This window comes from Flammeovirga sp. EKP202 (assembly GCF_014534745.1).
Lineage (GTDB): Bacteria > Bacteroidota > Bacteroidia > Cytophagales > Flammeovirgaceae > Flammeovirga.
Map to the genome: position 1 here is coordinate 115,344 of NZ_JACVVP010000013.1, position 57,500 is coordinate 172,843.

The window sequence follows — 57,500 nt, forward strand, 5'->3', positions numbered from 1 at the left end:
GGCATTAGAGAGTGGCAAGACGGCTATTATTGCTGATATTGAAGAGGGATGGAATGCTCCTTTGGATACTAAAATGAAAGAATTAGGGGGGATTTTATTTAGAAGAAATAGGGCAGAGGTAGCTGAAGAGCAGTTTAACCGTGAAGCGGATGCTATTCAAGCAGAATTAGATGATTTGGAACATGAATTAGAGGTAGCTTCAGAAGAATCAAAAGAAAGTATTCATCAACAAATCAAAAATGTCAAAAAGAAAGCTGTGCTTTTGGAAGATATTATTAATCAGAAAATTATAGATCTGAAAATTGAAACAGAAGCCAAAGCGAGTGAGTTGCAAAAACAATTGGGTAAAGCCAATGAAAATAAAAAGAAGAAGATCAATAAGCGTAAGGATGATTTAGAACTAAAATTCAATAAAAGTTTGAATAAGCTTTCTGAGGCATCTGAAAAGCTGACAAAATATATTTCATAGTTTAAGTTTGGTAAGTACAAATTCAAAATAAACTATGATCTGTTTTTGACTTAGTACTTACTGAATTGTAAACTAAATTACCGTTAAGTCATGAAGTTCCTTTTAAGGAGGATAATAGGTAGTGTATTGTGGTTCGCGAGGACGTTGCAATGCAACGACCCTACAGAACTACTTTTTAGAAGATAATAATAAAACCTTTGTCTTTTGTTCTGTAATCAGACAATCATTTAGTAGTATTTCCCTCGGCCTTGAAGTGAAAAGCGTGAAGAATTTCATGGAATGAGCCGTTAAAAATGATTTTGTTGTTTGAGCTTTAGCGAGTTTAAAATCATTTAGGCGAGAGAAATGGAATTTAGCTTTTGACTTCTAAGCCTTGAATTTTTTGCTTCTTTTTGTTTCAAGACAAAAAAGAAGAGGAAAGAAGCTTGAAAGTTGTTCCTAGAAAGGCTTGCAGAAAGGTCGATTGAAAGTTGATGATAATTTGGTTTATAATGTACTTACTATAATTAGTTATTAAAAGGTTGAAGCGTGTTGGATTTTGTCCAGTATGCTTTTTTGTATTTTAAAAAGGTAGATCAAAAGCTGGAAAAGGGATTGATCCATCAATTTTAGAAAACTTAAGGGAGAGTAGATGGTCATAATGTTGAAGTAGTGGTATAAACTTTGGAGGTTTGCAGTATTACCCCAATAAAATAATGACCCTACGTTTTATCATAAAACGTCATTAAATCTTAAAATACCTTTAGATTATGATTCTAAACTTTAGAAATGTAAAAAATAACAATATTTTTGCTACGTTAATTTTTTGAGTCGAATGAAAACAAAATAGTATTTTGAATGGAGGTGAGTTCGCCCCAATGCATTCCTAATACACCAAGATATACCGAATGAAAGATATAGTAACTCAAGCAGGTTCCATAAGTTTAGAGTTGACGGACGAGTTGACAGACGATGTAGTAGAAATGTTGGACAACACATTGTGGGGAACTGAAGGCGGAGTTAGATATACTCACACTGCAACAGAGGAGAACCTTAGATTCACAAAAAAAGCTTATTTCTTAAATCTTAGAAGAGGGGAGAATTTATTGAGTTCTATCACCTTAATTCACAAATCAACAAAATTTGAAGGAAAAGATGTGGAGACGTATCATATCCGTTATTTTGCATTTGTGAGTTCGATGCAAAGCTCAAAACAAAATCCTAATAAAAAGAAAAGAAAAAATAGCTTTCTTGATCAACAATTAATTAGCTTCTTCAATACTTATCAAATGCCTGAAAGTAAGGCTAATGGTACTCCTCAAATTTTCCAAGCTCAAGTAGAAAATGATAACCTACGTTCTAAGATGTTCACTGAAAAAGTGGGATTCAGAACAATTGGTAAGATGACAACGCTTACATTTAGTAGAGTAAGTCCATCTTTTCATCCTTCTGTAAGAAGAGCGACAGAACAGGAAAAACCAAAAGTAATGGCTTTGGCGGATGAGTTTTATAAAGATTATGCTTTCTATTCATCCGAAAACATGTGTAGAAATAATGATGTTTTTGTGTTGGAGGAAAATGGAGAAATTATAGTAAGTGCTCAAGCCTATAAAGGACATTGGAAATTCCAACACTTGCCGGGTGCCGAAGGAGTTATTGCAAAATATATATTACCTTATATTCCATACGCCAATCGACTTTTTAATTTTAAAAATCACAGATTTGTAACATTTGAGGGGTTAAATTGGAAAAAGGGACATGAACATAGAATTCAGGACCTAATATCTGCCGTATTAAAAGAATTCAACCATTATGTTTCATTCCTTTGGATGGATCCTGAATCGGAGCATTACAGATTGAGTAAAAAACATGTAGATTGGGGCGTGTTGGATCATCTTAACAGTGGTTCAAAATCATCGATCATCATCAGGACAGATCAAGAAGATGAATATGAACGATACGCATCACTCGATAAATTCATTTCTAATTTTTATATATTGTAAACCCAGACTAAACTCTGGGTTTTTCTTTGACTAAAAGTAGCTTCATACTCCATGATTTTTTCAATAGATAAATACAACGAATTCACTGAAAAATTTGAAAAATACCCTGAAGAGAGCCAACATAAATACATTATTGTAATGTTAGGTGCTGGTTTACAGGGGTTGAATAAAACAAGACTGAAGGATCTTCTGAAAGAATTGTTACCAAATTTAAAGACGGTAGAGTTGACAAAAGAGATCAACCAAGTACTTCAGGAATTGGTCAAGGAAGAATTTTTTTTTACGATCGAAAATAGAGGAGTTACCTATTATAAAGTGGATTCGGTGGAGTATTATCTGTCTGTTTTGATAAAAGCAAAAGGATATTTACAGAACGAATTATTTCACAGTGCTTTTAAAAACATTGTATTCGAACAAAAAAACTATCCAACATTTTGGGGTACTCTAAGTTATAAGCCGGAGTCTGTAATAAGAGATTTTGTAGTACCTCTTACATCAAAGTTAAATTATCCTCTTCTACTTAGTAATTATTTTAATCCTGAGTTTTCAGATCCTTTAGGAACTTATTCATCAACTTTGTTTTTTGGCTTATATACCTTGTATTCATTTGGATATCTGGAAGATAATTTGAGTCCCAACTTAAGTGTTGAAATTTGGGATTTTATTTATAAAAGTTCCTATACTGCTTTATTAGATGGTGAGGTGGATGTACACACATTATCTACTTTTGAAAAGTACACTTCTAAAATGTACAAGGACGAAGGAGTAATGAAGGCCTTGTTATTGGTGTGTCAAGGGTATACCGATTCTGCTTTGGAAATCATACAGAATGCAGATAATTTTGATAAAGCCTTTGTAGAGTTATATGTTGCCCTAGCCTCTAAGGATAAAGAAAATGTACTGGAAAAGGTATTAAGTTTAGCTGGATTAGAAAATATTCAGGCGAACTTCAAGAAAAAATCTTCAAAATTTTGGCAAGAATTAAGTACTGATAAAGAATTGACCTTAATGCTCTTGGTCTATCAAAAATACAAACAACAATCCTTAAGTTTATTAAGAAACAGATACATCTACTTTGACAAAAAATCAAAAGAGGGTTTTCCTTCTGCATTTTATTCTATCTTATTAGAAGCAGTGATTTACTTAAGTACAAACTCTACGGTAGATGGATTATTACCAGAATATGAATTAGAAGAACATTTACGTTATCATCTTCACGAATCTTTAGTTAATGGTTATGGTCCATTGACAATTACATTTACCTATTGGATTTATGGTAAGTTATTTGGACAAAAAAGTTCACTGGATGAGGTGACTTATCTTTATTTGCAGAGTAAGGCTATTGAATATCAAAAGGGTGGACATCAATGGTACGCATCATTATATGCATGTGCTTTAGGTGAAAATAAGTCAAATGATGAAGATGTAGATTTGAGTTATTTGATTGATGAAGATCTCTTTCGTTTTGAAGATATATTAAGTGCAGGTTCTGAGGAAGAGTGGGAGTTATTGCTTCAAAAAATGGGAGCAATAGCGGAGGATTTTCATTTGATTGATAAAAAAGAAAACAAAGGAGTCAAAGAAGGTAGACTTTTATGGGTGGTGTCTGATCATAGGTTGTATGTGCAACCCATGGAGCAGACCAAGTTGAAGAACGGAAAGTGGAGTAAGCCTAAAAAAGTTTCTGATACTCGTTTATTGAAAAAAGGTGTAAAAGGGATGTTGGAAATTGATCACGAAATTCTGGACAAAGCCATTCGTACATACGGAAGAGGATATATGGATTTTGATGTCTTGGAAGTGTGGAAACGCTTAGAAGGACATCCAAATGTTGTTTTAGAATCGGATGATAATGTATCAGTGATTGTTGAAAAGCGTCCTTTTGAATTACAAATTGATGAAGCAGGTGAGCATTATCGTATTTCTTTTGATAAAGACATCAATATCGATTTTCCACTAAAAAGAGAAACCCCTACAAGGGTGATCTATTATAATGTAGATAAAAAAATTAAGTATTGGGCTGAGAATTTCCCTCAAGAAATCATCATTCCTAAAAAAGGAAAAAAACAATTAAAAGAGGCAATCACCGCTTTAGGGCAAACACTGAATATTCACTCCAATGTGGAAGATATCAGAGAGGAATTGCCTGAAGTGAAAGCAGATCAAACTATTCATGCATTGCTGACACCAAGAGGTAATAATATCCTTTTGGAGCTTTATATGAAGCCTTTCAAAACTATTCCTCCGTATGTGACGCCTGCAGCAGGAAAGGCAGTATTGGTGGAAGAAGTGGACCGAGTACGTACTAGAGCTATCCGAAATTTAGAGGAAGAAAAAGCCCTCTTAGAGAAATTCTACTATCAGAGACCTTTCTTGGATAATACTAATGATGGGCATCATGCTTGGGAATTATCCGATAGGGAAGAAACATTGAACGCTTTGCAAGAATTGCAGTTTGGTGATATAAAACCGGTAGTAGAATGGCCCAAAGGTGTTCGTTTTAAGCTCCTTTCAAAAATAGGAGGTGAAAGTATCACCATGAATATTCAATCCAAAAAACGAGATTGGTTTGCCGTTTCAGGGGAAGTAAAGGTAAATGAAGAAGTGATTGTATCTCTTGAATCCTTACTGAAAGCCTTTAAAAATGATCCAAACAGCAGTTATGTAGAAATTGAAAAAGATCAGTTTGTTGCATTGACGGATTCTTTAAGAAAGCAATTAGCCACATTGACAAGTGTAGCTGTTGAAGATAAATTAGATTTTAAAGTTCACCGTTTATCCTCTTATGGTGCACTGAATGCATTGACCAATGAGGCATTAGTCAGAAGTGATAAGTCATGGCAAACGTTGCAGGAGCAAATCAATACCGCTTCTGAAACTACCTATGCAGTACCTAACACGTTACAAGCGACATTGAGAGATTATCAAGTAGAAGGATATCAATGGTTGTCTCAATTGGCTTCATGGGGTGGAGGGGCTTGTTTAGCCGATGATATGGGATTAGGTAAAACCTTACAAGGGATTGCTTTGATGGTGGATAAGGCAAAGGATGGTCCTTCTTTGGTAGTGGCCCCTTCTTCCGTAACGTTTAACTGGGTGAATGAAATCAGAAAATTTGCTCCTACCTTAAAACCTCATTTACTTTATAATACCAATAACAGAGAGGTGCTATTAAAAAATGCAGGAGCATATGATGTGATCATTTGTAGTTATGGTTTACTTCAATCGACCTATAAACCAATCGTGAAAAAAGATTGGAACATTGTTTTACTGGATGAGGCACAAGCCATCAAAAATAAAACAACCAAACGTTCTCAAGTGGCTATGCAGTTGGAAGGTAAAATGAGGATTGTAACGACGGGTACACCTATCGAAAATAACCTTTCAGAATTATGGAACCTCTTCCAATTCATCAATCCAGGCCTATTAGGTTCTTGGGAATCTTTCAATAAAAACTTTGTACTAAGAATTGATTCAGGAGATCAACATCATTCAAAATCAGCCAAAAAAGTATTGCGTAAGCTGATCACTCCATTTATTCTGCGAAGAAAGAAAAGTGAAGTGCTGGATGAACTTCCATCAAAAACAGAATCAGTATTAAGCGTGAATCTATCAGAAGATGAAATGACGTTGTATGAAGCACACCGAAGAACAGCCTTGGAGGAAATTGAAGGAGTATTGGAGAAAAATAAAGACCAAAATGTACAACTTCAAGTCCTTGCCGAGTTGACTAAATTACGTCAATTATGCTGTCATCCAAGTTTGGTAGATCATGAATTCCAATTGATGGGAAGTAAAATCTCACTCCTCTTGGAAACGCTTCATGAATTGAAAGAAGGAGGACATCGAGCTTTAATTTTTAGTCAGTTTGTTGGCTTTTTAAGTATCATCAAAAAATATTTGGAAAAAGAAGGCATTTCATATCAATATTTAGATGGTTCTACCACTTTGAAAAACAGAGAAAAAGGAATCAATGCATTCCAATCTGGAGAAGGTGACGTCTTCTTAATTTCCCTCAAAGCAGGCGGTACCGGACTCAACTTGACAGCTGCCGATTATGTGATTCATATGGACCCTTGGTGGAACCCAGCCGTAGAAGATCAAGCTACAGATAGAGCACATCGTATGGGACAGAAAAGACCTGTTACAGTTTACCGCCTAATCTGTAAAGATACCTTAGAGGAAAGAATGATACAGCTCCACTCCGATAAGCGTGAACTAGCGGATGATTTACTCAGTGGCACCAATCAAGCAACCAAGTTGAATACAAGTGAGTTGTTGAAGTTGTTGCAGAAGAATGAAACGATATTAGAACCATAAGAATAATCAGAGCCCTTGAATAATTGATTTCAAGGGCTTCTTTTATGCTCTAAATATAAATCGATATGCTTGATTTTTTCTTAACCTCAAAGAATCTCATTCCAAAAACCACAATGATTTACACGTATTTAAGAAACATTTAATATCTTGTATACAACTCTAATTATCTTTACTTTCTTAACCAAAACACTATGGTCACTATTGACAAATCTAAACCGGTAATGATTACAGGGGCTACAGGATATGTGGCAGGGCGAATTGTTGAAAAGTTACTTAAACAGGGATTAACAGTGCATGCACCTGTAAGAAATCCCGATAATACAGAAAAATTGAAATACCTGAATGCTTTAGCAGACCAATACGAAGGAACGATTAAGTATTTTAAAGCGGATTTACTAACGCCGGGTTCTTATGATGAGGCAATGAAAGATTGTGAATTGGTTTTTCATACCGCATCGCCTTTTATCACATCGGTGAAGGATGCTAAAAAGGATTTAGTGGATCCAGCATTAAAAGGAACTGAAAACGTTTTGAACACCGTCAATAAGACCTACTCCGTGAAAAGGGTGGTGTTAACGAGTAGTTGCGTGGCAATTATTGGTGATGCCAAAGACTTATTAAATGTGCCTAATCAGATAGCAGATGAGAGTATTTGGAATACTACCTCTTCAGTAAATCATCAACCTTATAATTACTCCAAAACGGTAGCCGAAAAGAAAGCGTGGAAAATAAATAAAGAACAGGACCGATGGGATATGGTGGTCATCAATCCTTCTTTTGTTCTTGGGCCTGGCATTAACCCCACAAGTACTTCTGAGAGTTTTAATATTATGAAACAATTGGGAGATGGTTCTATGAAAATGGGGGCACCCGGCTTACACATTGGTATTGTTGATGTAAGAGATTTAGCACAAGCCCATTATAATGCAGGTTTTACACCAGAGGCAGAAGGGCGACATATTATTTCCAATGAAAGCTACACCATCTTAGAAATGGCGGACTTTCTAAGACAGAAATATGGAAAGGCCTTTCCTTTGCCAAAGAAAGAACTGCCTAAATGGTTAGTGTGGTTGATCGGACCAACACAAGGAATACCTAGGAAAATGGTGGCTAAAAATTTTGGGTATAAGTGGTTAGTCGATAATACAAAAAGTAAAGAAAAGCTAGGCATAAAGTACCGTGATGCAAACTCAACGCTCAATGATTTCTTCGGACAACTTGTAGATGCAGGAGTGTTCTCTAAATGATGAATCACTTTTTTCGATTAGCCTATAACACTACACATTTTAATTTTATAAAAATAGAAATACACATTATTGACTATCAGTGATGTGTATTTTTACGTTTGGAAATGTTTTCAAAATAACACACTTTGGCTTATTTGTTGTACTTAAAAAAGTGCGAATACTTGTTTTTATTATTCAATGCAAACTGCAATAATAAAAGCAACACTGAATACTCAAATCATATAACACTCTCTCTTCAGTTTTTCTCTAATCCTAAATAATTTTATATTCTTGAATATTATTAGGGAATGCGTATCCAAATAATTTTGTGTAAAATTTAAGATTGATATCATATCCAAATACAAAATGTTCTTGCTTTAAAGTGGTGATATCAAATTCTTCTCTTTTCATCTCTGAAAAAGGAGTAGGGCTATCGTATGTAGTTATAGCCGAAGGGATAAGGAAACTTTTATAAATACCCAATGACGCAATTTGAGCGATAGCTCCAGCAAATCCATATCCTACAATGTGGATAGCATTAAATTGATTTCTCTTGCTATTGATATGTCTGTAAATATCCATCTTCACACTTTGGAAGCATTTTAGGTAACCAAGGTGTATGCCATCATGTTGCTTGAAATCAAGTCGAATTCTTGTCATTGAAACCAATGACTGTGTGGGGTTAAACTCTATAAAAAGTGTATTTTGAATGATATTGAGTTTACAGTTTATCCCTTTTCCAAAAATTAAATGTTCATTTATATTATCTTGCATTATCTTATCTCTGTTATGGACATTCGGTGTATGTGTACTTGAAGGGTAATTGTGAGCTAAATTGTAAAATTGTCTCTTTAGTTTAAAACTTCTGTAGGATAGCATCTTAAAATAACAAATTTAATACTCTAATTAATGAATTATCAAGCACTTAAAAGTACTATAACGAATGTATTCGGACCAATTAGTGAATATCTCTGATTACAAATAATTATATACTTGTTGATCTTACAAAGGTATTTTAGAAATGTGTTATTAGGGTGAACACTAAAGCAATCTTGTTTTAATTAATCAGTGAATTTGTTCCAATTTTTGTGTTTTGAATAACATTGGGTTTACTTTGTATTTTTATTGCGTAATAATTAGGGACAAAAAATAATGGATAAGATTAAAGTAGTAGCTTTTGATGCGGATGACACACTGTGGGTCAATGAGCCTTTTTTCAGAGTGTTTGAAGAGGACTATTTTAAATTGATGTCTCCTTATATGGAGAAGGAGGAGTTAAAAGAGAAGCTATTCCATTTGGTAATTAAAAACTTGCCAATGTACGGGTATGGAACAAGGGGATTATCGTTATCCATGATTGAAGGAGCTAATTTATTTTCCAATGGAAAGGTAAAGGCTTCGGAAATTGCTCAAATTTTGGAGTTTGGAAAAAGAATGCTCAACAATCCCATCGAATTATTGGCTGGCGTAGTGGAGACATTAGAATATTTGCAAGCCAAAAACTACAGATTGGTAGTAGCCACAAAAGGAGACCTCTTGGAGCAAGAAAGGAAAATTGAAAAATCAGGTTTAGATCAATATTTTCATCATACTGAGATTGTTTCTGAAAAGAAAGAGGCAGGGTATCATAAACTGTTGAAACATTTGGACATTGAACCCGATGAATTTTTGATGGTGGGGAATTCTTTAAAATCTGATATTGTTCCTGTTTTAAATATTGGAGCACATGCTTATCATGTACCTTTCCATAGTACTTGGGAGCATGAAATGGTAGATCATAAAGTGGAAGGAGCTAAATTTAAAGAGTTAAAAAGCATCAGAGAAGTGATGAACTACTTATAATTCATTACCTTAAGGGATAAGTATTATTTCTCATCCCAAACATTCGTCTTACTCAAATACCCAGCCTTATGAATACTTATCTTGTGAAGAAAATACTATTGTTTTTTGTCGCCTGTTTCGAAACCTTTTTTATGCTATTTTTTATAGGTAGTATGTTAGCCAGTAGTGCTTTCTATTATATTATTAGAATCGTTACTTGGCCTTTTCGATTTATGCAGAATCTTTATTATAAGGTAGTTGGGAAGAAGAAAAAGTCATTATACTTTGACGGAAAAGCAGCCCGTTAATACAAAAGAGGGATGAAAGAAATTGATTGTGATTTTCTTTCATCCCTTTTTTGAGACTTAATATTGTAGACTAAGTTTTTAATGATTTGTGGTTTTTAGAAATCAGGAGATTTCTGATGACCTTTTAAGCACGAATGACGCTCAAGCTTAACATTCGCGCTAGTGTTTTTTTTAATAAAACACTTTTCTTCTGTAATTAAGCAATCACAATGTGAGTGTGTTTACAATACTATATTTAAATGTAGTTACTGTAGGGGCGTTTTAGTAAAACGACCTCACGAACCACAACAAACTTTCATTTTACTGAACAATCGATTATTTTTTCCTTTTCACCCCTCTAACCGCTTCCTCTATCCAAGGATTATCCGGCCAAGAATGTTTAGGATACCTTCTTTTCAGATCTTTCTTCACCTCGAAATAAGCATTATTCCAAAAGCTATTTAAGTCAGATGTGATTTGAACAGGTTTGAATCCTGGAGAAAGTAAATGGAGCACTACATTTTGCTGTCCATTATTAATCATTGGAGTACTTTCTAAACCAAAACATTCCTGAAGTCTAACCGCCAATATAGGAGGTTGTCCGTTATCAAGGTACTTTAGTTTAATGTTGGAACCACTTGGTACTTCAATTTTAATAGGAGCTAAAGAGTCTAGTTTTTCTTGTAATTCCCAAGGTAAACTATGCTGTAAAATATCCTTTAGTTCCAACTTCATCAAATCAGAAGGCTTTTTTACTTTATCCAAATAAGGACTTAACCACTTTGATGCAGAATATAAAAGCGTTTCTGTGGAGACATCAGGCCATTTGTCTTTTGGGTTCCACTTTTTCAAAGAAAGCACACGGGACTGCCATTGTTCCACTTCTTTGTCTTTAAAAGGAAGTAATTGTTTTCCCTCCTTTTTTACAGCATCTAAGATTGCTTGTTGTAAGTGTGATGGATCGGGATTGTTGATAGGTGTACTTTTCAGAATAATATTTCCAATACACAGTTGTTTGTTGGCGATCAATCCTCCCTCATCGGTATCCCATTTTACGACTTCTTTTTCTCTTACCATTGGAGCAAGGTCTGTAGGATCAAGAGGAGAAGCCATAAATATTTTTCCCATTCCATCTCTAGCATCAATATGAGCTACGGCTAACCAAGCCTCATCCGCTAGTTCATCTCTATGTCCAATAGCAGCAATTTTTCCATTGGCCAATTGGAATTGAGCATTATTACCGGGTTTTGCACATGCAATTCTTTCAGGGTAAGCATGTGCCAATAGTAAACCTGTTTCAAAATCATCAAAGGAATGATTGTCTTCTTTTGATTTGAAGACTTTACGGTATACCTCAGCGATTTTATTAATCTGACGGAAGCGAGGATTTTTTCCACCATCTCTTGAACGTCTTAAAGCTGTAATTCTAGTATTTATATCGGCTCCACTGTTTTTAGGCAATGGATCTCTTTCTTCAATAATAGCGGCAAGGTCAGTGGCTAAAGGCAATAAGTCATTTTCCTCCGCAAACAAAAGCATATGTGCAATACGAGGGTGACAAGGAAGGCGATGAATTGCCTTACCATGTGGGGTGATTTTCTCATCTTCTAAGGCTTCCAATTGTGTCAATGTCTCTTTGGCTTGTGCTACATGTCCAGCAGGAGGAGGTGTAACCCATGCTAATTCATTAGGGTGGATGATGCCCCATTGTGCCAAATCTAAAACTAATGAGGTCAGGTCCGCTTGCTCAATTTCAGGTTCCCTCGTTTCTTCTATTCTGCTATGTGTGGTTTTGCTCCACATTCTATAGCAGATACCTGGTCCTAAACGTCCGGCTCTACCTGCTCTTTGATCAGCAGCGTCCTCAGAAACCATGACAGTCTCTAACCTTGATAAGCCTGAATTGGGGTCAAACTGTTGAATACGCGTAAACCCACTATCGATCACAATTTTTACCCCTTCAATGGTCAAACTTGTTTCGGCAATAGAAGTAGCCAATACAACTTTCCTTTTTCCTTCAGGATGAGGTAAAATAGCCGCTCTTTGTTTGTTGATAGGCAATTGACCAAAAAGAGGATAAATAGCGACACCTTTGGTATGTTGATGCAACAGATCAGCACATTTCATGATTTCACCCTGTCCCGGTAAGAAACAAAGAATATCGCCATCATGATCTTTTAAGGCATTTTGAATTGTTTTGGTCATCAATTCAGGTAAGAGATATCGATCTGTATCTCCCACATAGAATTTCTCAACAGGGAACATTCTACCTTGACTTTCTACAATCGGGCAATTATCCAACAAGGCAGAAAGTTGTGGCATATCCAAAGTAGCTGACATGACCATTACCTTCAAATCATCTCTTAATACCTGTTGACACTCTCTACAAAGTGCCATGGCTAGATCAGCGTGAAGACTTCTTTCATGAAATTCATCAAAAATAACGATCCCTACATCCTCCAATGCATTGTCATCCTGAAGCATACGTGTTAAGATCCCTTCTGTTAGAATCTCAATTCGTGTACGCTCAGACACTTTAACATCAAATCGAACTCGATAACCTACCGTTTCTCCCACTTTCTCTCCCAACATATCTGCCATACGTTGAGCAATGGATTTAGCCGCTAATCTTCTGGGTTCAAGCAGAAATATTTTTCTCCCCTCAAGCCATTCTTCATCCAATAAAGTAAGCGGTACTAACGTACTTTTTCCTGCACCCGGAGGAGCCTTTAAAATGATGGTGGATTCTTGTGCTAAATGCTTTCTTACCTCAGGAACAACTTCTGCTACGGGTAAATTAAATTGATGAAAATCTAAACTCACTATGCCTTTTCTTTCTGTTTTTCAAATTGAGCTGCAAGATAAGGTAATTTAAACTGAAGAAGATGAAATCAACTTAATTATTAACGCTATCAAAGAAAATACACTGTAAACTAAGTTTTCGAATATTTATGGTATTTAGAAATCAGGAGATTTCTGATGATCAGTGGGACACGAATGACGCTTACGTTTATCATTCGCACCAATAGGCTTTCTAATAAAGAAGAAGGAAATTTGAAAGTAGATCCAATAAAGATTTATAGAAAGGTAGATTGAAATTTAATGAAAACTTTAAGGTTGAGATTTTTTTCAATCCCAAGGCACATCATAAGGTAAATTTTCTCAAATATTTTTATCTTGTACTGTGTTGATAATCAATATTAAAGTGGTTACCTCATGGGCCAAAAATAAATTTTATAACCAAAAAATTAGCATCATTAAATTCTTATAACTAATATTGTCCTATAGAAATACTAGAGTAGTAAAAATAAAACGAAAAATGATATATAATAACATTCTTGATACAATTGGTAAAACACCTGTTATTCAAATTAATAAGCTCTTTGGAGATCGTAAAGTTTACATTAAATCAGAAAAATTTAACCCTGGAGGAAGTATCAAAGACCGTATTGGTTTAGCAATGATTGAAAAAGCTGAGCAAGATGGTGTGATCAATAAAGATACTCATTTGATTGAACCAACTTCTGGAAATACAGGTATTGGTTTAGCAATGGCTTCTGCGGTAAAAGGTTATAAATTGACTTTAGTAATGCCGGAGTCGATGAGTATCGAGAGAAGAAAATTATTAGCTTCTTATGGTGCGAAATTGGTGTTGACAGCGAAGGAGAAAGGAATGAAAGGAGCCATTGAAAAAGCTGCTGAATTAGCCGCTGAAGAAGAAAATTCATGGATCCCATCTCAGTTCGATAACCAAGCCAACGTAGATATTCATAGAACGACTACAGCTCAAGAATTAATTGAAGACTTCCCGAATGGCATTGATTACATCATTACCGGTGTAGGTACGGGTGGACATATTACAGGTGTGGCACAAATCTTAAAAGAAAAATGGCCTAACTTAAAAGTTTATGCTGTTGAGCCAACAACAAGTGCTGTAATTTCTGGAGAAGGTCCTGGTCCTCACCCTATTCAAGGTATTGGTCCTGGATTTATTCCCAAAAACTTAGATACTGAAGCCATTGATGGTGCTGTAAAAGTAGAAGCTGAAGATGCTAAAAAATTCGCAAGAGAATTTGCTTTACAAGAAGGCTTCTTAGCGGGTATTTCAACAGGAGCGTCATTAGCTGCGGTAAGTCAGAAATTACCTGAAATAGACGAAAACGCAACTATCTTGACATTCAATTATGATACAGGTGAAAGATACTTATCGATCGAGGGGCTGTTTGGAGAATAAATCAACAGCACGAATATTTTAATTCAGAGATTATAATATCACTTTATATAATCAGAGTTTTCCTTAAATTAAGGCATCAATTTCATATGAAGTTGATGCCTTTTTCTATAATCCACAATAAATCAAAAACATGAAAGCTATAACATTTCATTCGGCTAAAGACACATTTCAATTAGAAGAAATTCAAATGCCAACTCCTGCAAAAGATGAAGTAAGAATAAAAGTACAAGCTTGTGGTATCAATCCCGTTGATGCAAAAGTAATTCAATGGAAAGGTATGGTAGGTGAGCGCATGAATGATGAGTGGGTAGTTGGGTTAGATGTAGTTGGTGTGATTGATGAAATTGGTGAAGAAGTAGAAGGTTGGAATGTAGGAGATGAAGTTTTTTACCACGGTAACATGACTCGTCCTCATGGCGGGTTAGCTGAATACGCCATTCATAAGGTGAATACATTGTTGGATAAGCCGAAAGAGCTGCCTTTGTTGGATGCTGCAGCAAGTCCTTGTGCAGGCTGGACGGCATGGAGAGCCATCGTAGAAAAGTTAAAGGTCAATGAAGATGATTCTTTATTGATCATTGGTGGATCTGGAGGTGTAGGATCTTATGCTGTACAAATTGCCAAAAATGTCTGCGGGTGTAAAGAAATATTGGCCGTTGCTTCTTCAAGAAATGAGGAGTATGTCAAAAGTTTAGGTGCTGATCATGTGATTTGTTATGATAAGGTCAATGTTCTGGAAGAAGTACAACGACTCACAAATGGTGAAGGTGTGACAAAGTCATTTGATACAATCGGAGATGATAATGATATTTTAGCAGCAAACGCTTTAGGTTTTAACGGTCAAATGTTGGAGCTGGTAAGAACGGTTAGACCTGATCAATATGAGAATGTTTTTATGAAAAATTTGACATTTCATCAATTGGCACTAGGTGCGGGTCACGAACATGGAAACATCGGACAAAAAGCAATTGTAGATGCCGGAATAGGTTTGACAGTGGCTTTGGTCAACGGTAAGGTAAAATCTCCAAAATTAGTTACCGTTGATTTTGAAGGTGCAATAACAACATTGAATAATATTTTAAATAAGAAAGTGGTAGGTAAGGTAGTGTTGACCTTATAATTTAACTTCTTAAGCCATGTACCAATAGTGTTGATCACGGTTTTATTTTTAAAAGTTTCGAAAAATGCTTTCATTCATCATTAGCCTACAATTTAAGTGGGTCTAATGATGATAGCACAAATTGAACTTTAGAGCATTTAATATCATTGGGGCAATAGGAATGAAATTTAGCTTACGCCATCAAAGCCTTGACTTTAATTCTAACGAACAAACTTGAATTTAAATCATTAGTGACTTACTACTTCCTTCAATATCCCTCAATCGGTTTAGTAATAATAGGTGCACAAAATAATATTTCCACTTAAAAAATGGTTTATAGCAGCCTATTTGATGTTATCAAATAGGTGAAATAATTGATATAAAAGCACATTTATACGCTTAAATACAAATTTACCCCTTATTTAAAGCATCAATTTTTTCTACCCTAAGTGTGTCTACAACCTAATTTTGAAAATGTAGAAAGACAAGGACAAGAGCGTAAAGCAATGCTATAACATCTCTTTTGTCTTTGAGATTGAAATAGTAAAAAAGAATTTTTATAAGTATGAAATTAGTCAAAAAATTATCGCTTCCGATTCTTCTTTGTGCTATGTTTTCTTGTCAAAAACCGCCAGCACAGCAAGAATTGACAACAGAACAAACGTATCAAGAAGATTGGAAATCTATTGCGAAAGTAAACAAAGAACCAGATTGGTATCAAGATGCTAAGTTTGGTATTTATACACACTGGGGACCTGTATCAGGCGCTTTCGTTAATATGAAAGAAAAGCAATACTTACCAGGATGGCACGGCATGTTGATGTATGGTAAAAATGGTATTCCAAACTGGAAAACAGGAAAATTACCTAAAAAGCCAGACGGTACTCCTAACACAAATCCAACGAAAAATTACTTACATCACGTAGAACAATTTGGTGACCCTGCGGAATACGGTTACACTTACTTAATCGAAAACTTCAAACCAACAGGTTTTGATGCTGAAAAGTGGGCTGATTTGTTTGAAAAATCAGGGGCTAAATTTGCAGGTCCAGTGGCAATGCACCACGATAACTTTGCCATGTGGGATAGTAAGGCGACACGTTGGAATTCTGTAAACTATGGAGGTAAAGACATCTCTCAGGAGTTCAAAACAGCGGTCGAAAAACGTGGTATGAAGTTCCTTTCTTCTTTCCACCACGCATTTACTTGGATGTATTTTGCTCCAGCTCACCAATATGAAGGTGCAGTAAGTCCAGAAGATTATGACTTGTATACTACACCGCACGGTTATGACGATAAAATGCCTACAAAAGAATTCCATGATCAATGGTGGGCAGTCTTGAAAGAATACATTGACGATTATCAACCAGATATTATTTGGTTTGACTGGTGGTTAGAAAATATGGATGAAAATTACAGAAAGAAGTTTTTAGCGTATTACTACAACAAAGGTAAAGAGTGGAATAAGGAAGTAGTGGTAATGTTTAAAGAAACTACATTCCCAGAAGCAACAGCCGTAAGAGATTACGAAAGAGGTAGACCAAACCAACCGAAAAAGGATGCATGGGTAACGGATACTTCTCCAGGTACTTGGTTCTACAGATCAAATGCGAAGTTTGTAAAAACAAACGAGTTAGTAGATATCTTAATTGACATTGTTTCTAAAAATGGTAACATGTTATTGAATGTTCCTCCAAATCCAGATGGTACAATTCCAGTAGAAATGGAAAACTTATTGACTGATATTGGTGGATGGTTAAAAGTAAATGGAGAAGCAATCTACGGAACTCGTCCTTGGACAATCTTCGGTGAAGGTCCTACAAGAATTCCTGCTGGTGGTCATAAAATCGAAAGAAAGAAAATCGTTTACACTGAAAACGATATCCGATTCACGAAAAAGAATGATAGTGAATTCTACGCTCTTGTGATGGACACTCCAAAAGGTGATATTGTTGTAGAAACATTGAGCACTAAGTTTGGTGTCTTAAACAACAAAATCGAGAAAATCACACTTTTAGGTAGTGATGAGCCATTAAAATGGGAAAGAAATGAGTATGGATTAGTAATCAAACGTCCTGCTAAATTCCCAACAGATTATGCTCACGCTTTCAAAATCCAATGTGAAGGTTACAGAGAAACTGACATTGGCGGAGATCTAGAACAAAATTTATAATGTAAATTTCAATAGATAGTGGTAGTCACCCTTGTTGCATAACGAGGGTGACTTTTTTGTGCTATTTAGAAATTGTGAGGTTTTTAATGATCGCTTAAGACAAGAGAAATGAAATTTAGCTTTTGCGTTCAAAGCCCTTACTTTTTTGCTTTGTTTTTGTTTTAAGACAAAAATGAAGAAGAAGGAAGCTTGAAAGTTGACATAAACTATAGTTTACAGTTTTTAATTTCTTAACCTCTAAAATTATTGATGGTTAAAGCTATGTTGCTAAAGTGACATTAAGCTTTAACCATTTTTTATTTATTATCTCTGTTATGATGTTCATCAAAAATGTACTCTTTTTTCTTAAATGTTAATGGTTTTTAGGGTGACATATAGTTACATTTTTGAGGAGAAGTAGTAAATGATTCATATATCATTACAGAAAAAGTACGTCAGTGTGTAAAGTCAAGGTGATATTGAATATTTTTTCATTGAATAATTTTTATAATACACATTTTCAGTTTTTTAGGTTTTGTTTTTTTGTGTTAAACAAATAAAATTACTTTAAATAAAAGTGTGAAATTAGAACCTGTAGACATGTTTTCTTAAAATTATTTTACATAATGTTTTCGTAACATAAAGATGGTTAAATATAAAGGTAATACCATTTATAATTCACTTTTATATAATTATAAATACATTATGATTTAAGTATCTTTTTTCTGAAATGAAGACTGGTGATATGTGAAAATTGTACAATTGGGAGAATTGGTTTTATGTAATAAAATATCACTAGAAAAGCTCAAAGTGTATGACCACATTTGCCCCCGAAATTTTGAGTTAAAAAAAATTAAATAATTATCTAACTAAATTTTTTCATGAAACATCTTTATTTCTCTTTGAAGAAAGTAGCTATTCTAATACCATTATTTATAACACTAATGGTATGTACAACTACAAACACTATGGCCCAAGAATGGTGGGTTGGTACAGCTATCAACAAGAACGAGGACTACATGGACCTCGACAACAATGACAACTATGCAGGTGGACCTCTAAGAGTAGGTATGATCGTCACTGAAACAGATGGCAAAACCTGGTCAGGTCTGAGACAATGGGATCCAGACAGTAATTTGTATGGTGGTTTGATCATTGATGCAAACACAAGCTATGACATCTACTTGAAGTCTCGCCGTGTGGGTATTGGTCTTGACAATCCAAGTGACAAACTTCATGTTTACAATGGTAACATTAGAATCTCTGATCCAAACAGTACAACTAGATTAAACTTCTATTCAGGATCAAGTTCTAGATTTACAATGGGACAACACAAAACGGGTGAGGCATTCCTTTGGAACGAATCGAATGATTACATGCAATTTGCTACAAACAATACCGAAAGGTTTAGAATTTCAAGTGCAGGTAAAGTAAGAGTAGGTTCAGGAAATGCCTCTGAGTATTTTGAAGTGTATCCTGATACTGATGTATCGGCAATTATCGGTAAAGCCAAAATAGGTTTTATCTCTAATTATACGGACATGGCCGGGTTTGCACATTACGATAACTACACTTCATCGAGCTATGCATTATTACAGAAAGCAGATGGTACAACTTTAATCAATGCAAAATCTGGAAAATTAATTGATTTGAGAATCAATAACAGTACTAAGGTTCGTTTGGCTTCAAATGGTTACTTGGGGGTTGGAACTACTTCACCTCAAACTACTTTAGATGTAAACGGTACTATTGTCGCGGGTGGAAAGGAAAATGGACTTTATAACAGTTCAGACAATGGAACACCTTTGGATGGTGGTGAAGGTATCATTTTACCTGGTGGAACTTCTCAGTACAACATTTCAGTACAAGACGGTAATGGTAGAATTCAGCATAAGTGGAATGCTACTACAGGAACAAGTGAAAAATTCCTTGTAGGAAATGAGGATGCCGCTTTCATTGACATGGGTGTTGAAGTGAGCAATGATGATTGGATCGCATTCAAATGGGCTGATGGTTCAGGTAAAGCAGCAGGAGAATCAATCTCTTGGGGTACTCATTTTGCGATAAACAACTTAGGTAATGTGGGTATTGGAGTGACTAATTCTCAATACAAATTGAACGTAGGAGGTACTTTCAGAGCTAATGGAGCTTCAAGTTTTGCGGAGTCAGCGACTTTTGAAAAGAGTGCTTCGTTTGAAGAAGATGCCAACTTTGAATCACAAGTTTACATAGGTTCAAGAGACCATAGCAGTTTCAACAATCACGCAATTGATCAGTATGAGTTGATAGTAGAAGGTGATGTGATTGCGAAACGAGTAGTAGCAGCTCCTAGCAATGAATGGCCGGATTATGTATTTGAAGAAGAATATGAATTGGCACCGTTGTCTGAGGTAGCTTCATTTATTGAAGAAAAAGGACATTTGCCTAACATGCCTTCTGCTGCTGAAGTAAAAGAATCAGGTGTTGATGTAGTAGAAGTAGAGCGTATTTTACTTGAGAAAGTAGAGGAGTTAACTTTATATGTGATCGAATTAGAGAAGAAAGTAGCTGAAATTGAACAGAAAAAATCAAAAAGAGAAAAAAGAAGAGACAGAAAAAAATAATTGTTTTTTCTAAAGCCAATTTAACCAAATGAATAGGTTCAAGAAGCTTATAACCAACTAAATCGAAAAAATTCTTTTTTAAATAAAACTCATGAAAGGCTTTTATTATAAAATAAAGTCCCGGGTTGTTATTGCCTTTATTTTCACTTTGCTAAGTCAGACAGTACTGATGGCTCAGAGTATAAATGAAGGTTGTACCAATCGGAATGACTTTGAGCAGGCATCAGTCATCAATTTTGACCCGACCTGTTCTACTAACTCGCTATTTTATTTTAGTAGTGGGTCCATCGAAATAAATGATGGGGAGATAGCCCAAGGAGGTATCTCAGAAAAGCATACTATCTTGGATAAGGTAGATGCCAAAGACTTTTCTCTCTACTCAGGTTTAGAGGTAACATGGTCTTACAATGCGGATGCGATCGAATCAGAATTCTATGATAGTATCTGGATTTATCGTGCTAAAGCAGAGGATGTAGTTGAAATTTCAGATAGTACAATAGCAACGAACCTCACAGAAAACATGGTGCATATAGCAACAGTTGCTATTGATGCTCCTGGTTTTACATATACTGATTATGATGTAGAAAGTGGTAAAGAGTATTTATATATTCTTAGAGCATTTGGATATGAACAATCAGCTCCTGTTACCACTTATCGTGAATCGGAATACATTGCAGATTATGGCTCTGTTATGGCATTTGGTCTTACAGCTTCTAACAAAGCTTCTGATGACATGGTGCTAGTAGAATGGGAAATTGATGCGAACTGTTTGATTGGAGATTTTGATGAATCTGTTTATTTCAGAATACTAGATGATGATACTGAAGAGGAGATATTTGTAACACATATTACAGATCCTTCTTCTTTTATCAATTCCACTAAACTCAATGGCGAATATCAGCTTATGTTCGAGAAAGAGGAATCTTATATTTCTATTGACCCAATTGCAGACTTAGGAGCTGGTTTTAGATCTTATGAATATAGCTTTGAAGCTTGGATTAAGATCGAAGAACTGACCCAGAGTAAACATTTGATTTTAACTGATGATACAGAAAATCAGCAACTTTACATCAGTAATAATACGTTCTTCTTGAAAACAGAAGACGGTGAGATAGCATTAGGAGGAACAATTGATGAAAATACTTGGACACACGTTTCTTTGACTGCAGAACCTGCATCAGGTGAGCAAGTATTTAAGTTGTATTTAGACGGTGAATTAGTTAACACAGTCTCTGGTATTATGCCTTGGGAGTTTACAAAGATTGCCGGAAATGGGAATGGTGAACAACTTAATGGTGCTATTGCTGATATAAGGCTTTGGGATCATACTAGAAACAGTCTTGAAGTAAAATACAATTATTATTATCCAGTATTAGGATCAACAACAGGTCTAGTGGCTTTATACTCCGCTAAAAACTACGATAGTGGTAATCCATTATCATTGTCAAATGAAGTTACGAGTAATGCAAGTTATGTGGCCGGTATAAATTATGGCAACTGGACTGCTTTTGATAATGAGACAGACAAAAATAGGTTATTTGTAGGGTCTGTAATTGACTTTTTAGGTCCTGACGTAAGTAGAAATTATCGTTTGCAGATTACAGAGTATGGTTCAAGTGAGCCGGTGTGTGTAACATTGAGAGCTACTGGATCAACGAGTACATTGTATGATGGAGACTTAATGGCAACTTCCAACGACCCAGGAAAAGTGACACTGACATGGTCGGATTCAAGTGATGTTACAGACCAATATATCATCTACAGAAACAATTCAGAAATCGCTAGAACAAGAAGTACTTCTTATGAAGATTATCAAAGTTCAGGTTTATGGATGGGTGAGGAAAATACTTATACCGTAAAAAGGTATAACGCTCGACATGATGAAATATATGATCTTGATGAAACAACGGGTGCTTTATTTGATATGGATATTACTGCTTCATATAAAGACGGTACAGTGATATTGGATTGGACGAATTTGACTAGTGATGATAACGATACTTTAGTCATAGACACACTTGCAGTTTATTATAATGGTTCTCAACTCACGCTCTTAAGTTCAACAATTGATACTTATGAATACACATTCCCTATACATGGTGATTTAGAAACCTATAAGATAGCGGGTATTAAAAATGGGGAGATCTATGGTTATGATGAATTGGAGATAGATGTACCAAAAATTGGTTCCATAAGTGGTTATTTAGTCTCTGACTTAGCAGAAACTATTCGAAGAGGAAGAAGAAGACCTAATTTAAATGTTGCCGACACTTTAAGACCTTGGGCTTTAGAAAATACAAGGATAATCGCTTCTGCAACATTAGATGATGTAGTCTATTCAGATACAACAACCACTGATTTTGAAGGCAGTTTTAAATTTGATCAACTTTATTTTGGCGCAACCGGCGTAACGTATACCATTAGAGTTGCGGATTATGATTATGAATTATTGGACAATGAATTCTACGTTTCATTAGATACACCAAGTAGAAATGATGTATTAGTATTGGTAGACGAATCATTTAATGCTGTAGCCGATTTACCAGTAGTTTATGATCCATTATCATTAGGTGTCAATGAAAATGCGACCTCGGTTGAAATTTTCTTCAACCTAAAGTCTAATGTGATTCCAAACGATCAAGTTGTTTTTTATATCCAAAGAAAGCTTCCAGAACAAACGGAAGAAGAATGGGAATTACTAGCCCTCATCAGTGAATGGAGTAACTATTATTTAGATGGATCAAATGATAGTAATTATCCAGAACGCTTGCGATTTTTTGATGAAGAAGTAGCACCAAATACAACATATGATTATAAGTTGATCACGGCTACTTTTACACATGAAGAAGTGAATTACAATGAAACTGTCATTACAGATGTGACTACTGAATCTCTTCCAACTCCTTCATCATTTTCGGTGGCTACAACTTCAAATGGAGAAGTGAAATTTAATTTAGGTACTTCAAGCTATGATTTTAATCAATTCTTGATCACTAGAATTGTAGAGGGATCTTCAGAGGAAGAAGAAATTGCACATCTTGAAAGAAGGGACCGTTCACTAACTTGGAGTGATTTCTTGCCTAATGAAAAAGCGACTTATTATTTGTATACTACAAGTAAATATTCAGAAGAGAAATCGACAAAGTTAGAGTATGTTGACTTTATTACTCCTGTATTACCTGTACCAGAATTTGATTTAACTAAATCTAAGTCGAATAGCGATAAAGCTTTTGAATTAGTTTGGAAGCATCAAGTAAATGAAGCGGATATCTCGTTATCAAAATACAATTTCGATGGCTACCAAATTTATCGTGTTTCCTCTGTAAATGATACTGTTTTAGTATCAGATATTAGGAAAGAGGCCGTTTACAGTGGTTTGGTTTATGTAGATAATACTTTATCTTTTGGCGAAAGTTATGACTATCATATCCGAGCTTACAGAAATACTGCCCTACAAGATGATCCAATTGTTTCAGAATTCAATACCACCCCACTAAGTAATGTAGGAATTAACTATTCTTCATCGGATTTGATGGTAACAGCCGTCTTTGATCCAACAACCGGAAATGACAATGTGGTGAATGTAAATTGGGATTTTGCTTATCAAAATAATTTGGGAGTAAATGAAGCTGCTCAATTAGAACGAATTGAAATTTCAAGTACAAAACGTGATACTGTAGTTGTTGCAAATTGGTATACTGGAAATTTTGATTATCAATTCAAGGATGGTTTAACAGGTATTGGATCAAATGTTTCAGAAGTTCAATATATTTTGACTTTTGCATCAGAGAAATTACCAACTGATATTTCAAAAACTTCAAATCAACTTATACTTTCAGGTACCTCAACTACTTATGTGGACCCTACAGGTTTTACAGCCACAAAGAATCTTGAAGGAATGATTGAGTTAACGTGGAATCATCGAATTGATCATTTGGCTCGTTTTGTAATTTCTAGAGATGGTGTAGTTTTGGATACTCTTCCTACACAATATAGAAATTATCTGGATGATCAAATCGAAGCCGGAGCCTCTTACATTTATGAATTATGTGCAGTTTATGAAGACCCAAATACTGGTGCTATTCAAAAATCAAAAAATTATGCAGCAGTAGGATCGAGTAGTGGTCATTTCCAAATGGAAGGAATTGTAGTTGATGCAGATGGTGTAGCACCAGTGATGGGAGTAGATGTGATGGCCTTATTGTATGTAAATGGAGAAGTAGTTCAGCGTAAGAATACGGCTTCAGACCAAAAGGGATATTTCCTCTTTAAAGATTTTAATGATGGAAGTGTAACGGGTAAATCTGAAGTGGACTCAATTGTTATTCTTCTCGAAAAAGATAATTACAATATTGCTGGAGATGTATATGATGCTAATGCGTTATCTTCATCATTATATCAACTTCAAGCTCAATATCAAAATACAATTCATTATCCTGTAGAAAGAATAGATCACTCTATACCTGCAGAAGTCGTAGCACTAAGTGTAAATGCAATAGAGGAAGAGAATGCAGTGAAAATTGATTGGATGACTACCACGGAAAACTACACTGGATTTATCTTATTTAGGGATTTCAATGCTATTGAAAAAATAGAGTTGTTGGAAGGTCAACCCTTAGAATTTTTAGATAAAACGGGTTTGCCAGGTGAGTCATATACTTATGGTATTCAGCCTTATACAGAAATTCCAAATGGCCAAGATCATTATGGTGATACCTTGTTGTATGATCATTCTGTGATCTATCCGGGAATCTGTAATATCAGCAGCTTTTATGCAACAGCTGTTCAAGATTCAAATGAAGTGCGTTTAAGCTGGACATATTCAGGTATTGCAGATGAATTCCATTTATATCGTTCAGGTGATATTATCGCAGCAATTTCAGCCGATGAACCAAACCGATTTGTGGATTCAACAGCGGTACCAGGTATTAATTATGTCTATAAATTGATTGGATACAACAGAACTTCCAATTCATTTTCTCAAGAGGCTACAGTGACAACCACTTACCCTAACCTTCAGGTGGTGCAAGATTTTGCGGCTACTTCTTCAGATCAGAACGTGGTAAATCTAACATGGACTTATCCGGCAGGGCACATCGATGGGTACAAGATTGAGCGAAATGGTAAATTATTAGCACAATTGGAATCGGAAACGTTGGCTTTTACTGATACATCTGGTATTCCTGAATCATGGCATGAATATACTATTTATGCATATCGTGAAGATGCTTTTGATAAGTATTATTCCTCTACAGTAACAGATACAGCCACTTTCCCTCAGTTAGCAGCTGTAAAAGATCTACAAGTAGGAACAGAGAATAGTGTAGCAAAACTAAGCTGGACTTATGATTATGAGTATATCGATGGTTTCATTTTATATCGTGATGGTCAATATTTAACAGAATTGACTCCTGATATAACATCTTATATCGATAGCGAAGGTAAACCTGGTCAAAGCTATACGTATCAAGTAAAAGTGCTTGATTTCCGTGATGAAGCACAATCTGTATATTATTCTGATGAGAAAAATGTAGCATTAGCTTCCTATCCAAATTTCCCTACATTAGGTACTATTTCATCTTCAGGCAATAGTAAGCATCATCTAGGAGCAAAGTGGACATACAATTGGGAATACATTAATGGTTTCATTGTTTATGTCAACAATGCTGCAGTTGATACCCTTGAATCATGGGAGAGAGATTATTATCATATTGATAATGATGGAAGTTCTTGTGGTGCAACAAGGTCAGTGAAAGTTGTTCCGTTTAGGTATATAGATGGGAATGTCATCACTAACTCCACTGCTAATCGTTCTGCAAACATAAGTTTTGGAAGTTGTGGGAGTGCTATCGATATGATCTCTAACTTAAATGCGGAAACAAACTATTCTGTGGTGAAATTATCATGGCAATTCAATTCGGATAAAGATTTGGATGAAGTGAGAATTTTCCGAAATGGAGAATACATCGGATTAACGAATGGGACATCCTATGAGTTTTACGATAGCGAAGCGGCTATCAATACGTTGAATTTATATGAAGTAGTCCCTTACAAGAATTCTTCAGTGAATGGTGCTAAAGCGGTAGCAAGTGCCTATGCCTATGCCTTAAATAGTGTGACAGGTTTGGTGGCAACTGCAAATGGAAATCTACCTGTAGAAGGGGCTGAGGTTAAGCTAACTCATACTGATGATAATAATATCACTTATAGCTATGTGACAGCAACCAATAATGTAGGTGGCTATGATTTCAATCAGATTTATTTTAATGAAGAAGATTCTGTTGATTACACAATCACGGCATCATACAATGATCACCGATTAATTAATACACCACAAACATTTACGGTTACGGAATCAGGAGTCCACACTGCAGCAACTATTTATGATTTAGATGGAAAGTCAATCAGTGGTATGGTGACGAAAGCCATAACGGGATGTCCTGTAGAAGGAGCAACAGTGACATTACATTATAAAGATGTATTGGGTAATGATGTCAAGGCTTCTGAACAATCTGTTACGGATGGTACTGGTTTCTATTCATTTGTTCCTCTTTCAATGGAAGGTTTAGAATATTATATAATTGATATTTCAGATCAGGATCAAGAAAATGGAACAGAAGGATATTTCTCTTTCAATGTAGCACCTGACACGCTACTTGCAGCATTATTTATGGATAAAGCAGAGTTTTCTTATGTAGATAGTACTACTTATGATTTTGCTATCAATGTTGTTAATGGTTGTCACGGAAGTTTAGGAACTTACAATTTTGAGGTATTGGTTGAATCTAAAGAAGGGTGTATGTATGAAAAATACAACACGAATTTAAATGGCCTTCTTCAGCTGAGTTTACCAGTAGGAGAGTATTCTTTAAGGGTCTCAGGTGCTGAACCTTTGGATCCTATCTCACAATCAGTAGTTGATTATTTTGCGACCAGACCTCAACAAATTAATGTAACTGATATCCATGAGTCCATTTTAAGTGGAGAAAGAGAATTTGTAGGTGAAGAGGATAGTGTTAAATATTTTGAGTTCCATGTGATTCCTGAAATCCTAACATTAGAGGTAAATGGTTTTGAGGATGTTATCGATGAATTCAATCTAACAAATACTACTCCTGAGCAGATTCCTGATTGGCTGAATGTTTTGGTTCAAGGGAATGATTATGAATTCAATTTCCAGATTGAAGAGCAAATTAATACCAATACTTGTGTGTTGGATTATGGTACTGTAGTAGTGAGAAATGCAGCAGCAAATGCTGAAAAGGCAAATATTGAATTACAGGCAGGACCTGATGGTTTATTCAATTATACCTTCACTGCTGAAAATATCAACCCTGCTGTTCCTTATCTACAAGGAATGTTTGTGGAGTACTATAGTAAGGAGGGAGAATTCCTTACAGCAATTGCCTATCCAGTATTAGTTACGGGTACTGCAGCCGCAGCGGGTAGAGATATCTTAGTTTCTGTTGATACGACTGACAATGGCGAGATCCAAATCCCGTTATTTGTCTTACGTGACCCTCCTGGAGATGGAAGTTACAGTTATGTAGAGAAAGACGTTACCATCTCTAAATATTACGAAGCAAGTACGGACGATATGCATTGGGAACAGTGGTTTGAGAAAGTACAAGGAGCTTCTGATTTAGATGATCATGATGATTTCATACCAGAGAATTCAACGGAGATGACGTCTATGTATGGTGATTTTGCTGAGATTAGTAGCAACGAGAACGATGCTTATGGTATTCACTTGTCATTGAAAACAACCGAGAGGTTTGAAACTTCTAAGTCTCCAACTAAGACCGTGAAAAACGATGGCTACTTGGATTTCCATGAGGAAGATGTCATCGTTGGTATGGGTGTGGCAATGACATATGGTGTTGCAAAAGAAATCACCATTTTGGAAGAAGAAGGTGGTGGAGCAACTGTCGCTGAATTGTTAAGCTACGATATTGCAGGAAGTGAAATCACTACGCAATGGTCCTACACGATAGATCACATTCGTCAGACAGTATTCGAATATGATTCATTGTTGAACAACCCGAATGTTATTTTGAGTGATGATGACAGAGAAATCTTTGAGGTCACACGTGACAACTGGGAAGCTATCGACATTTATGTAAATCGTGACGCTATTCCAATGTATGCCATTTGTAAGGAGTTACTTCAAGATAATTTGGTTGAAGATCAAGGATTTGATGAGTTAACAACTTTCTGTGAAGCACATTGGGGTAATTGGACAGATGATGACTCTCTAAATGTGTACACGCCTTACAACGAGGATCTTGATGCGGAATACGGCTGGACTGATCTTTTAACGGAGCAATACGAAAACTATATCAATAATGTAGCACTCGAACAGCAACAAGCATTTGAGTATACTTTATTGTCAGAAGTATTTAGCGAAGTGAAGTTAGATGAGGATTACCAAAATGAAATCATCGATGAACATCCTGGTAATGATAGTCAGAATTACAACTACGAAAGTGCAAATGTCTCATTGAAGGATGATATCATTACTGATGCAGTAGTAGTAGAAGAAATTCAAGATAATATCGAAGCTTTAATGGAAGTCTTTAGAGAGCAATACCAAGGTGCAGGGATTGACAATAAAACTTTCACGGGTGGTGCTGGAGCCAACACCAATCAAATTGTATCTAAATGGGGAACGAAAAATACGTTTACTCAAAAATGGAGAACAAAGGAGATGGAATATGGTGCAAGAAAAAGTGAATTCTTTATCAAAACGAAATATGCTGCAGATCTTTCTTATAAGATTGGATTACAATTCAGAGCTAAAACAACCACAATTGCTTTAGGTACTGAAGTTACTCCTGCAGGTATTAAGTGGGCGAAAAACTTCGATCTAGGGATCAAAACGGGTATCGAAATGGAAACACGTACTCGTGTGATCGAAGAAGATAGAGAAACGCACTACGATGAAATCACATTGACCGAAAAAGAAAGTGTAACGCTCGATAGTGCTTATACCATCGGTTATGTATTGGATGATGATGACAACGGTGACCTTTATTCCGTAATGGTGGTAAAAGGTACTAACCAAGGTCACACTCCATATTTTGATTTATTAGGTGGTAGAACTGCTTGTCCATACGTAATAGGAACAGCAAAACGTGATGATTTCACTGCTGGGTACGCATCGAGTGATACCTCTGTGGCCAGTAATGTAATTTATGATGTGGAGCCAGATAAGAAAGCGATTCTTCACTTCTCTGTTGGTAACGGAAGTTATATTACAACAGATAGACGTTATTTCACGATTGAACCAATTGCGGGTGAAAATAAGAATCACGCAAGTTTGACTTACGAAAAGAACCCTATTGGTTTGGATGCAGGAGAAGCCTATTATGGAACAATCTTAGTGGAAAGAGTGGATCCTTTCTATGACTTCACCGATCTTAAATTTGTGGTTAAACCGGAGTGCGGTGATGGTGCTTATGAAGCGGATACTTTGGAATATGAAGTGTATTTCAATAAGCCTTGTTCACCAGTGTCTATCTATGTACCTGAGAGTGATTTTGTTGTCAATTATGATGATGAAGGAAATGAGCTTCTTACCATAAAAGTCACGGATTATGAGGTTGACGGTTTATATCATTACACGGAGGGTTTAACCTTAGAATATAGAAGAGAGGGTACTGAAGAATGGACAGAAATTGAGTCAGTTGCCGTGGATAGTTTAAGTAATTACTTTGAACTAATGAAGCTTACTTACCCAATGCCTACGTATCCATTTATTTGGAATATTCATGAAGACGAAAGCATCATTGACGGCAATTATGAGATTAAAATAACGGCAGAATGTGGTGAATACGGTAACTCTGAATATGACATTATTAGTGGTACAATAGACAGGTCTACAATTCAGTTAGTAGGGGATGAAGCACCAAAAGATGGAATTCTTTCTATTGGTGATGTTATCAGTATTGAATTCAATAAAGATTTAGATTGCTATCTGATGGATTCATCGTTAATCACAATTACAGATACAGCCCTAAATTCAATTGAATTTGAGGTGATTTGTTCAGGTAGTGGTTTGGAATTCATAATTGAAGAGACCCTCCTAGATAGTTTGAATGATCAACTTTTGACTGTAAATATTGATTCAGCAGCTCTAGTCGATTATCAAGGTAATTCTAATTTGGAAAGGTTCACATGGGATTTTAAAGTCAATTATTCTCCTGTGTATTTCTCAAGTAATGAGATTGAGTTCTTTATGGATATGAATACCACTCATCAAGTGGAAGTTACATTGAAATCCAATCTGGATCAAATTGAGTATTTCTCACTATCAGGATATGATACAACCTGGATTTCTTTATCGAACCAAAATAACATTCTCCTTGAGAACAATGCACAACAACAATTCCGTAATGGGGAGAGAGATATGTACTTGAATTTTAATTCTTTCCAAAAAGAAGCAGGGACATATCGCGATACAGTATATGCAAAAGTGGATGGTTTTGAAGCAACAGCACTTTATTTGACAGTTCATTTAAATAGTGAAGTATCAAATTGGTCTGTAAATCCAAGTGATTATGAGTCTTCTATGGAAATGATCAGCTTACTCGGTTTTGCAGAAGATGCTCTATCTAATATGGTATTAAGTGCAGATACGAATGATGTTGTAGCTGCGGTGATCGATAATGAAATCCGTGGAATAGCACAATGGTCGAAATTGGATGATGTAAGCAATGATAGACTATACCTTACGGTCTTTGGTAATGCTGATGATCATGGAAAGGCGGTGGACTTCAGAGTACTTGACGCTTCCAACGGATACGAATACGATGCATATAATACCAATGGATTAGTCACTTTTCAATCAGACACATTATATGGTCGTACAGGAACGCCTGATACATTAAGAGTAAATAAGTCGGAAGGTAGAGCAAGGTATATTCATTTATCATCAGGATGGAATATGATTTCATTAAATGCTCAACCAAAAGATGCAAGCGTTGAGAGTATCTTCCTAGGTTATCCTTTAGTAGAAGGTGATCAAGTAAAGGATAAGAACAATTTTACTCAGTTTGATGGTAAAAATTGGTTAGTTTCTAACTTGGATTCATTGAAAGGAGGTCAAGGATATTGGGTTTATGTGCAAAATGAAGGTAGTATACGTTTCACGGGTAGCTATCAATCAGGTGATATTACCAGAAACTTCTTACTAGACAAACCTTCAGGTTGGTACTTAATCGGTTCACCAATCCAAGATGAGCAACACATCAATGAAGTGCTTGGTTTTATAGGAGATATCCCTACAGAAGGTATATTGAAAACACAAAATCAATTTGCAACTTTTGAAGCGGGTACTTGGAAAGGTCAATTAACGTATATGCAACCTTTTAAAGCTTATCAAATCCAATTGAATGCTCAATCGATTATGACATTTGGTACTGACATTCAAGAATTGTGGCCTGAAAAGGATAACCGTTATGAAAGCGAAAGCAATGCAAGAAAGGTACAGAAATGGTCTGTCGAAAGTTCTCAATTTGAGCATTCAGCTTCTTTAATTGCAAAGATGCATGACCTGCCAATCGAAGAGGGTGATCAATTGATTATCAGCGGACAAAATGATGAGTTGTATGGTGTACTAGATGCAGTATTTGATGCTGTAAATCAAGAAACCTATTTCTCTGGACTTATTTATGGAGGAAATGCTGAAGAAGAGTTGATAGTGAAATATTATCAATCAAGCACAAATACTATAATTGGTACTACAGAGGATTTCTCATACCAGACCAACAAGAGATCAGGATCAGTAGATAACCCTGTATTATTTAATCTGAACAATGAAGATAAACAGTTATTGGAGGAAAGGATAAATTTATATCCTAATCCTGTTGAGACTGACTTTGTTCTTCAGTTAGATATGCAAGAAGAAGATCTTGTTACGATTAGTATCTCTAGTATTTCTGGAGTAAAGTATTTAGAGTTGAATACTACTGTATTCTTAGGTGCAAATGAGATAGAAATTGATTTATCTGATTATGATCTTGGGACAGGAATCTACGTTGTAAATGTCGTAGGAGTAAAAACAGGTACTAAATACAAAAAGTTTGTGATAAAGTAGCCAATAATAGGTTATTAAATTTTTCAACCCCAGAACCTCGGTTTTGGGGTTGTTTTTTGTCAAAATATTCCAGTAGTCTTAAAACTCTACATGGAGTTGATATTATCATTTACTGATTTAATAATTCGGTGTAAGGCTTCTTTCCCTTCTTTCATTACAGGAAGAAAGGCCCAAATATGTGGCATACCTTCCCCATTGATGATGTCAATATCAACTCCTTGTGTTATCATTTTTTCAACAGTCAAAATTTGATCATGGTAGGTAACATCATTTTCAGCCACTAAAAATAGGGTGGGAGGGAAACCTCTGAAATCACCATTTAAAGGAGAAATTTTGGGGTTCTCTAAGTCATTTCCTGCACACAGTTTCTTAGCACTTCTAACCCCCACTTTTGAGAGCATAGGATCTTTACTTTCAACTTTTTCAATTTCGTTGTTGGTCATTGTAGCATCCATTACCGGAGATAAAACGATGACTTTTGAAGGAACTTTTTTTCTATTTTGAATTAATCTTTGAGTGAGTGCCATGCATAATGTACCCCCAGCAGAATCTCCAATTAAAACAATTTTCTTAGAAGGATATCGATTTGCGATCTCTTGATATACCTCATCAATATTTTCCGAGATCTCGTCAATTTTATGTTCTGGAGCCTTGGGGTAATCACACATCCAAACGATCGCTTTCGTCTTTTTAATAATAGATTTCATGACTTCCCAATGATGTTCGGCAGGGCCAGAAATAAAGGCTCCACCATGTAGGAAGAGGACAATTTGATGACTATCGTCTTTGATTTTTACTTCGGTAATTTTTGATTTTAATACTTTGAAAGTACTTACCCCTTTTTGTTTGAAAAACCTTCCCTTAGGTTGATGGATATCTTCTTTTCTGATTTTGAGATAATTAATAGGGTCTTCACTGAAGTCTTTTTTGATACCTTTCAGTTGAAGAACAATTTTTATAATGTAGTACGATAAACTATATTTCACGTTTTTATTGTTAGTTTTGAATTTTAAAAAGTTAATGCTTACGAGTATTAATACCCATAAGCATTAAGAATGATGTTTACGTAGTTCACCATTTTCTAAGTTTGAATTACACCTACATTGAAGCGTTTATCGATGGGGTTTTGATTGGCCATCTCAATACCTTTTGAGATATACATTCTGGTCTCTTCAGGTTGAATAATCTCATCAATCCACAAACGTGCAGCAGCATAATAAGGAGAAAGTTGACTATCATATTTTGCTTTTATCTCATTGAATAGTGCTTTTTCCTCTGCTTCATCAATTGTTTTACCTTGTGCTTTGAGGGTTGAAACTTTAATTTGAAGCAATGTGGTAGCAGCAGACTTACCGCTCATTACAGCCAATTGAGAAGTAGGCCACGCCAGCATCAAGCGTGGGTCATATGCCTTTCCACACATTGCATAATTACCAGCACCGTACGAATTACCAATGACTAGCGTGAATTTGGGAACTACGCTATTCGCCATGGCATTGACCATTTTAGCACCGTCTTTGATGATACCGTTGTGCTCTGAGCGACTTCCAACCATAAAACCCGTTACATCATGTATAAAAAATAGAGGGATTTTCTTTTGATTACAGTTCATCATAAAACGAGCCGCTTTGTCTGCAGAATCAGAATAGATTACTCCTCCCATTTGCATTTCACCTTGCTTTGATTTGACGATCGTACGTTGATTGGCAACAATCCCCACGGACCAACCATCAATGCGGGCATAGCCACACAAGATACTTTGACCGTAGCCTTCTTTATATTGTTCGAATTCTGAATTGTCAACAAGTCGCTCAATGATCTCTAACATATCATAAGGTTTGGTCCTATCATCAGGGAAAACCTCATAAATGCTATTGATATCCTTTTTGGGAGCCACTGGGGCAGCCTTGTTGAAGCCTGCTTCATTGGGATTACCCATTTTGTCCACTAAACTTTTGATTTTGTTAAGACAAGCCTCATCGTCTTCACATTTATAATCAGTCACTCCTGATATTTCGCAATGTGTGGTAGCTCCGCCCAAGGTCTCATTATCTACACTTTCGCCAATGGCTGATTTGACCAAATAAGATCCTGCTAAGAAAACGCTCCCAGTTCCATCGACAATAAGTGATTCATCTGACATAATGGGTAAATAAGCTCCACCTGCTACGCAACTTCCCATGATGGCCGCAATTTGTGGAATTCCCTCTGCCGACATTACAGCATTGTTTCTAAAAATTCTTCCAAAATGCTCTTTATCTGGGAAAATTTCATCTTGCATAGGTAAATAAACACCTGCACTGTCTACGAGATACACAATGGGTATTTTATTTTCTATGGCTATTTCTTGTGCTCTAAGATTTTTTTTGCCTGTGATAGGAAACCAAGCTCCAGCTTTTACTGTGGCATCATTGGCCACGATCACACAGTTTTTACCACTTACTTTTCCTACTTTAATGATCACTCCTCCAGAGGGACAACCGCCATGCTCTTTGTACATGTCTTCTCCTGCAAAAGCACCAATCTCAATGGCTTCTTCTGCATTATCGAGTAGAAAATCCACTCTTTCTCTGGCTGTCATTTTACCCTTGGCTTTGTGTTTAGCAATTTTCTTTTCACCTCCACCCAGAAAAACCCGTTCTCGGTTGCTCAGCAACTTTTGGGTGAGGTGTTGGAGTGAAGTTTGAGATGCTGATTTTTGGTTAGTTGAATAATTCATGATTATTATGTGTTGTGTTTTACTTTTAAATAAGTTAAGAATTTAATATTAAAACTGAATAAGGAAATATGTTTTTTTACAAGTGTGTAACCACATCGTAATCTAAGTTATCCGTTAATTATTTAAAAAATTCCTATGTAAATAGTGAATGGTTATGTAAAATGGATGTTTTTATATCGCAAGTGTTAAGCCGATAGGCGTCACTTGTGATGATACATTGACGAAGTCTCCCGACTTCGAAATAAAAGAAAATGTTGTGTTTGTATTCGAAATCAGGAGACTTCGCCAATAAGTAGTTCCAAGTGACGCTAGCACTTAACACATGAAACATGGATTTACAACAATCTCTCGCAAACCACAACACATAAGCATTTATTGTACTGCAATTACTGCCTATTTTTAAAAATCAAAAAGAGGTAAACTATCCCACAGAAAATGACAAAATGTTAATTCTTCAGCGAAACTGATTTTTCATTATTCAATGTTAAATATTCATTTAAAAAAAACTATATCTTTACGCCACTAAACCGAAACATCAAACATTAGTTAGTTTTCAGAATGAAATACATCAAGTTTATTTGGGCACTTTCCCTTTTTATTTTTCTAGGATATTCTTTGTTAGCCTACATTTACTTCCCCGATAGTGGAGTAATGGTCATAGGTGCAACGAAAGATGCTAGTGCAATGGTGATGTCAAAAAGCGACTTTTTCTATACTTCTATGGGAATTTTACTATTTATCAACATCGCTTTAGCAGGGTTGGGAGCTAGTGTTTTACATTTACCTCAACAACTGATTGTAGTACCCAATAAATCAAAATGGTTAGAAACAAAAGAAACACAACAACAACTTCTAGAAGGTGTAAAAGGTTGGACTAAGGGATTAGCAACGTTGATCAATGGTCTTTTACTGGCAACACTAGGAATGATTTATAGAGCACAAGGTCATGATATTGAAGCACCAAAAGTAGAGTATTCTCCAATGGTATTTTCAATTCTTATAGTTGGTTGGTTCTTGGCATATTTCTTTATTATGAAAGCTCCAAAAGCAACCGAAGATTAATAGTATTAGTCTCTTTCAATAGAGTAATATAAAGAAGGTTTTTATCGACGACTTCATTTTTGAATAGCCGATAAAAACCTTTTTTGTTTTCACCCGAAAATGAATGTTGTCTTGTGCTGTAAATTAATTTCTCGTTACTTATGATGGGATCCTTATACGAATTGAGAGTGGTAATCTATTGTGGTTTACGACGACGTTTCAATGCAACGATCTTACTTTAACTACAGTTTTACATACACTTTCAAAACTCCTCTTGTATTCTGGGTTTACGCTTCTCATTAGGTAGTTTTTCAACCGGCATTGAAGGGAAAAGCGTTAAGAATTTCATGGATTGAGCCGTTAAAAATGATTTTGTTGTTTGAGCATCTCAAAACGATGAAGTTTTGATCGAGTTATCCTTATTAATAGTCGAGAGGAATGGAATTTAGCTTTTGCGTTCAAAGCCTAGATTTTTTGCTTCGTTTTTCATCAATGGAAAAATGAAGAAGAAAGAAGCTTGAAAGTAGAACAACAAATATTAGGAGTAATATCAATTTTGATAGTTGATGATAATTTAAGTTTGTAATGCATTAAGGTGTTGATTGCTTGTAAGCTATGATTTAATTGATATTAATGTGAGTAGTATACGTGATAAACGTTGGAATTGATGTTACCCAAAAATTCTTAAACCCGACGTAAACAATATGTTTGCTCTTTTGTTTACTAGTTATGAAAATGCTACTAAATGATGAGGAAATAGATCGCATAATAGAAATGGCATGGGAGGATAGAACTCCTTTTTCAGCCATAGAAGTCCAATTTGGATTGTCAGAGTCAGAGGTGGTGAAGCTGATGCGGCTAGAAATGAAAGAAAAGAGCTTTAAAAGATGGAGGAAAAGAGTCCATACAAAAGCCAGCAGCAAGCACATTATGAAGAGATCTAATGAGATAAACAGGTTTAAATGTAGCAGACAAAGGTTAATAAGCAACAACAAGATCAGTAAGAAAACCTATTAAATTATGACTGAAAAGCAACACATTAACATCGTTTGGCTAAAAAGGGACCTTAGAACTAAAGACCACATGCCACTTTACTATGCCGAGCAAAGCCAACTACCTTACTTAATGCTCTACATCTATGAACCGAATCTTATCAAACACAATGACACTTCTTCAAGGCACCTGAAGTTCATTTACCACTCCATTGATGACATGAATCAAAGACTAGCCACCATGAACCGACAAGTACATGTGATGTACGGTGATGCTAACTCTATCTTTGAATACCTGATCAAGGCTTTTAAGATTGAGAATGTATTCAGCTATCAGGAGAGCGGTATACAGATCACTTATGATCGTGATAAATCAATGCAAAAGCTATTCAATAACAATCATATTGAATGGCATCAGTTTCAAAGAGATGGCATCAAAAGAGGTATTGTCAATAGAGACAATTGGGATAAAGATTGGTTCGTGACGATGAAGGAACCTGTGATTGAGAATCAATATTCCAGCAATAAACAAGTGGAGTTGGTCAATTTATTTCCTTTGCCAGCTTCTTTCAGAAACCTCATTAAGAATTACAATAAAGATTTTCAACCTGCTGGAGAAACATTTGCTTGGAAATACTTGAACTCATTTACGGATGAAAGAGGGAAAGATTATAGCAAATTCATTTCTAAACCTCTGGAGAGTAGAAAAAGCTGTGGTAGAATTTCACCCTACCTTGCTTGGGGTAATATTTCCATTAAGCAAGCGTATCAGCACATCAAAAATCATCCGAATAGAGCGTACAATAAAAGGGCTTTTAATGGTATTCTTACTCGCCTCAAATGGCATTGTCACTTTATTCAGAAGTTTGAAGTACAATGTAGTTATGAGGATACATGCTTAAACGTAGCATTTGAAAACCTTTCTCATGAAAATGATCAAAGGTTTTTGGAAGCATGGAAACAAGGTACTACAGGCTATCCTATGATCGATGCTTGCATGCGTTGTTTGCAGACAACAGGTTGGGTCAACTTCAGAATGAGAGCGATGTTGGTGAGTTTTTTATGTCATCATTTGGATCAAGATTGGAGAAATGGAGTTTATCATCTCGCTAAACTTTTTTTGGATTACGAGCCTGGTATACATTTTACACAATTTCAAATGCAAGCGGGAACGACAGGAATCAACACCATTCGTATTTATAACCCTGTAAAGCAATCCCAAGATCATGATCCTGAGGGGGTTTTTATCAAACAATGGGTGCCTGAACTCAAAGATGTTCCTCAACGTTTTATCCATGAACCATGGCAAATGACTTCTTTAGATAAAGCTTTTATTGGTCTAAGTGATTTCCACTATCCAGATCCAATTGTTGATTTAAAAGTCAGTGGAAAAAAAGCTCGAACAAGGATTTATTCTTTCAAGAAATCTCCAGAAGTCAGACAAGAGAAAGAGAAAATTTTAGTGTTACATACACGCAATATCAAATCAGAAACGGTTTAACCCCATTCAATGGTTGCATTAGTTTTTCCACATCAATTATTCGAAAATTCTCCTTTATTTAATACTGAGTGTACCACATTTGTATTGATAGAGGAGTATTTATTTTTCTATCAATATAAATTTCATAAACAGAAATTATTATTTCATAGAGCTTCAATGCTTCAGTATGCCTCATTTTTGGAAGAAAAAGGCTATGAAGTGGTGCATTGGAAAGCAGAAAATAAGGAAAAGTCTGATGTCAGATTTTTTATCAATCAATATGCATCAGAAATCAATAAGGAAGTAGTATATATTGATCCTGTGGATGATTGGTTGAGTAGGAGACTAGAAAAGTCGCTTAAATCGAATAACATAGCCTCTCGTACATTTAGTAGCCCCATGTTCCTGAATACATCAGAGGACAATGGGCAATTTTTTAAGGCTACAAATAAGAAATTCTACCATGCTAATTTTTATAAGAAGCAGAGAATTAAGCTCAATTTACTCATAAGTGGAGAACAACAACCCGTAGGGGGGAAATGGTCCTTTGATGCAGAGAATCGAAAAAAATATCCCTCTAAAAAATTACCTCCTTTTGTCCATTTCTGTAAGAAGAATAGTTACATCTCTGAAGCCATTGAATATGTTGAAACTAATTTTTCGGAGAATTACGGCATCATCAATGATCATTTTCTTTATCCGACTAGCTTTGATGCTGCAAGGAAATGGTTGGAAGACTTTTTAGAGGAAAGGTATCTTGAATTTGGTGCTTATGAAGACGCTATTGTTAGTCATCAAAGTGTTTTACACCATAGTTTGTTATCTCCTTTATTGAATGCCGGATTGTTGACACCGGATTATGTGTTGGAGAGAATAAAAGAGGTGACCTTCTCGAATAATATTCCATTGAATTCCGCAGAGGGTTTAATACGTCAGATTATAGGTTGGAGAGAGTTTATCCGAGGGATTTATGAAGTGAAAGGAAGAGAGGAACGAATTTCCAATTATTTTGGTTTCACAAGAGAAATACCTTCATCGTTTTATCAAGGGACGACGGGAATTAAACCGATAGACATCACCATTAAAAAAGTGATGAGTACGGGCTACTGTCATCACATTGAACGACTGATGGTACTTGGTAATTTTATGCTATTGTGCGAATTCAACCCCAATAGTGTTTATCAATGGTTTATGGAATTGTTTATTGATGCCTATGATTGGGTAATGGTTACTAATGTGTATGGAATGAGTCAGTTTGCTGACGGAGGGTTGATGTCTACGAAGCCTTACATCAGTAGCAGTAATTATTTGATGAAAATGAGTGATTATAAAAAAGGGGACTGGCAACAGGTCTGGGATGGTTTGTTTTGGCGTTTTATGGACCTTCAAAGAGAAAAAATTGGTGGTAATCCACGTATAAATATGCTCTTAAAGAAATATGATAATATGAATAAAGAGAAAAAAGAACTACTTTTAGAAAGTGCGGAAAACTTCCTAAATAAACTATCAACAAACTAAAATTATGCTCTCTTTATTTGACCAAACCTCGAATCAATCACAAAATTTATTACCCTTTGAAGGGGATGCCTTTTACTATGGTAAAGTCTTTTCTTTTGCAGAAGCGACCTCTTTGTATCAAAACTTATTTTCTACTATAGATTGGCAATCTGATCTTATTAAGATGTTTGGAAAGGAAATTCTAACCAAACGTAAAATGGCTTGGTATGGCCTAGAACCTTATGAGTATACTTATTCTAAGGTCAAAAAAACGGCACTTTTGTTTAATGATACACTGCTACAGCTTTTAAAGGTAGTGGAAGAAAAAACAGGGGAGACTTATAATTCCTGTCTTTTGAACCTTTATCATGACGGAAATGAAGGAATGGGCTACCATAGTGACAATGAAAAAGAAATGAAAGAATATGGTGCTATAGCTTCTTTATCGTTAGGGGCAGAGCGTAAGTTTTCTTTTAAACATAGGGAAACGAAAGAGAAAGTCAATCTTTTGCTGGAACATGGTTCTTTGTTAGTGATGAAAGGGGAGACCCAAAAGCATTGGGTACATGCTTTACCTGTGAGCAAGAGAGTTTTGAAGCCAAGGATAAATTTGACCTTCCGAACAGTGGTGTTATGAAGTAGGCAAGAGATATTGAAAGGGAATACTATCAGCTAAGCACAATGTAAACTAAGTTATCGAATATTTATGGTATTTAGAAATCAGGAGATTTCTGATGATCTGAAGGACACGAATGATGCTTACGCTTAACATTCGCGCCAGTGGGCTTTCTACCATTTTAGTTTGGTAGTACTCCTCCCCGGCATTGAAGGGAAAAGCGTAAAGAATTTCATGGATTGAGCCGTTAAAAATGATTTTGTTGTTTGAGCGCAGCGAGTTTAAAATCATTTAGGCGAGAGGAATGTAATTTAGCTTTTGACTTCTAAGCCTAGATTTTTTGCTTCGTTTTTCATCAATGGAAAAATGAAGAAGAAGGGAGCTTGAAAGTAGGAGGACATAAAAGCATGCAGAATAATTAATTGGAATTTTGCAGTAATTTAGTTTACAATGTGCTAAAAAAACACGAGATACAAACAAGGAAGTTTGAAAGTATAATCCTGATGTCTTCTTGAAGACAAGAAATAAAAAAACAGGACACCCAAACTCGGATGCCCTGTAATCTTTATTAGATTGATTTATTTTTCTTATTCAGCTGCTGGAACTTCGTATTCATAGAATTTAAAGTTATCAAACTCTACTTCAGTTTGTCCGCCAGCACCACTTATGATTTGTAAGTGAAGTTTAGCACTTGGCCAATCAGCAGGTGGTTGTTTGTTTGTTAAGATTTGTACTTTTTGCCAAACACCTTCATTTTCAGGCTTTAAAGCATTCGTACAGCAAACGCCCATCCACTCTTTATAGTTGTCTGCCCATCCGTCGCTAGGCATCACTCTCCAAGTCATTTGAAGTCCGTTTCCACCAGGATTACTTTTCACTTTTACCCAGTATTCAAAAGCATATGTTTTATCCTTGCTTAGTGAAATGAAACCTTGATCCATACCCATTTGAGCGTTTGTACCTTCATCCATCACGATGTTTAATACCTTCGTACCAGATTGAGCACCTGAAGAAAGAACGTTTACATTAGCAAAACCTTTTTGGTTCCAAGGGCTTGCGAAAGGACTTATTGTACCATCCTCAAAATCAGGGTTGATTGTCAATAAGTTTTCAATGTAAACTTTCACATCTTGATCGGTAAATGTCTCTAATTTCACGAAGTCAGATGATTGTACAGTACCTACAGTTGCATCATAAGAAACGACTGCACTTTGAGAGTTATAGATGTCGTTTGCCAATACAATCTCTACAATACTAGCATCATTTTTATTTAATTGTACCGCATTGATAGTTGCTGCTGCACCATCTACTTTCACTGTGAAGGCAGGAATTTGGCTAGCGTCAATCGCATCCATTTCTCTAGAGAATTGTAACTGTAGAGTACCTCCGTTGCTACTTTCTTCAGCTCCTGTCATCACAACTGGTAAAGTAGAAGGGATAACTTCGATATAATCAGGGATGATCAACGTATCTGCACGACCATAAGGCTCTACTCTTGAAGAAACTAATCCTACTGAGAATTTACCTAACTTTTTGTATTGGATATCAACAGTTTTTGTTTCTAATGTTTCTTCTTGACCATCAATTAACCACTCGTAGGTATCAGGGCTTCCTGAAGATGTATCTGTCATCGTTACAATTGAACCTGCTTCGACGATATATCGACCATTCTCTTCAGTGTAATTACCTTCAATGCCTGTTACTGCAATATCTGTAGTGATTGTATCGAGTACAGTTACTAAGAAAGTAGAGTCTTCCATGTAGATTCCTGTAGAATCTTCGAATTCCCATTCGATTTTTAAAGGAATCTCACCTACTTCCATGAATTTTACAAAAGCAGTTTCTTCTTTTAAAACAGAGTCATCGTTATTGATAAAATAAGAAGGGAAAGGTACCGTCCATTTTCTGTCTAAAAATCCTTTTGAACCGTCTGCAATTGAGATTTGTTGGTTGATCTCAACAGTGATTTGATTGGCATAAGGAGAAAATATGGCAATATCTTGGAAGTCTCCGTAAGGAACAACTTCATCTTTCTGACAGGATGTGAGAGCAATTACCAATGCCATCACTCCAAGTGATATATTTTTTAGAATTTTCATGTTCTAATTCTTTAATTAGTTGTTGATGTTAGGATTAGTAAGTGCTTCATCCACAGGAATAGGGAAGTAGTCATGTGCAAGAGGAGTGTAAGCCGCAGCACCTTCTACATATTCTCTCAAAGGAACAATATCAACATCCTCATCAGTGATATATCTAAGGTTCTTCTCTTGGATTGTAAATTCTAACTTTGATAATCGGTCATACTGCTCTTTCACTTTGTCCCAACGTCTTAAATCAACCCAACGTGTATCGTGACCTTCAAACATTAATTCTTTAGGTCTCTCATCCCACATAATGTGCTCCATTAATGACTTAGCCGTGTAGTTTACAGGGTCAATTTGCATTACACCTGATCTCGCTCTGATTTGATTGACTAAGTTAGCCGCTTCGTTTACTGCACCGTCACCATTCAACTCTAAAATACACTCAGCATACAATAAGTAAATGTCTGCTAAACGAATGATTCTCTCATTTATACCTGAACTGTAGACATCACCTAAACCATCATTAGTATTTTGGTGATTTTGGAACTTTCTTAAATAAGAAGCCTCGTTGTTGTTGAAACCTGCTTTTTCCACTTCTTGTTGGTAGTACGTTGTACCATCATCTGCTAGTGCAATAGAAGCTTCACATCTTAAAGAATATACTCTATCGTCATTTCTGCTGTCATCGGGATCCATAGGATCTTCTTTTAGTTGCATTGTCATCCAGTAAGAAGGCATTACAACTCTCCATCCACCTGCACCACCTGGTGCTAATGTTCTTGCTCTAGTAGTACCTTCAGACCCTGTAGGACCATCTTGTGCACCAGCTGCAGCAGAACCTGCTTTTTGAGTAGCAGAGAACACTACTTCGAAGATCGATTCTGAGTTGAACTCGTGTTCTGTATCAAAGTTCCATGAAATTTCAGGAGTCAATTGATACAAGTCCGTTCTATCGATGAGTTTTTTGTATTCAACTCTTGCTTGCTCATAGTTATGTTCATTGATGTAAACATGACCTAAGAAACCTGTTGCAGCGCCCCAAGTTGCACGACCTAAATTGTTGTCGTCCCATTCTTCAGGAAGGTTTTCTTGAGCGTGTACTAAATCTTCCATAAGGAAAGCCAACACGTCTTCTTTAGGAGCAAGTGGTTTAGCGAAGTCTTCTTTTGAAGCAGGCACTGTTTTGTGAAGGATTACGCTACCGTGGTTGTATGTAGAGTATAACCAGTAATAACAAACACCACGTACAAAACGAGCTTCTGCAATAAATAGTGCTTTTTCTTCTTCATCCATTTCAATACCTGGTACTTTTTCAATGACCTGATTGGCACGAAGAATAGCAGTATACAAATCTGCCCACTTTTCTTTTACAACGTTTGTGTTATCGTTAAATGATAACTTTTGAAGTGATTGAGCACCCGCATTCCAGTTGTTTGGTCTACCTGTATCAGATCTTACCGGTGTGTTTACGGCAGAAGTACCACCTGTAACACCATGACCTTGTAAACCACTGTATGTTGCCATTAATCCTTTGAAAGCATCCTCTCTATTTTGCCAGAAAGAATCTTCTGTAATTGTATTTACATTTTCTACATCGAAATAGTCTGTACAGCTTGATAATGCAGCTGACAAAGCAAGTCCAACGAATATTTTAGATATAAATTTCATGATTGTAAGTAAGTTTAGAATTCAAGAGAAAAACCACCTCTGTATACTGCTGAGATTGGATAGTTAGCTCTATCAACACCTCTTAAGAAGATACTTTGTGATCCTACTTCTGGATCGAAACCTGAGTAATCTGTGAAAGTGAATGGGTTTTGAGCACTTACATAGAATCTTAAGTTGTTCATCTTCATTCTTGATACGACCGCTTTCGGTAATGTATATCCTAATGAGATGTTTTGAATTCTTAAGTATGAACCATCTTCAATGAAGTAATCTGAGAATGTACGAGTGTTATAGTGCTCGATTTGATCTCTTGGCATTGGAATATTTGAAGTAGGGTTACTTGGTGACCAAGCATTTACTAGCTCACCATTTCTCTTTGTTAAGTAAGAGTAAGCTCTTGCACCGTTGTATACTTTCGCACCCATTGAAGCGAATAATTGTACACCTAAATCAAAACCTTTGTAAGCAACATTTAAGTTAAGACCTGCTTCCCACTCAGGAGTACCAGAACCCATGTACTGACGATCTTCTTGGTCAAGCACACCGTCACCATTTGTATCGATATATTTTAAGTCACCCAATTGAGCAGAAGGAATCATTTCTTGGTAAGCAGCTAACTCTTCAGCTGTTTGGATTGTTCCATCTGTAGGGATCAAGAAGAATGCACCTGCCGTGTAACCTGGTCTTAAGAATGTTGTAGGCTCACTATCTCTACCAATGATGGGCTTACCACCTGAGATTGATTCAACTGATGGAGCAAGTGAAATAACTTTGTTGATGTTTCTTGTAAATGTACCGTTAACTGAGAATTTTACATCACCAAAACGATCATTATAACCTAAAGCAATTTCAATACCTTCGTTTGATAAGTTACCCACGTTTTGCCATACTCTGTCATAACTGTTGGTAGAAGTAGCACCAGTTGATGGAGGAATCTGAACCGCTAATAACATGTCTCTTTTATCGTTCTTATAAACATCTACTGATAAAGTGAAACGACCTTCGAAGAACTCACTATCTACACCAATGTTTTGAGATACGTTTGTTTCCCAACGAATAGCTCTGTCTACGAATGTTGGAGCGATAGCACCAAATTGTAAGTTGTCACTTCCTTCTCTACCTAAAGCGTAATCAACTTGTGGAGTTACGATCGATTGGTAAGGTAAGTCAGCCATTAAGTTGTTTAGCCCTTGACCTGCTTTATCACTACCCGTTTCACCATAACCATATCTAATTTTTAAAGCAGATACGTAAGGTTTAATAGGCTCCCAGAATTTCTCTTCCGATACATTCCAACCCGCAGATACTGAAGGGAACACCCCCCATCTATTAGACTCATGGAATCTTGAAGAACCATCACGTCTTATCGAAGCACTGAACAAGTAACGATTGTCGTATGCATACTGAACACGACCTAACATACCGATATTCTTATTTTCAGAGTATCTTTCATCCGCTGCAATAAGTTCGTTGGCAGCACCGATTGATTGTGTGTCATTACTAGGGAAGTCTCTTGCTTGTACAAAATGTCTACTACCCACTGAAGTTTCAAAAGTAACACCACCTACGAAACCGACTTTATGCTTACCAAATTTTCTATTGTAAGTAGCAGTATATTCTTGGATTGTACGTGTATATTTGTAATCTGTATATCTCAATTGAGCAACAGGGTTTGAAGCATTTACTAAAAGTAATCCGTCTTCATCACGAATAGAGTAAGATGGTTCAAATAATTTCTGATTATTATAAGAAACTGATCCACCAATGTTAGCATTCAATTTGAATCCTTTAAATAATTCATAGTTGATACGCGCATTACCATTGTAACCACTGATTGCTTGTTCGTTAACTTGATTTAATTTACCAATAAAACGACCCATGTTTTCAGGGTTAGCACCTGGTACAACTACATCTGTCTCACCAGAGTCTACACCACGTAAGATTGGAGCTTGCTTGATTGCATCATATTGTAAACCCCAAGGTTCTTTGTTGGCCATACTGTTGTTAAGGCCCATGTTTACTTGGAACTGAAGCTTACCTTTCTTGTAAGTAGTATTTGCTCTTACAGTTTGACGTGCATAATCTGAACCCACTAAAACACCTTGCTGATCAAAGATTGTACCTGTAATATTGTACGTAAGGTTACTTGTACCACCTGAGATTCTTAAACTGTGGTTTTGCATTGGAGCCATATCGTTTTGAAGCTCGTTCATCCAGTCCGTATCATAATACAGACCATTTTTGTTTTGCTCCAAAGGATTAAACTTACCCGTTTCCTTCAATAAGTTCGATAACTTGTTGATGTAAAGGTGCTCGTTTGTGTTGGCTAGGTTGACACCTGAAGTAATTTTCTGAACACCGTAGTACGAATCGATGTTTACTTTCATTTGTCCCGCTTTACCTCTTTTTGTTGTAATCAAAATTACACCGGCAGAGGCTCTTGAACCGTAAATGGCCGCAGATGCACCATCTTTTAGTACCTCTAATGATTCAATCTCTTGAGGAGAAATGTTAGGGTTAGAAGTATACGTTACTCCATCCACTACATATAGCGGTTCAGAACCACCATCTTGGAAAGAAGTCACACCACGAATGGTAATCGTAGAGTTTGCACCTGGAGAACCACCAGCAGATCGAACACTCACACCGGCCATTTGACCTTGAAGTGCTGTACCGATATCTGACGTTGCTAAACGGTCAAGGTCTTCTGCCTTTACTTGAGCAATTGAACCCGTTACTTCACGTTTAGATTGTTCACCATAACCAATTACTACTACTTCCTCTAATGCTTCAGTATCATAAAGCATTGTGATGTTAAATGTAGTTCTGTCACCTACATTAAGTGTTTGGGTAGCGTAGCCAATAGAAGTGATTTCTAGAACACTTTCTTTGCTAGGGACTTTTAATTCAAACTTACCATTAAAGTCAGTTACTGTACCAATAGTAGTTCCTTTTACGATAACGTAAGCTCCAATTAGGGGAGCTTGCTCTTCATCAATCACAGCACCTTTAACAATGAGGTCTTGTGCAAAAATTTGGATTGAAGAGAGTAATACTAGCAGAAACGTTCCGCCTAAGTATTTGAATAGATTTGCTTTTGTATAATAACAATTCATAATCTCTACATACTAAGATTTAAAAATTCAATTCATTTATCATTGACAGTTCAAATCTAGATTGTTAATTTTTCATAAGTGTTAAAAAAACCATTGTAAAATCGGGGGTAAAAAATATTGTTAACCTTCTGTATTTGTATTTAAACCGCGATTTAAATTATACACCCCCTATATGTTTAAATGTTTTGTCAGTGTGTTGGTATTGAGTGTAATTTGAGAAATACCAATGAACGATTATAAAAGAGTGAAGAGTGTAGTTTTAACCATAATTCCGAATTTTATACTTTCACTTTCAATATTTGTTCATAAAAATTAAGTTAAAACTTAATAATCTGAGAGGCGAAAAATAATTTATTTTATCCCTTATGGTTTACGGGTAGACACGGATCGGTCTACCCATAGCAACTTCTTCGTATAAAGTCATAGTACATTGTAAACTAAATTATCGTCAACTTTCAATCCGTATTTCTACTAGATTTTATAGGGCCTACTTTCAAACTTTCTTCTTCTTCATTTTTGTCTTGAAACAAAAACGAAGCAAAAAATTCAAGGCTTAGAAGTCAAAAGCTAAATTTCATTCCTCTCGCCTAAATGATTTTAAACTCGCTGCTCTCAAACAGAAAAATCATTTTTAACGACTCAATTCATGAAATTCTTAACGCTTTTCCCTTCAAGGCCGAAGAAGATACTACTAAATGATTGTCTGATTATATTTCAAAAGACAAAGGTTTTAATAATAATCTTCTAAAATGTAGTTCTGTAGGGACGTTTTATTAAAACGTCCTCGCGAACCACAGTACACTACCATTTATCCTTCTTAAAAGGAATTAAATTAATTAACGAAAATTTAGTTTACAGTGTACTTAGAACAGGTTTAGAATATAATACTAACCTCACACTCTTAAACAATATCTTCCAAAATGTCTGATGTTTCACCCTCTGTTGAATTTTCCTTTAAATAGGCTGAAGGAGGAATACCAAATTCTTTCTTAAAGCAATTTCTAAAATACTTTAGGTCATTAAAGCCTACTTCATAAGTGACATCACTGACACTGTATCGTCCTAACTTTAACATTTGGGCTGCTCGTTTTAGGCGAATATTTCGGATAAATCCTTTTGCGGTCTGTCCAGTAAGGGCTTTTAACTTTTGATTCAGTCGAATTGGCGTTGCACCATATTCGGAGGCTAACATATCTACTGTAAATTCAGAATCAGAAAGGTTTTCCTCTACGATATTGACTAATTTTTTCAAGAATTTCTCATCAATAGATGTGTAAGTGATCTCACTTGGTTTAACATCCACTTTTGTTCTGAATTTCTTCTGCTGATTTTTTCTGTTTTCAATCAAAGAGTGCATTCTAGCCAGTAAAACATCAGAATTGAAAGGTTTAGTGACATAAGCATCTACACCATATTCATATCCTTTTAATTTACTCTTTTCAGAATTCTTTGCCGTCAAAAGAATAATAGGAAGGTGACAAAGTTGATCGTCATCACGAATACTCTTTGCCAGTTCGTAACCGTCCATAATTGGCATCATAATGTCAGAAACCACAAGGTTAGGCATTATTTCCTTGGCAATTTGTAACCCTTTTTGACCATCTTCGGCGAGATACACATCATAGTCATCCTTCAAAATACCTTTGAGTAATTCACGGATTGAATAGTTATCGTCTACTACTAACACTTTGGCTTTGGCAGAAACTTCCAATTCATCCTCCTCCTGCTGTTGTTGCTCTAAAACAAGAGTTTCATCTACTAAAGGAGTGACATTGATTTCATCAATTTCCTCACCTGCGTAGTCTTCTTTATGCAATGGGAATTCAAGATAGAAAGTAGTGCCTTTGTTGAGTTCACTTTCTACTTTAATGGAACCATGATGTAAGTCTACTAAGCTTTTGGTGAAAGCCAAACCAATACCTGTACCTCTATTTTTTGCCTTTTTAAGATTGCTTACCTGATAAAAACGGTTGAAAAGGTAATCCAATTTTTCTTCAGAAATACCGATACCAGTATCCTGCAGCTTGATTTTTACTTTATTTTCGTCTTGTGTCAGTGAAAGATTAATTTCACCATCATAAGTAAATTTAAAAGCATTCGAAAGTAAATTATACAAGATCTTTTCAAGCTTATCCGTATCCATATAGCCATGAATATTGTTGGAGGTCACTTCATAAGTAAAGCTAATGTTCTGGTGTTCAGCAAACTCTTTGAAAGAGTGATGCACCTGATCAAGGAACGTAGACCAATTGCCCTTAGAGAGCTGCAACTTCATTTGTCCTTGTTCTACTTTTCTAAAATCTAATAGTTGATTGACCAAACGCATAAGATGTTGTACGTTTTTGAAAATCATCTGATAGCTATTTTCTCTTTCACTTGATGACAGCTTGTTCCCTTTTTTGATAAGTTGTTCGATCGGGGTGTGAATCAACGTTAGCGGCGTACGCAACTCATGAGAGATATTGGTGAAGAACTGTAACTTCAGTTGGCTTAAGTCCTCTAATTTTTCACGTTCAAACTTCTCCATTTCCAACTGACTTTTCTTTCTCGCCGTGATAATTGTATAGCGAGAGAAGAAGAAAGTGATGGATAGTATAAATAGAACATAAAGGATTTTTGCCCACCAGCTCCACCAAAGTGGCGGAAGTACTTTCACTTTTAAAGTAATTGGATTGGGGTTCCAAACATTATCTCCATTCGACGCTTTTACATACAAAGTGTAATCTCCTGGAGAAAGGTTGGTGTATTTTGCCTCTCTTTGTTCCACATCGGCCACCACCCAATCTTTATCAAAACCTTCCAACTTATATTTGTAATGATTGTTTTCTGAAGCACCATAATGCAAAGAAGCGAACTTTACAGAGAAACTATTATGACTGTATTGTAATTCAATTTCTTCAGTGGTTTGAAGAGAAGAAGAAAGTACTTCATGTCCTTCAAACTTATCATAAGTATTGATTTTTTTGTTTAAAATTTTCAGTTCAGTGAACATTAAATTCGCAATGGTATTATCATCAATGATTTCATGCGGTTTGAAAATATTGATTCCATTCACTCCCCCGAAAAGTAATTCACCGTTCTTTAATTTAACAGCGGCTAACTCACTAAACTCATCATCTTGAAGGCCATCTGAAACGTCGAGGTTTTTGATCGCACGAGATTCAAGGTTGATCTTGCTTAAACCTTTGTTGGTCCCTATCCATAGATTTCCATATTCGTCTTCTAAAATTGACTTAATCACATTGCTAGGAAGACCTTCTTTATTGGTGATTCTTTCAAATTGCACATTTTTCAATGGCATTTTGTCTGGATGGAATACGTTCAATCCACCGCCCATTGTACCAATCCAAATTTCTCCATTGGAAGCTTCAAAAATTGGTAATATATAATTGTAGCTTAAACTTTTGGGATGTTCTGCCTTATTTTGGATGACTTGAAATTGAGGTTTATCTTTTGATTTTTCTTCTTTTGAAAGAAAAGCAACCCCTTGATTAGTACCAATCCATAAATTTCCTTTACTGTCTAGTGTTAAACTACGGATAACGTCAATAATGTCATCATCCTTATCCAGGATTTGAGGAAACGACCATTGCATTTTACCATTTTCTTGAACGCCTTTGACCAACCCTCCACCGTAGGTTGCCATCCATAAGATAGAGTCACCATCATTGACCAGGTCAAAAGTAGCATTACCATGACCGATAGGGTGGAAGAGGCTTTCAAGTAATTTTTCTTCAAGTTGAGTGGCTTCATCAATCTTGATAGCTAACGTTTTATAAGGGTAGCCGATCCCAAAAATCATCATGTCTTTGAAATATTCAATGGCATATACCACATTCTGAGATTTTTTATTAGGGGCAATGTTGATCGTTTTTACCTGATGATCTTCAATCAAGTTGATGCCACCACCTTCAGTACCGATCCAAAGTCTTCCTTTTTTATCTTCAAAAACAGATCTAATCTTATTGTATTTGAGGTCTGTTGAGTTATCTCCCTTTTTAAGATGTCTGAATTTTTTTCTTCTTGGGTTAAACTTATTGATACCGCCACCATTTGTGCCAATCCAAATTACACCAAGTTGGTCAGCATAAAGAGACGTGATGATATTGGCTGTGAAATACTCATTATTGTCACTGTTGTAAAAATCTACAAGTGTAAGTTTCTCACCAATAGCATCCCATTTCATACGGTAGAGTCCATCTCCAGCACCTGCCCATATTATTCCTTCTTCATCATTATAAATATGTTCTGCTTTGATGTCAGAGACTTTTTTGAATTCTCCTTCACTATCACCTATTCCTTTGACTTTCAGTTGGTAGATGCCATCGAAATAGGAGATCAGTAAACAGTTTTTACCTTCTGTTACCGAAAAAACACTATTGTCAAATCCTTTATGAAACTTCTTGAAGATACTAAACTCACTCTTTTCTTTTGGGTTAATTAAGAGTTGCATTCCTTTTTTACTTCCTACCCATAAATTCCCTCTTTGGTCTACAAATAATCGTGTGATGTAATTAGAAAGAATACTTTCGTGATTGTGTGGGTTATGATAATATTTATTGACTTTAATTTTATCTCGCGTAACGAACTTACTTTCGATCTTGTTGAGCCCTTTGGTATTTCCAAACCATAAGTTACCATCATGATCTTTCACCATTGTAGAGATATTATTATCCGTCAACAGCTTAGGACTTTTTTTGGTGTTCGCAAAAAAGGTGAATTTTTCAGTTGTTAGGTTAAAGCGGAACAATCCTGCATCAGCAGATCCGATCCATAAGTTACCGTGATCATCTTGTATAACGGTTGTAATAAGGTTAGAAGGCAACGTGTGCGTGTCCATTCTGTAGTTCTTAAACTCGTAGCCATCAAAGCGACTTAGACCGTCATTAGTTCCGATCCATATCATGCCATTTTCGTCTTGAAAAACGCAATTAATGTCATTTTGGGAGAGCCCTTGTTTAGTAGTGTAATGTGCAAATACTGGAGTTTCATCAAAAGCTTTTGACGGAACAACAATAAATAGCAGCAAACAAGTCAGTGGCAAAATATACGTTAGAAATCGTAGATATTTTGCAGTTTTTGATAGTAAATTCATTTCAAAGTAATAATAAATCATCTAATTCTTCTGAAGTCCAAAAAATACTTATACAAAGTAAGTAAATCCCCCTTCGGTACCAATACCGAGAGAGAAAAGAATAAATATACACCCCGTTTAGCCTAAAATATTTTCCTTCAAATCTTCATTTCGTCAATGTGAGGGATGTTTTGACTAAAAGAGAGGTCATTCAGGAGAGGGAAATACTAAAAATTCATATTTACAAAAAACACCCTCTTTCAACTTACCTATTATCTATGGTATGAATTTAACTAATCGTAATAATTATTCATAAAAATGGTGCAAATTTATCTATTCTCAAATTATGGCCCCTCTATTTGAAATGATAATTTCCATACTGTCTAATCAATCAATTATAAATTTGAAACAATGATAAAGCACGCTTTTATCTAAACAAGACAAACAGTTTTGAGAGAAAGATAATATCAGTTTTATAATAATCTGACATTATACAATAAGGTAGGCTTAATATAATGATTACTTAAGAAAAAATTAGATAGTATGAGAAATGTAGTAATTTTAATTATGGCTGCTTTCCTTGGGGCTTGCTCCGTACAAAAGGAAAATGCAGTAGCTGGTAAAGAGGTTTTTGAACCAAACTGGGAATCTCTGCAACAGTATGAGGTGCCCGATTGGTTTCAAGATGCAAAGTTAGGAATCTTCATTCACTGGGGAGCGTATTCAGTGCCAGAATATGGATCAGAATGGTACCCTCGTTTGATGTATATGGATAGTGTGGAGTGGAGCCCTAAAGGCGAAGCGAAAAGAATCGGTGCAACATCTATGAATAAGTATCATGTAGAACACTTCGGAACATTGGACAAGTTTGGTTATAAAGATTTTATCCCAATGTTTAAAGGAGAAAACTTCGATGCCAAAGAATGGATTGACCTTTTCCAACAATCAGGAGCGAAATACATTGTACCTGTTGCAGAACACCATGATGGCTTTGCAATGTACAAATCGAAGCATACGCGTTGGAATGCAGTAGACATGGGACCGAAGAAAGATATCTTAGGAGAGTTGACAAAAGAGGCGAGAAGTAGAGATCTTAAAATTGGTGCTTCTTCGCATTATGCCTTCAACTGGAACTACTTCACTTATAAGGAGGGTTTTGATACAATGGACCCTCAATACAGTGATTTATACAGCAGACCACATGATCATTATGCTCCAGCAGATCAGGAATTCTTGACACATTGGTGGGACAGAACAAAGGATATTATTGATAGCTACCAACCGGATATCTTATGGTTTGATTTTTATATAGACCGTGAGGAATTTATGCCTTATCACCCCAAGTTAGCGGCTTATTACTATAACAAAGGTATTGAGTGGAAAAAAGACGTAGTACTTCAAACGAAAAATTTCAAAATGGTAACATTCCCAGAAGGAACTCACGTTTTGGATATCGAAAGAGGTAAAATGTCGGATATCAACCCTAAAGTTTGGCAAACAGATACTTCTATTGGTAAAAACTCATGGGGTTATGTGAAAAACTGGATTTCAAAAGATGCGAATACATTGATTGACGATTTAGTAGATATTGTAAGTAAAAATGGTTGTTTATTGTTGAATGTTGGTCCAAAAGCAGATGGTACAATTCCAGAAGACCAAAAAGCAATCTTATTAGAGATTGGTCAATGGTTATCAGTGAATGGAAAAGCAATCTACGGTTCAAGACCATGGGAAATCTATGGTGATGGTCCTACAAAAGTAGCAACAGGTCATCATACTGAAGGTAAAAATGAAGACTTAACAGCTGATGATTTTCGTTTCACTACTAACGAAGGTAAATTATATGCTATCTCAATGGCATGGGCTTCGAATGGAAAAGTGAAGATCCCTGTATTGAACAAGGAGTCAGAATATGTTACTTCAGGTATTAAGAAAATTAAATTATTAGGAAATGATGGTGCGCTTGATTTTACCCAAGATGAAGAAGCATTAGAAATAATGCTTCCTTCTCAAAAACCTTGTGAACATGCATTTGTTTTTGAGATTGAATTCGAGGACAAAAGTCAAATCGCTTTGAAATAGATATTTTAATAAAATAATACGAAAGCTGTTCTTCTTTGAGGGACAGCTTTTTTTGATGCAATTATTTCACATACCAAGCCCAAACCATCAACAGTGGATGAATTGGGAATAACCTTAGCCAAGCCACCCACATCGGTGTACACAAACTAGAGTGCCCGACACATGCTCCTTGTTGTATAAAAAATACATGTGAGGGAATAAACGCAATCAACATCAAAATAATAAGGAAGACTGCAATTCTTCTATACCTCGGAAGAATAACACCTATGGCTAATAGTACTTCGGCGACACCGCTGACCCAATTGATCATTTCAGGTTTTGGTAGATAAGAAGGGATCAGCGGAAGGTAAAATTGCGGATGTACAAAATGATTGATTCCTGCAATCAGATAAAAAATGATGAGAAACCACCTTAAGGTTATTTTTACTCGTTGATTTTGAAAAAGTTGCATTATTGATTTCAATTTGAATCCGTCTGACTTAGCATTTTATATTCAGCATACTAACTAGCAATCAGTAAAAAAGTTTTTTAATGAGGTAATGCTGTATTCCTTCCCTTCCATCAATTCTTGTTTTGTAATACATTAAAATGTAAATTGAATCTGTCTTTCAACCATCTAACAGCAAACTATTTTTTGAAAGGGAGTTGAAAGCTTTTACTAATGGATATATGCAATGGTGTTTATACTTGAAATTTAAGGGGTATACGTAATTGTTTATATTTAATGTTCCAGCCAATTAAGAAAGAATAAAAAATGAAGCATATACTAACACTTGGAGATTTAGATAGAGGAACCATTCATACAACAATGGAAACAAACGGATATACCTCTAAAACTAAGTTGCTAAAATCAAGTATCAAGAATTGGTGGACGATAATTGACATTTTGAAAGCAGATGAGAATAAGGAATTGTTGGTAATGGGAAAATTTACAGAATATGTTTTATTCCTTTTCAATTTAGATGAATATAAAGAAGTAGGACAAGAATTGTTGAATTTAATCCAAGAGAGAAAGCATCTTATTTTTATATATCACAATAACTTCTTTGGCGATTTTAGTTGTATCAAAAAGAACCTCTGGACTGATGAGGTTTTAGAAGTTGATGATGAAGGAGATTTCATCGGATATCGAAAGGTTGATAATAGCTTAGAGGCATGGTTAATAAAATATCAAGATAAGACAAGTCCTAAAGAATATTTGATTAAAGTAGCTAACTTTATTCATAGAATAAATAAGCAAGGTCTAAATATCATTCCTTACAGAAAGCTTGTTGAGATAGAAATTGCTGGGCAAAAATTCATTGAGAGTATTGATCAAGGTTTACTTTTTCAATTATATGTGCCAAAGCAAAGAATATGGAGTGATGAACTCGATAAATTCATAGTAATGTTCAGGGACTTCGCTTCGAATGTAACTGATGATGATGTCAAAGTAGTCCAAAATAGAACTGACAGAGGAATTACTTTTTCAATTTATTCGGCAAGTAAAAAAGTTAATTCTGACAATATCGAAGAACTGTTTAACGAGTTCACAAAATTTCTTGATTTATGTGTGCAAGACCCTAAATCAGCAATTGAAGTTTTAGAATCTACAACACAAATTCCAAAAGAATCCATACCTCCTTTAATCTCTAAATATTCAAAAGAGGCAAAAAGGTTAATGGTTGACATGAAACATGAAAGAGAACGTAAACTATTACTAATAAAACATGAATTAGAAAATGACATTTCGGAAGTTGAAATTGGTATTGACGTTGCTGAATTACTAAATAATAATCTACCAATGTTGAACACACCAAGCGACTTATTAAAGAATGGAAATTATACTCAAAACCAAACAGTTATTTTAAACCCTCAATACATAAATAAAGTTGAGGGAATAGTGTCAAGAGAAATTCATGGGAATATTGATTTCACATTCGAGGATAAACAACTAAGCGAGATAATAGAAAAATATGCAGAAGATAAAGCAGAATTGGCTTTGTTAAAATCTTCCCATAATGAATTGAAAGATAAATCATTACCCAAGTCAACGAAAACAGTCGCTTGGCAGAAGCTTCAAAAATTTTTAAACAAAGCAGGTGAGAAAATTGGAGATGTTGGTGTCCATCTACTTAAAAAGTATTTAGAAGGACAATTGGATTTATAAAAAGAAAACTGGCTGGAACAAAGCATAAAATGTTCATGTGCCCTATGCGAGCACACGCCATTTATGCAAACCGTTAGGGCACATGCGAAAACCACAAATAGAATATGATAATTACAGATAATATATTTAATCCTTTAGCAGTTGAATTACAAGATGCAAAGTCTATTTGGATTGCTTCAGCTATGATTAGCAAGCATGGTTGGAATTTTATTCAAAAAAATATTACGAAAGATATTGTTCAACATTATCTTATTGGAATTGATTTGGCAACTGATCCTTTTGTTTTTGAAAGTATTTTATCTGATTTGAATATAAACGCCATGATTTACGAGTGCAAATATACTTTTCATCCAAAAGTTTATATTGTTAAAAAAGCGGATGATTCATTAGTTGCTTTTGTAGGTTCTTCAAATACAACTTCTTGGGGACTTGAAAAAAACATAGAAATGAATTTTCGTATAGAAGATCAAACTGAATGCAATAAATTAGTAGATTGGTTTGATAAATTGTATACTGAAGGTTACCTTATTACAAAAGAATTTCTTGATGATTACAATGAAAAGTACGTGAACACCAATCAAAAAAGAAAAGAAATTGAAAATGATACTAATTATTTAACTGAGCTTTCGCTCTTTTAAAATTTTGATTTTTCATTATTTGATTTAAAGTCGATCTTTATTCTATGAAAAGAT

The 57,500-nt window shown here is 35.6% G+C and carries 28 protein-coding genes (1 of these 28 only partly in view); 19 read left to right on the forward strand and 9 right to left on the reverse strand.

The features are described 5' to 3' along the window. The 4 genes from IC221_RS10340 to IC221_RS10355 form a co-directional block, all read left to right on the forward strand. A protein-coding gene (locus IC221_RS10340; protein WP_188168901.1) for a DUF1269 domain-containing protein crosses the window boundary here: on the forward strand, positions 1-469 show its 3' portion. 329 nt of this gene lie to the left of the window's left edge; 469 of the gene's 798 nt are visible here — the last part of the coding sequence; the start codon falls outside the window, past its left edge; it ends in the stop codon at positions 467-469. 887 nt (positions 470-1,356) lie between these two features. Beyond that, a complete protein-coding gene (locus tag IC221_RS10345) occupies positions 1,357-2,451 on the forward strand; it encodes a hypothetical protein (RefSeq protein ID WP_188168902.1) in 1,095 nt (364 codons plus the stop codon). A gap of 51 nt (positions 2,452-2,502) precedes the next feature. Further along, positions 2,503-6,771 (forward strand): DEAD/DEAH box helicase, encoded by a 4,269-nt coding sequence (locus IC221_RS10350; RefSeq protein ID WP_188168903.1) that lies wholly within the window; start codon positions 2,503-2,505, stop codon positions 6,769-6,771. 191 nt (positions 6,772-6,962) lie between these two features. After that, a complete protein-coding gene (locus tag IC221_RS10355) occupies positions 6,963-8,018 on the forward strand; it encodes an NAD-dependent epimerase/dehydratase family protein (protein ID WP_188168904.1) in 1,056 nt (351 codons plus the stop codon). A 252-nt stretch (positions 8,019-8,270) separates the two neighbouring features. Here the strand turns inward: IC221_RS10355 and IC221_RS10360 are convergent, their stop codons facing one another. Continuing rightward, on the reverse strand, positions 8,271-8,771 hold the full coding sequence (locus IC221_RS10360; protein WP_188168905.1) for a hypothetical protein: 501 nt from the start codon (positions 8,769-8,771) through the stop codon (positions 8,271-8,273). 378 nt (positions 8,772-9,149) lie between these two features. Between IC221_RS10360 and IC221_RS10365 the strand changes: the two genes are divergently transcribed. Then, positions 9,150-9,839 carry an HAD family hydrolase gene (locus IC221_RS10365; protein WP_188168906.1) on the forward strand — a complete coding sequence of 230 codons (690 nt, stop codon included), beginning with the start codon at positions 9,150-9,152 and terminating at the stop codon, positions 9,837-9,839. A 131-nt stretch (positions 9,840-9,970) separates the two neighbouring features. Next, positions 9,971-10,126: a hypothetical protein gene (locus IC221_RS10370; RefSeq protein ID WP_188168907.1), complete on the forward strand. Its 156-nt coding sequence runs from the start codon at positions 9,971-9,973 to the stop codon at positions 10,124-10,126. Between the two features lie 315 nt (positions 10,127-10,441). Here IC221_RS10370 and hrpB read toward each other — a convergent pair whose 3' ends face one another. After that, positions 10,442-12,928, reverse strand: coding sequence for an ATP-dependent helicase HrpB (gene hrpB / locus IC221_RS10375; protein ID WP_188168908.1), 2,487 nt, complete (start codon positions 12,926-12,928; stop codon positions 10,442-10,444). A gap of 496 nt (positions 12,929-13,424) precedes the next feature. On the opposite strand from hrpB, the gene cysK reads away from it, so the two are divergent. The 5 genes from cysK (at position 13,425) to IC221_RS10400 (ending at position 32,290) form a co-directional block, all read left to right on the forward strand. Next, positions 13,425-14,339 (forward strand): cysteine synthase A, encoded by a 915-nt coding sequence (cysK, locus tag IC221_RS10380; RefSeq protein ID WP_188168909.1) that lies wholly within the window; start codon positions 13,425-13,427, stop codon positions 14,337-14,339. A 130-nt stretch (positions 14,340-14,469) separates the two neighbouring features. Further along, entirely contained in the window at positions 14,470-15,459 is a 990-nt protein-coding gene (locus tag IC221_RS10385) for a zinc-binding dehydrogenase (RefSeq protein ID WP_188168910.1), read from the forward strand. Between the two features lie 544 nt (positions 15,460-16,003). Continuing rightward, positions 16,004-17,611 carry an alpha-L-fucosidase gene (locus tag IC221_RS10390; RefSeq protein ID WP_223241353.1) on the forward strand — a complete coding sequence of 536 codons (1,608 nt, stop codon included), beginning with the start codon at positions 16,004-16,006 and terminating at the stop codon, positions 17,609-17,611. A gap of 860 nt (positions 17,612-18,471) precedes the next feature. Beyond that, positions 18,472-20,193 (forward strand): hypothetical protein, encoded by a 1,722-nt coding sequence (locus IC221_RS10395; RefSeq protein WP_188168911.1) that lies wholly within the window; start codon positions 18,472-18,474, stop codon positions 20,191-20,193. 169 nt (positions 20,194-20,362) lie between these two features. Then, positions 20,363-32,290, forward strand: coding sequence for a LamG-like jellyroll fold domain-containing protein (locus IC221_RS10400; RefSeq protein WP_188168912.1), 11,928 nt, complete (start codon positions 20,363-20,365; stop codon positions 32,288-32,290). 86 nt (positions 32,291-32,376) lie between these two features. Here the strand turns inward: IC221_RS10400 and IC221_RS10405 are convergent, their stop codons facing one another. Together IC221_RS10405 and IC221_RS10410 are read right to left on the reverse strand one after the other, a co-directional pair. Beyond that, positions 32,377-33,276 carry an alpha/beta hydrolase gene (locus IC221_RS10405; RefSeq protein ID WP_188168913.1) on the reverse strand — a complete coding sequence of 300 codons (900 nt, stop codon included), beginning with the start codon at positions 33,274-33,276 and terminating at the stop codon, positions 32,377-32,379. Between the two features lie 95 nt (positions 33,277-33,371). Next, positions 33,372-35,009, reverse strand: coding sequence for an acyl-CoA carboxylase subunit beta (locus tag IC221_RS10410; RefSeq protein WP_188168914.1), 1,638 nt, complete (start codon positions 35,007-35,009; stop codon positions 33,372-33,374). A 558-nt stretch (positions 35,010-35,567) separates the two neighbouring features. Between IC221_RS10410 and IC221_RS10415 the strand changes: the two genes are divergently transcribed. The 5 genes from IC221_RS10415 to IC221_RS10435 all read left to right on the forward strand — a co-directional run bounded on the left by IC221_RS10415 (position 35,568) and on the right by IC221_RS10435 (position 40,656). Beyond that, positions 35,568-36,071, forward strand: coding sequence for a hypothetical protein (locus IC221_RS10415; protein WP_188168915.1), 504 nt, complete (start codon positions 35,568-35,570; stop codon positions 36,069-36,071). A 714-nt stretch (positions 36,072-36,785) separates the two neighbouring features. Continuing rightward, positions 36,786-37,067: a TIGR03643 family protein gene (locus IC221_RS10420; protein WP_367397764.1), complete on the forward strand. Its 282-nt coding sequence runs from the start codon at positions 36,786-36,788 to the stop codon at positions 37,065-37,067. Positions 37,068-37,070: 3 nt separating this feature from the next. Then, complete coding sequence (locus tag IC221_RS10425; protein ID WP_188168917.1) at positions 37,071-38,543, forward strand: cryptochrome/deoxyribodipyrimidine photo-lyase family protein; 1,473 nt, start codon at positions 37,071-37,073, stop codon at positions 38,541-38,543. A 9-nt stretch (positions 38,544-38,552) separates the two neighbouring features. After that, positions 38,553-40,040 (forward strand): cryptochrome/photolyase family protein, encoded by a 1,488-nt coding sequence (locus tag IC221_RS10430; RefSeq protein WP_188168918.1) that lies wholly within the window; start codon positions 38,553-38,555, stop codon positions 40,038-40,040. Positions 40,041-40,044: 4 nt separating this feature from the next. Further along, entirely contained in the window at positions 40,045-40,656 is a 612-nt protein-coding gene (locus IC221_RS10435; RefSeq protein ID WP_188168919.1) for an alpha-ketoglutarate-dependent dioxygenase AlkB, read from the forward strand. A 566-nt stretch (positions 40,657-41,222) separates the two neighbouring features. On the opposite strand, the gene IC221_RS10440 is transcribed toward IC221_RS10435, so the two are convergent. From IC221_RS10440 to IC221_RS10455, 4 genes are all read right to left on the reverse strand, one after another. Beyond that, positions 41,223-42,734, reverse strand: a complete 1,512-nt coding sequence (locus IC221_RS10440; RefSeq protein ID WP_188168920.1) for a carbohydrate binding domain-containing protein — start codon at positions 42,732-42,734, stop codon at positions 41,223-41,225. A gap of 15 nt (positions 42,735-42,749) precedes the next feature. Next, on the reverse strand, positions 42,750-44,387 hold the full coding sequence (locus IC221_RS10445; protein WP_188168921.1) for a RagB/SusD family nutrient uptake outer membrane protein: 1,638 nt from the start codon (positions 44,385-44,387) through the stop codon (positions 42,750-42,752). Between the two features lie 14 nt (positions 44,388-44,401). Then, the gene (locus IC221_RS10450) at positions 44,402-47,503 is read right to left on the reverse strand and encodes a TonB-dependent receptor (protein ID WP_188168922.1); all 3,102 of its coding nucleotides are present in this window, start codon (positions 47,501-47,503) and stop codon (positions 44,402-44,404) included. 901 nt (positions 47,504-48,404) lie between these two features. After that, positions 48,405-52,598: a two-component regulator propeller domain-containing protein gene (locus IC221_RS10455; RefSeq protein WP_188168923.1), complete on the reverse strand. Its 4,194-nt coding sequence runs from the start codon at positions 52,596-52,598 to the stop codon at positions 48,405-48,407. 522 nt (positions 52,599-53,120) lie between these two features. Here IC221_RS10455 and IC221_RS10460 point away from each other — a divergent pair. Next, positions 53,121-54,659, forward strand: a complete 1,539-nt coding sequence (locus IC221_RS10460; RefSeq protein ID WP_188168924.1) for an alpha-L-fucosidase — start codon at positions 53,121-53,123, stop codon at positions 54,657-54,659. A 61-nt stretch (positions 54,660-54,720) separates the two neighbouring features. On the opposite strand, the gene IC221_RS10465 is transcribed toward IC221_RS10460, so the two are convergent. Next, entirely contained in the window at positions 54,721-55,110 is a 390-nt protein-coding gene (locus tag IC221_RS10465) for a MauE/DoxX family redox-associated membrane protein (protein ID WP_188168925.1), read from the reverse strand. Between the two features lie 303 nt (positions 55,111-55,413). Here IC221_RS10465 and IC221_RS10470 point away from each other — a divergent pair, with 303 nt between their 5' ends. Both IC221_RS10470 and IC221_RS10475 read left to right on the forward strand, forming a co-directional pair. Further along, on the forward strand, positions 55,414-56,808 hold the full coding sequence (locus tag IC221_RS10470) for a hypothetical protein (protein ID WP_188168926.1): 1,395 nt from the start codon (positions 55,414-55,416) through the stop codon (positions 56,806-56,808). Positions 56,809-56,912: 104 nt separating this feature from the next. Further along, entirely contained in the window at positions 56,913-57,446 is a 534-nt protein-coding gene (locus IC221_RS10475; protein WP_188168927.1) for a phospholipase D-like domain-containing protein, read from the forward strand. Positions 57,447-57,500: the final 54 nt, after the last annotated feature.

Coding starts and splice junctions, on each gene's coding strand:
- IC221_RS10345 (WP_188168902.1), top strand. CDS start 1,357: ATGAAAGATATAGTAACTCAAGCAGGTTCCATAAGTTTAGAGTTGACG.
- IC221_RS10350 (WP_188168903.1), top strand. CDS start 2,503: ATGATTTTTTCAATAGATAAATACAACGAATTCACTGAAAAATTTGAA.
- IC221_RS10355 (WP_188168904.1), top strand. CDS start 6,963: ATGGTCACTATTGACAAATCTAAACCGGTAATGATTACAGGGGCTACA.
- IC221_RS10360 (WP_188168905.1), bottom strand. CDS start 8,771: ATGCAAGATAATATAAATGAACATTTAATTTTTGGAAAAGGGATAAAC.
- IC221_RS10365 (WP_188168906.1), top strand. CDS start 9,150: ATGGATAAGATTAAAGTAGTAGCTTTTGATGCGGATGACACACTGTGG.
- IC221_RS10370 (WP_188168907.1), top strand. CDS start 9,971: ATGCTATTTTTTATAGGTAGTATGTTAGCCAGTAGTGCTTTCTATTAT.
- cysK (WP_188168909.1), top strand. CDS start 13,425: ATGATATATAATAACATTCTTGATACAATTGGTAAAACACCTGTTATT.
- IC221_RS10385 (WP_188168910.1), top strand. CDS start 14,470: ATGAAAGCTATAACATTTCATTCGGCTAAAGACACATTTCAATTAGAA.
- IC221_RS10390 (WP_223241353.1), top strand. CDS start 16,004: ATGAAATTAGTCAAAAAATTATCGCTTCCGATTCTTCTTTGTGCTATG.
- IC221_RS10395 (WP_188168911.1), top strand. CDS start 18,472: ATGAAACATCTTTATTTCTCTTTGAAGAAAGTAGCTATTCTAATACCA.
- IC221_RS10400 (WP_188168912.1), top strand. CDS start 20,363: ATGGCTCAGAGTATAAATGAAGGTTGTACCAATCGGAATGACTTTGAG.
- IC221_RS10410 (WP_188168914.1), bottom strand. CDS start 35,009: ATGAATTATTCAACTAACCAAAAATCAGCATCTCAAACTTCACTCCAA.
- IC221_RS10415 (WP_188168915.1), top strand. CDS start 35,568: ATGAAATACATCAAGTTTATTTGGGCACTTTCCCTTTTTATTTTTCTA.
- IC221_RS10420 (WP_367397764.1), top strand. CDS start 36,786: ATGCTACTAAATGATGAGGAAATAGATCGCATAATAGAAATGGCATGG.
- IC221_RS10425 (WP_188168917.1), top strand. CDS start 37,071: ATGACTGAAAAGCAACACATTAACATCGTTTGGCTAAAAAGGGACCTT.
- IC221_RS10430 (WP_188168918.1), top strand. CDS start 38,553: ATGGTTGCATTAGTTTTTCCACATCAATTATTCGAAAATTCTCCTTTA.
- IC221_RS10435 (WP_188168919.1), top strand. CDS start 40,045: ATGCTCTCTTTATTTGACCAAACCTCGAATCAATCACAAAATTTATTA.
- IC221_RS10440 (WP_188168920.1), bottom strand. CDS start 42,734: ATGAAAATTCTAAAAAATATATCACTTGGAGTGATGGCATTGGTAATT.
- IC221_RS10445 (WP_188168921.1), bottom strand. CDS start 44,387: ATGAAATTTATATCTAAAATATTCGTTGGACTTGCTTTGTCAGCTGCA.
- IC221_RS10450 (WP_188168922.1), bottom strand. CDS start 47,503: ATGAATTGTTATTATACAAAAGCAAATCTATTCAAATACTTAGGCGGA.
- IC221_RS10455 (WP_188168923.1), bottom strand. CDS start 52,598: ATGAATTTACTATCAAAAACTGCAAAATATCTACGATTTCTAACGTAT.
- IC221_RS10460 (WP_188168924.1), top strand. CDS start 53,121: ATGAGAAATGTAGTAATTTTAATTATGGCTGCTTTCCTTGGGGCTTGC.
- IC221_RS10465 (WP_188168925.1), bottom strand. CDS start 55,110: ATGCAACTTTTTCAAAATCAACGAGTAAAAATAACCTTAAGGTGGTTT.
- IC221_RS10470 (WP_188168926.1), top strand. CDS start 55,414: ATGAAGCATATACTAACACTTGGAGATTTAGATAGAGGAACCATTCAT.
- IC221_RS10475 (WP_188168927.1), top strand. CDS start 56,913: ATGATAATTACAGATAATATATTTAATCCTTTAGCAGTTGAATTACAA.